Source organism: Salisediminibacterium halotolerans (genome assembly GCF_003814815.1).
GTDB classification, from domain to species: domain Bacteria; phylum Bacillota; class Bacilli; order Bacillales; family Salisediminibacteriaceae; genus Salisediminibacterium; species Salisediminibacterium halotolerans.
This window is the reverse complement of sequence record NZ_RKQQ01000006.1, coordinates 115,343-173,013: the sequence shown is the minus strand read 5'-3', so window position 1 is coordinate 173,013 and position 57,671 is coordinate 115,343. Positions and strand designations below refer to the sequence as shown.

The window sequence follows — 57,671 nt, the reverse complement described above, 5'->3', positions numbered from 1 at the left end:
GGTGTCTCCGCCAGTTCCAGCGCAAGCGAGTATCCGCCCATATCAATCGCCAAAAGCATGCCGAAAAAAACAGCCGGATCTGCTCCAATGAATTGAAAAAGCGGCACAACAGCCGGCTGGATCCAATCGGCAAGAACCGGCGCGGCAGAAATCATTCCGATCATGACTAAACCGAGCGGGCCCATTGCACGGAACCCTTCTTCAAACGCTTCGCCGTAACCGAAACGGTTGCCGGTTATTTTGTCTGCAATGCCTATCAGCATAAAAAGTATTAACAGCCAGACAACGGCCATGTAAATGTCCACGAATATACCGCTCCAGTCCGATCACACACGGATCACGATCATCTTTCTACCTCAAAAACTAACGACGCTGAGATCCATTCTTCGGCCAGCTCCCCGTTTTCACTGTTGACAGGCAAGAACTCAGCATCGACTTCCAGTTCATATTCACCGGCTGGAAAACGCTGTTCCGTTTGCAAATCTGCAAAAAACGACTCGCTTTCATCTGTCCCGTCCGCTGCTTCTGCCGCTGTATACACTTCCTCGTACCATTCATTCGCTTCTAAAACGATCGATGAAGCGCTGTCTTGAACACGCGGTGTCCAAGAGATATTTTGATCAATGTTTGACCAGCTAATTTGGAAGGGCGAGTCGTCACCACGAATTTCCTTCGATTCGTCTGAACCGGTATACATTAATTTCACACGCACCTTCACTTCATCGTCTTCTTCGTACAGAGCCTGCTCTGAGACAGCCCGTAAGAGATAATCTTCACTCTCTGTTTCTGCTACTACGCGGCGTTCTGTTTCATCCGGCTCATTGTTAACAGCCGTATTTTCGGCGCACGCTGTAAGAAATACCGCTGCCAAGATCACGAAATAGCGGATATGAACCTCCCCCTTACTGTTACTTTTTTAAGCATAATATTCCAATTCGCCCCCGTCAATGTCAGGAATTCGAAATTGCACGTTCGTGATCAGGCCGCTATAATAGACTTTGAAAGCACGTGACACTGGAGGGGATCGGATGGCCGCACAAAATATTGAAAATAACGCTCCGAAAGAGACGAAACGCGAATATATCCTGATATTCAGTTTACTTGCCATTGCCGTGATCGTCGGCATCTTTGTCGGATTAAATGAGGAATGGGTTACACAGCGCAACTTCAGCGCCGGTTATATGGCCGGGTCGCTTTTAACTGCGTTGTTATTGTTCGCAGTTTATCGTTCTGCTGCGTTTATCGTGACGAAGCTAAAAAAAGCGAAACATTAAACAAACGGAGCACCCTTGACGGGCGCTCCGTTTAAACTGCAGACAACCTGATATTAAGATGTGAGCCGGATTGCCGCTCCGCTCGCGCCTCCGGGAAAGCAAGCGGGGTTTCAGCCATTAAGCTTTACGGCAAGAAGCCGATTTTATTCATCGGCCACACGGTAATATCCGCCTCGCCGATGACTAAATCCTTATTTATAAAACCGATATGCCGGCTGTCGACACTATTTTGCCGATTATCGCCTAAAACAAACAGTTCTCCTTCAGGCACCTCTTCTTCCCCCGTCAAATCGCTTAACGTAAAATCTTCCGTAAACGACTCTTCAAGTGACAATTGTTTCAAGTCTTCAAGATGAGGTTCATCGATCAGTTCCCCGTTTACGTACAATTCGTCATTTTCAAATTTTATTTCATCTCCCGGCAAACCGACGACACGCTTAATATAGTCGGTCTCATGATCAACCGGAAAAATAATCATATCAAAGCGCTCCGGATCTTCCCATTCATAGCTGATTTTATTCACAATCACCCGATCACCGTCGTTCACGGTCGGCATCATCGATCGTCCATCAACTACATAATCGGCAAATAAGTATTCGCGCACCCCAATGAAAATAATCAAGGTAATCACTGCGATTTTCGTCAATTTCCAAGCATTCTTCAGCCATATTTTGTCCGACCGGGATCGGCGAAAAATATCCTGTTTCATTGTTTGTCCTCCATGATCTTTTTATCAATATTCACTCTTAATAACCGGATTATACAGGATTCAAACCGATTTTTTTAGCGCTTTTTTGGAATTCATCCTCGCGTCACAGCTGAAATCACACGTTGATCTTCCTTTTGCTGTTAAAAAGGCGTAAAATGTAGTCAAAAGGACAGGGGAGGAGCCCTGAAGATGAGAGCTATAGTCGGCACGGTTGCAGTTGTTATTTTCATCAGCATATTTGGACTTCTCTTTATCGAATTCACGAAAGAAGCCGCCAATACCCGCTCGATCCATACCGTACTGGACGAATCGATCGACGCCAATGATATTCATTTATCTACGAACAGTTACATCAGCGATAAAAACGGCAGCGTCGTCTATGAGGTTTACGGTGCTGAAAACCGAATCGAGCTCAATTACGATGATATTCCTTCGTATGTGAAAGACGCTTTCTTAGCAACGGAGGACCGGTTATTTTTCGATCACCCGGGCTTTGATATAACCGGCATTTCCCGAGCCTTTCTAGTCAATATGCAAAGTGACGGCGTCGAACAAGGAGGAAGCACGATTACGCAGCAGCTGGCGCGCAATGCTTTTTTAACCCACAGCCAGTCTTACGAACGAAAAATTTCTGAATTGCTCCACGCCTATCAGCTCGAGCGCACGCTGACAAAAGAAGATATTTTGGCAAAGTATATCAACACGATTTACTTTGCCAACGGGGTTTACGGGATAGAAGCTGCGGCTGAGTATTACTTCGGCAAATCGAGCAGTGAACTGACTTACGCAGAGACGGCATTTCTCGCTTCGATCCCGAACAATCCGAGCCATTACAATCCGCTTGAACATCAAGAGCGCACCGACGAACGTAAAAAATGGGTGCTTTCGCGCATGCTTGAAGAAGACGTGATCGATGAGGACGATTATCAAGCCTCGCTTGAAGAAACGATTGAACTGACCGATACGTCTCGGCGTGAGGAATATCCTGACTACGTCGCTTATGTTTATCATGAATTAAAAGAATTGATTGCAGAAGAAGAAAGGTATTCCGATCCGGAACAAACCGGAGCGGAAAATGAAGGCAACGGCGAAGAAGATCCGCTGCAGGCGCGGACGAATGAAGTGCTTGCCGAAGGGGTCACGATCGAAACCGGTCTGGACCCGGCATTGCAAGATCATGCGCAAAGACAGCTGAATCAAGAGCTGTCCGGAAGCGACATTCAAGGCGCGGTGTCGATCATCGATCACCGCAATCATTCGATTGCTGCCATCACAGGCGGCACCGATTATCAGCTGTTTGATTACCATCGCGGCTATCAATCGTTTCGGCAGCCGGGCTCAGCGATTAAACCGCTGCTCGTGTTTGCGCCTTATTTGAATGAAACAAACCAAACGCCGGAATCGTTGATCAATGCCGGTCCGTTTGAACGTAACGGCTATGAACCTGAAAATTTCGGCGGCAACGAGTACGGCAAAGTCACGATGACAGAAGCCTTCACACAATCTTACAACACCGCTGCTGTCAGAATGATGGATCAAACCGGGGTTGAAGAATCCTTTGCTTATATCGAACCGTTTCAGTTCAAACAGCTCAATGACAGTGACTACCGGCTTCCTGCTGCACTCGGCGGGTTCACACACGGCGTCTCGGTCAATGAATTAACGGCGGCGTATACAGTCTTTGCTGCCGACGGAATGTATCAGGAACCTCGAGCCATCCAACGAGTAAAAGATCATAACGGCGATGTTCTCTATGAATGGAACGAATCCGCTGAAGACATTTTTGAAAAACAAACAGCCGAACAGATTCGTACGATGTTAAGCGGCGTCATATCCGAGGGCACCGGCCGCGAAGCCGGATTTGATACTTCCGGGTTTTTAGGCGGAAAGACCGGCACAACCAATGAGTTTTACGATTTATGGTTTGTCGGATCAGACGATGACTACACTGCCGGGCTGTGGGTCGGCAAGGACTCCCCTGAATCTCTGATGGACGAAAGCAGCAGCCACCTGCACACAAGGTTATGGCGGCAAATCATGAACCGGTAAAATAAATGACACGCGCAGCGGAGGCTGCGCGTGTCTTCCTTTCGCCTTACGATTAAATCGGCAAGCTGGCGATCACACTGTTATAAAGAATCAGCATCGCGTATGACACGGCAAGCAAGAACGTCGCCCAAAACAAAATGTGAAAAAAGATCAGTCCCATTAACGCACCAGCGGATAATGATTCGCTTACTTTGTAAATGAAATAGAAGAAATAAATGACACACCCTGCTAAAAAAACAGCCACCAGTAAAAACCCGTTAACAACCGCAATTACTGAGATGATCGAAAAAATCAAGAAAACCCACGATCCGCGCCGAACCTTTTGCAGCTCTTTGCCTTCTTCATCTTTTGAGAAAAAAAGAAGCGACAACTCGTTCACCGTATCAGCGATTAATTTCATTGCTGCAAAAACCATAAAATAGAAAAACCATAAAACAAACAAAAGCGTCAGCTGAATGCCCCGTTCAGAAAAAAATTCGATCATTCCGCTATAGAGGCCGAGTTCTTGTAAGTAATCAATCACCATCGTTCCGGAATAAATCGAAAACGACATGCTGAACAATATGATCGCTATAAGCGGAAAATGGCTTGTTAAATAAGCATTTTTCATCACGAGTGTCTCCTAACTGTATGTATACCGTAATATTCTAAATTTTACCTGTTTCTTTGGCAGACAGCAAGCTGATTCATCCCGCGACAAGCAGTCGCAGGATGGCAGATCCCTTCCAAACAGATCCCAGAGCTTTATTTTACATTTTTATGGAATGAAATACTTACTCACAGTGCCAAAAACAGCTCGAGTGCAAGAAAACCCCGTCAAAATTTGAATAATTTGTAAAATTTGCGAGCGTCTTTTGCGATCCGATCGTTTACGGATTCCGTCATCCCCTTCAAACTGCAAAACCCGCGGGAATAAGCCGGAATGCTGGGTCATCCTCCTTCTTTGAATCGAGTGTTTTCATAATAAAGGAAGCCGCACAGCCACTTCCTCCAACGCCTCCGGGAAATCAAGAGACGAAGATCCGGATTCGGCGGTCTGAGACCGCCGAATACTAGCTGAGTCCTTGCCCGGGGCAAGCGGAGGGTAGCGGCTGCGTGGCTGACGTCAAAATAATAATTTGTCTAAAAATCTGAACCCGCGGCACCGCCGCGGGTTCAACCGATTATTCTAAATGATGGACAGCTTCGTATTCAAAGATCGTATTTCCTTGTGTCGGGCTTTCATCCAAGTTTTCCCGGCGTTTTTTATGCGCATCCTTAAATGACTGGCTGTTAATCCAGTTGTGATAATCTTCTTTTGATGACCATTTTGTCAATACGACTTGATCATGTTCGCCATTCGCCGGATGCAAAAACATAAAATCGAGACACCCGGGGACTTCTTTCATCTTTTCGGCGCTTTTGCTGAATCGTTCAGCAACATTTTCCCTGCCCTCCGGAGGAACATGCAGTTCATTCATCACAACGTACATTGGCAACACCCTAACATTTGATATTTTAACCATTATATAATAGTGTTTACCGTGTTAAAAGAAATGAGCATTCGCTTTCTCGGTTTTCATTCCGTTTGAAACATGGTATATTAAAATTAGAACTTGCTAAAGGAGGCGCAGGCATGGATCTTATCCTAATCCTCGGAGTCTGTATTGTATTTCTAATCTCCATATTCACGGCCGGCTACGAAACAAAACCGCACAAAAATTAATGCAAAATAAAACCCGTTGACGTGATCAGTCAACGGGTTTTTTCGGATGAACAGGCATAAATGCTTGTTGACGCAATGCTTCATAGACGACAATCGCTGCCGTGTTCGACAAATTCAGCGAACGGATATGTTCCGTTTGCGGAAGTTTAATGCACCGCCCCTCGTTTCCATCCGTCAATTCCCTCGGCAAACCGCTCGTTTCCTTGCCGAAAACAAAAAAGTAATCTTTATCCGGATCGGTGTAACTGTACTCATACAAATGGTTTCCGCCGATCGTTTCAATAAAATAAAACTCTGCGTCCGGATAAGCGCGGCGCAGTTCGTCAAACGAGTCGTAATGATGCACATCGACGTTCGGCCAATAATCACACCCGGCTCGTTTTAACATCCGGTCATCGGTTGAAAAACCGAGCGGATGAATTAAATGCAGCCCTGTATTTGTTCCCGCACATGTTCTGGCAATATTCCCTGTATTCGCCGGGATTTCCGGCTCATGCAATACCACATGGATTCCCACACTTGTCACCTCGTCCAATTTCTTCTCTTCAGCGCACAAAAAGTCCGTTCGTCAACACAAACGAACAGACAAGCACCCTGCTTCCTATGAGTTTAACACATCCAAATCCTCAACAAAATCAATCATCTCATGGACAGACACATCGCGTCCGGCCACTTGATAAAACGGGATATCATCCGTTTGCGATTGATACACATCTTCTTTTTGCACAAAGGTCATCTGCACATCGTTGTCGTCTCGAGTTTCGAACGTCACTTCGCCTACATACCGAGACGTTTCAATCATTTGCCGCTCTGCTTCATCCTGCAAAATCGTCTGATCTTCAGCGATTAAGAAGTCGCGGACCATTTCGATCTTCAACCCTTGGATCGTTGGGTCTTGAATCAACTCTATTTGACGGCTGTCATCCTCTTCATGCCGAAACGTCGTAATGACAAGCGCATCTTCTACATGCGTTTCCCCCATTTGCCACTCCTCAGCCAGCGGGTCAGGCCCGATCACCGGAAAAGGCATTTCTTCTTTGGCCTCTTTAAGCGTCGCTTCCGCATGGTTGCAAGCATTTAAAGCTGTAAGCAGAGCGACAATTAACAGGCCTCCCTTTAAAAAAGAACCAATTCTCATATTAAACACCTAATCTTTCAGGCAAGATTATGAAAAAATATGTTAAATTCTCAAATTTAACCTTATCATATCACACCCCATGATTGTATCCATGTGTCAAAAGTTGGGGATGATAAAAAAAGATCCGGCAGACTCCCGCCGGATCTTGACTTAATACGTCGGTTCCAATGCGCCTTCATGTTTTAACAGCGTTTCTTTAATATCAATCCCCGACCCGTAACCGACCATCGCTCCATTTGAACCAATGACACGGTGGCACGGAACAATGATCGGAACAGGATTTTGATTGTTGGCTCCCCCGATCGCTCTGACTGCTTTCGGAGCTCCGATCGCTTTGGCGATGTTTTTATACGTTTCTGTTTGGCCGTAAGGAATCTTCATCAGTTCTTGCCATACCATTTTTTGAAAGGATGTGCCCATTAAATCGAGTTTCAACTCAAATTCTTGACGCGTTCCTTGAAAATATTCCGTTAATTGTTTTACTTCTTCGTCAAAAACCTCGTCTTTTTGCGTCAATTCACTGCAAGACTGTAATTTTTTCAGTCTCGCTTTCATTTGATAGCAACTGTTTTTGATCGAACCATACTGTATAAAACAAATCCCTTTTTCGGTCTTCGCGATCGTCAACGGACCGACGATGCTTTCTGTCTCTGTGTAATAAATCCAAGGTCGACTGCTCATGCAATCCCTCCCGCTATACTGCTCATTTTAAGCTTTGCTTTCGGCTGATTTACGTTTTTCGCCCGTTTCATGTTTCAGACGATTCAGCACATTTGTCATTTCTGTTATCGCGGTTTCATCCTCTTCCTGCTCAAGCGCCGTTTGAATCCGCTCCGCTGTCAGTTTTTCCGAGGAAATTTCCGCTGCCGCCCACGCTGCAGTGGCACGAATAACCGGGCGCGGATCGTTTTCAAGCCGGTCGAACACAGCGTCAAGCGCCGTTTCATCTTTAAAATTCCCCAAGGCGATGAGCGCATTGCGCTGAATCGGCTTTTTCCCGCGCCAAGCTCCGGATATCGCGCCGAACTTTTGTTTAAATTCCCGGTTGCTCATCGTTAATAGCGGGACTAACAACGGCTTCACCACTTCCGGGTCCGGTTCCATTTCCGGGTGATGGTGGACATCGACCCCTTTATTTTCCGGACAGACGACTTGGCAAGTATCACAGCCGTATAGCCGATTACCGATTTTTTTTCGGTATTGCTCCGGTAAAACATCTTTTGTTTGTGTTAAATAAGCGATACATTTGCCGGAATCGAGCTGTCCGCCTTGAATGAGCGCCCCGGTCGGACAAGCATCGACACATTTATTGCACGTACCGCACTGATCAAACAGCGGCGTATCAGCCGCAAAATCAACCGTCGTAATCAATTCACCCAAGTACACGTACGAACCAAATCCCGGCGTAATAATGGCACAGTTCTTTCCGCTCCAGCCGATGCCGGCCCGCTCTGCGACAGCACGGTCCGGCAGTTCGCCCGTATCAACCATATACGTCGATGATTCGTCAGGGAAACGCTCCGCGATAAACGTCTGCAATTGCTCAAGCTTGCGGCGTAAAATATGATGATAATCTTCGCCCCACGAAGCGCGGCAAAAAATCCCCCGGCGCTCTCCTTTTTTAGAACGCGGCGGCGACGTCATTTTCGATGGATACGCGAGCGCAATCGAAATGATCGATTTCGCTTCCGGAAGAAGCCGTTCAGGCTCTGTCCGTTCTTCAATCGTCCCCTTTTCAAACCCCGACTGATAATCGTTCGCCTGCTGATCAGCTAAACGCGCTTTCATCGTGACAAACGGATCAGCTGACGCAAATCCGATTTTATCAATACCGATCGATTCACTGAAGTCGATAATTTCTTGCTTGATATCGGCATTTTTCATCCAGCTAACCATCCTGTTCGTTGTATTTAGATACGAAAAAGCAGCGTCCTCGTAAGAAGATCACTACTTCTTTTGTTAAAGCTTATCAGCTCTCAGATTGCGAAACAATATGAAAAAGTCCCGTTTACTAGTCAAAAGTGTACTAGCTGATTTCAGGGAAGTCAAACGAAGCCAAACCCCGATTATTTGTCAAAACCGTCAGAGACTGTTATCTTTAAAGGAGAAACGCAATCATACCCGAGGAGGAATAACGATGACATTCGATTACACAATCAGCAGTGATAAAAACCTCGATGAATTAATTCAATCGCTGGAAACCTCGCTTCAAAACGAAGGTTTCGCCGTCCTTTGGCATTTTGATGTGAAAGCAACCCTGCACAAAAAAGGTTTCGATTATGATGATGAATACCGGATTTTAGAAGTGTGCAACCCGGGCGTGGCAAAAGAAATGCTCGACGAAACAAAGATGGCCGGATATTTCCTCCCGTGTAAAGTCACTGTTTTTGAAAGCGGCGGAAAAACGTATGTCGGCATGCCGAAACCGACGACATTATTCAACTTGACTGATAACGAAACGGCCCGTCACCATGCAGCCGACGTTGAACAGCAAATGATCAAATGCTTTGAAAAAGCCGTGTAATCTTTATCGATCTCTGCACCTGATAACTGAGTTTAGCGAAAGCGTCATCTTCGGATGACGCTTTTATTAATTATTTGCACCATTTTCGTTATAACGAATACTTTTTTCGAAAAAGGGTATATGATAACAAACTGTCGTATCGTTTACCTTTTCATTCTCTTTGTCTTTATCTTCGGAATAAAAATTTCATAAAGGCGGTGTATACGATGAAAGATGTTCTTGTCTTAGGTGCATCAGGCGGGATCGGCTCAGCACTTGTCCAAGAACTGGTTGGACGCGGGATTCACGTGCGTGCGTTTGCACGCGACGAAGCGAAGATGAAAGACATTCATGCAGAACGAGACGGAAAGGTCCGCTATATTCCGGGAAATGCCCTTGTTTTAAACGATATTCTCCATGCAGCCCACAGCGCAGACACGATTTTTCATGCGATCAGCTTTCCTTATGAAGATTGGCAAGAAAACCACATGCTTTGTTTAAAAAACGTCCTCGAAGCAGCCAGCACCAATCAAGCGAATCTTGTCTTTGCTGACAACATTTATGCTTACGGACCAAGTCCCGGATATAAATTAAAGGAATCAAATTCGAAAAACCCGCAGACGAACAAAGGAAAGCTCCGTTTGGCAATGGAACAAGAGATCGAAAAAAGTCCGGTCCCGTCAATTATTGCCCACTTGCCGGATGTCTTTGGTCCGCGCGCAGAAAATACAATCTTGAATATCACTTTTGAAGATGTCGCCAACAATAAATCAGCCCGATTTATCGGGCCGCTCGATCAGCCGCGCGAATTTCTCTACACAAAAGACGCCGCCAAAGCGCTTGCAGAACTCGCGCTTCATGACCATGCTTATAATCAGTATTGGAATATTCCTCCGCTCAAACCGGTCACCGGGAATCAATTAATTCACATCATAAAATCCGTCACCGATTATCAAAAATCGGCCCGGACGATGTCGAAATCGATGCTGAATATGATCGGCCTTTTCCAGCCGACTGTTCGGGAAATGAAAGAAATGTTCTATTTGACAGATCAGCCGGTTTTTATTGACGGGAAAAAGTACGAAGATCACATCGGTCCGCTGCCGCACACACCGCTCGAAACCTCTTTAAAAGAAACACTCGACTGGTACAAAACAAACCAGATAAAAAATAAGTCGATTTCTTAATGAATGAAGGATAGAGGCGGATATCATTTGCTTAACCGCTTCTTTTTAGTTAAAGTGCTTTCGGATTCCCGCAAGCATAAAAAATCTGACGAACATTGTTTTTTTCGAATTGCTCACAAAACTGCATCCCGATCTTCGCGGCGACTTTTTGCGACGGGATGTTTTTTTCTTGCATATAAGAATAGACACTTGAAAGGCGCAAAACCGTGAACGCATATTCTAAACAAGCTTGTGCCGCTTCAGATGCATAACCATTATTCCAATAGTCTTTGATGATGTGATATCCTATTTCCGGCAATACTTTGCCGTCGATCTCTTGAAGCGTGATTCCGCAGTCACCGATCAACCGGCCGTTTTCTTTTAATATCACCGCCCACAACCCGTGGTTATTCATTTCATAGGATCGAATATTTTGTTGAATCCACCGCTCGACTTTTTCGTAACTGAAAGGTTCGGGATAATACTTCATTGACTCCGGATCCGACAACACTTGAGCTAAAGAATCAGCGACCGCTGTAATAAATTCACGTAAATACAGCCTGTCTGTCTCAATCACTTTTTTCGCATGCTGCATATAGAATCCCTCCTCCGGCAAAGATGCCATTTCATCAGTAACTTTCGTTTATCGTCGGACAATCAATAATTTTCTGAAAGCTATTTTACAAATCATACTGATTATCCCTTTTTTATGTTGTAAAATAGAAGAAACGAGTACACTTATTGCACGTAAAGGTGGGAGATAACATGACAACAATCCGAACAAACGAATTAAAAAAGGCGTTGAAAGATCTTGACCGCAAAGAGCTGATTGGTTTAATCGAGGAAATGCACGACCTTAACGATGATACAAGACAGTTTCTAGCGAATAAATTTATCGGCGAAGATGCGATTGAAGCCGCTTATTTGAAAGCAAAAAAACAAATTAACGATGAATTCTTTCCGGAAGAAGGGATCACACGCCTTCGCCTGAACGTCGCCAAAAAAGCGATCACAGACTTCAAAAAAGTCTCCGGCGATGATTGCCGGATGGTTGAGCTGATGCTTTTTTACGTTGAAACCGGGACAGAATTCTCCCGCCGTCACGGCGATATGAATGATAATTTCTATGCGAGTATGATTTCAATGTACGAGCGTGCGCTGAAAATTTACCAAAATAACACGGACATTTGCGACGACTTTAAAGACCGGTTTTACAATGTCGTCGTTAAATCAAAAGGCACGATTTGGGGCTATTATGAAGCCTTGGCAGAGATGTATCAATCTGCTTTTGAGAAAAAGCGCAAAAAGTAACCGGCATGTTTTACTGACGGCACGATGAATAAGAACGGCAATGACTGCGAACGCTTTTGCATTCTAACGAGTCATTGCCGTTCTTTTTTCTGTGATCGATTTATTTCGCAGCAACGAGCTTATTCGCCCGTTTTTTAAGGCGGTTTTTAATACGTCTTACGAACGTTCGCGGCTTCGGCTTTGCCGTTCCCGGGTCGGCTGCTGCCGGCGTGCTCTTTTCCAGCTTCGTTTTCATAATATACTCGTAATGCTGCGCTTTCGCCTCTCCGATCTCCGATTCATAAAATTTCGGCCCCGGCGACGTGTTGACTTCGAAAAACCACGGTTTCCCTGTTTCATCCAATCCGATATCAATCCCCAGCGCATCAATTTCAAACGAAAAGTGCTTTTGCAGCTTATCGGGGAAGGTCGTCGAGATTTCGACTAACTTCTCTTTCACACGCTCCGCCTCGTTGCCGAAGACGTTCGCTAAAAACGGATCAATTTGCGAAATCCCGCCACCTTGGTTAACATTCGAGGTAATCGCATTGCTCATCCCGATCCGCGGAAGCAGGTTAATCACCTGCCATTCACCGTCCTTTCCGCGCCGCACATGCATACGGATATCATATGGATGACCTTCGCGCGTTTTTGAACGTATCAACGGCTGGATCAAATATTTTCGTTCTCTTAACGTCTCCTTCACCATCTTTTTCATATCCGTCTCCGCTAGAAGCTCGCTCGTTTTATCCGTCTGTAATTTATATTTCCCTTCCTCACAAGACACTTGATAAATCCGGTTGCCTTGACTCCCCTTCGCCGGTTTTAAAATCGCTTCACCGTAATGATCAATAAACTCATCGAGGTCGCTGAGCGACTGCACATGCCGGTACGGAATCAACAGCTCATCAAAACCGCCGTCCGTTTCCATAAGCTGATACAGTTCATCCTTGCTCCCGAGCCTGTGTGTCGTCAAATAACAATACTTTTCTAATTCCTGATGAACCTCTTTCGTCTCTGCAGTCGGCAGCGAATTATCAACGACATCCGGATAAGGTGTCTCTCGTTTTACCCAGCCGTTTTTAACCGGAAAAAGCCCGACAATGATTTTTTTAGTAACATCCACATCTTTCGGCCGGAAGTAAAAAAACTCCACATCATATAATTGGCAGGCTAAAGCTGAAGCCCGAGCGATTTTCGTAGGCTCATTTCTTCTTCGCAGCATCCCGACGCGCATGGCGATCTTCCTCTCTCAAGTGAATTAGTTTCTCATGCCTATACCCTTAATTTCCCTGCCAAACATCAATAATCGATCATTTTTTAAAAATAAGAAAAAACTAGCACATACTGCGACCTATAATCAAGCAACGACTTCCCTGCCTTTATCCTTCTTGTTTGATTGACACTCTCGTTTCATTTAACATATAGTGAAGATGTGAGAATGATTATCATTATTAAAACGAGGTGGCCATAGATGAAAAATGTATTAGTCGTTTATGCGACAATGTCAGGCAATACCGAGGAGATTGCCGAACTGATTGAGAAAGGTCTCGTCTCCGAAGGATGCACCGTTGAAAAAGTCGAAGCTGATGATACAACCGCTGAAATGATCAGTAATTACGACGCCTTTTTGTTAGGATCGTTCACATGGGGCGACGGAGATTTGCCGGAAGAGAGCATGGACCTTTATGACGAATTGGAAGCCGCCGATCTGACCGGCAAATCGTTTGCTGTCTTCGGCTCAGGCGATACGTCGTATGAAATTTTTTGCGGCGCTGTCGACGAATTGGAAACAATCGTGAAGGAACAAGGCGGCGAACTCGTGTTAGATGGGTTGAAAATTGAAGATTTCCCCGAAGGCGAAGAAGTGAACGAGACGATCGAATACGGCGCAAAGTTCGCGCGGATTGTTAAAGAAAAATCATCATAAACCAACATGTCAAAAGACTGCCGCAAACTCGCTTGCCGCGGGCAACGCCTCAGCCTCCTCAGAAGCGAAACCGCTTCTTGCGGGGTCTTTGGCAGTTGCTTTTCCCGCAGGCGTCGGAGGAGTGGATGCATGGCTTCTTTTTTATGAATACACTCGGTTCAAAGAAGGAGGACAATCCGTCGTCATCCCGTTCTCTTTAATATAACCTCCATCAATGTTATGACTTTGTCTGCACCCTGTAAGCTCCCGTCTGCCAGCGGGAGCTTATTTATTTAGTGTCAGCCGTTTTTGCAACTGAGTCAAAATCACCTGTTTAACAGAACGTATGTTCGTGTATAATAAGAAGAGAAGAAAGGACGTGACAGCATGAAACCGAACAAATTAACCCCGAACACGAATTTGCGTTGGGAAAGCAGCCGGATGATTTTGCCGGAATGGCGGCAAAAATGGCTTGAACGCCAAGCCGAGCATGTGAAAGAGGCCCCGCCGATGCTTGATGAACAATTGTTTGCCGAATACGGCGAACATTTGCAGCAAAGCCTTGCCACCGGCAATCCTGTCGAGATCACCTATTGGGACAGCGGCCATTTTTACACGTTTTCCGGAGCCGTCACCGCGATCACCAAGCAACAAAAAACGATCCGCCTCGCGTCGGCAAACGACCGCTTAGACATTCCGCTCGAACATATCAAAGCCGTCACGCGGCCGGGATCTTCGGAGGTGTAACAGTCATGAAGCGCACCGTCTTTTTGATCGATATGCAAAGTTTTTACGCAGCCGTTGAAAAAGTGTATGACGCGCGCCTCACTGACTTGCCCGTCGTCGTTGCCGGCGATCCGGAGCGCCGTAGCGGCGTGATTTTAGCCGCTTGTCCGATCGCGAAAACGTACGGCGTTCAAACCGCTGAAGCGCTTTGGGAAGCAGAAGGAAAATGTCCGCCATTGCAAATCGTCCGTCCGAGGATGCAGCTTTACGTCGATATCTCCACACAGATTAATGAACTGTTTTTAACCTACACCGACCAAGTTGAGCCGTTTTCCGTCGACGAATCGTTCATCGAACTGACCGGCACGCCGCACGAAACAGATCCGGAAGAGACCGCAAAGAAACTTCAAGAAGAAATTTACCGCCAGTTCGGGATCGTTGCCCGGATCGGGATCGGCGAAACGAAAATTTTAGCCAAAAGCGCTTGCGATTTGCTCGCGAAAAAACGGCCGGGCGGGATCTTCACCTTGCATAAAGATCGTCTCGAACACGATTTCTGGCCGTTTCCGATTAAAAAGCTGTTCGGGATCGGCCGAAAGATGGAAAAGCACATGCACAGCGCCGGGATCCGCACGATCGGAGGCCTTGCCAATACTCCGCTGAAACGGCTGCAAAAGCGCTGGGGCATTAACGGCGAACTTCTTTGGCAATACGCCAACGGCATCGATCCGTCTCCGGTGACGCCGAATACGCACCAGGAAAAGAAAAGCGTCGGCCACGGCATGACGCTTCCGAAAGATTACACTAAACAGGCAGATATCCTCGTCGTCGTGCGCGAACTCGCAGAAGAAGTCGCGCGCCGAACGCGGTCCGAACGGCTGCTCGGCCGGCAGATTTCGCTCGGCGTGCGCGGCACATACGACACGCCGGACGGTTTTTCCCGGCAAATCGCGCTGCATATGCCGACCAATGACGGCCGCGTCATTTACCGCGCCGCGCGGACTCTGTTTGAGCGGCATTGGAACGGCACGCCCGTCCGCAGTCTCAGCCTCGCGCTCGATAAAGTCGAGCCCGATGCATTCCGGCAGTTAAATCTGTTTGATGAATTGGAAGACCAGCCGGCGTTAAACCGTACACTCGACACGCTGAAAGAACGCTACGGCGCGGATGCGATTATGTACGCCTCTTCGTTAACCGACGCCGGTCAAGCGCTCGAACGGGCGAAAAAAATCGGCGGGCATTACAAGTGACCGGAGCAGACAAATCCCCCTCCGCCAATGAAGGCGAAGGGGGACAGCGTCAATATCTCAGCCCGGCTGAGTTATAACCTGATCAGCACCGTTTACCGTCCGTTTTGTATCCGGTCGGACTGACTGTTTTCAAGCGCAGGGCCCGGCAGATCCGGCAAGTCCGGCCGGCCTGGATGGTTCGGCAAGTCTTCCGGAGGACCCGGCTGATCCGGACGTCCAGGCGGTCCAGGCGTTTCTTCATCCCCGCCCTCTCTTACAACAACGGCTGTTAACGGATCGAGCGTAATACTATCTTCTGACAGCTCAAATCCTTGCGGATTGCTGACTTCAGTTGTACCCGCTTCGTTGCCGTCGACAATCACTGTCTCTTCAGTTAAATCGTTGTCGAGTGTCATCGTACGTTCTTGATTGTCGGCATTGACAAATACATAGTATTCGCCCGTATCATCGGTCGATACAGCATGATAACCGATGAGAAGGTCCGTCTCGTCTACTTCCGGCGCATCGATAAACGATACGTTCTCATCAATCTCGTCCATCGTTCCTGACCGGAATGCATCTGTCGATCGGCGCAGTTCAACCATGCCTTTCGTATAGTCGCGCGTTTCGACGTTGAGCGGATATTCTTCTTCATTCGTTGCTTTCTCCCAGTCAAACAGGTTAACAGCGTCAGAAGAATCATACGAATCGTGAATGAAGTACGGATAATCAAACGGATCACCGTCTTCGTCTGTCATAAAGGTCGACTTATACGGAACTTCATTATCCGCAACCGGCTCACGATAATCTTCGTGCTTAAACTGCTTCGTACGTCCGAATTCTTGTCCGCCGTGCAGAAAAGCCGTTCCTTGTGCGGTCAAAACCATTAAGTTCCCTAAACGGATCCGGTCATGAATTTCTTCTTGATGATCTTTCGGATCTTTTTCGATCGATTGAGCAATCACATCATGCAACGTCAAGTTATCGTGCGCTGCGACATACGGCACGACATCTCCCGGGTTTGTCGCCGTGAAGTTATGCGGGTTCGCCGTCAAATTATCGAAAATTTGCTGAATGTCTCGTTCGCCGTCTGTGATAAACCGCGGTTCCCCTTCACTGCCAAAACCTGATTTCAGTTCGTTGCGGAAGTCATCGGAGAACGAACCGACACTTTCTGTATCCTGCATCCAGTCTTGATCGGCAGGCTGAACATCCGGGTACATTTCATCCCCGACAAACGTCCGCCACCCTTCGCCGATCATCACGATGTCAGGGTTCACTTCTTTCGCTTTATCGTACGCGATTTGAATGCTTTCTGCGTCGTGATCACCCATCATATCAAAACGGAAACCATCTACTTTATACTCTTCGACCCAATGCATGATCGAGTCGACAAGGATGCGTCTCGACATTTCATGAGTCGTGCCGAGCCGTCCGCCGCCGAAGCTGACACGCGGTGTGCCATCAGCATCCATGAAGTGGTAATAATTCGGTTCAAGATCTTCAAAGATACGGTTTCGCGCCGTGTGATTATACACGACATCGAGAATAACACCCATATCGCGGCTGTGAATTTCATCAATCAGCATCTTGAACTCTTCAATCCGTTTCGAAGCGTCTTCCGGGTCTTGCGAGTACATCCCTGTCAGCGAGAAATAACTGTGCGGGTCATACCCCCAATTATAATTCGTTTGCGTCGAAGCATAATCAAGCATGCGCTCATCCGCTTCGAATTCATTGGCAAAGAAATAACTCATTACCGGCAGCAGCTGAACATGCGTCACACCCATATCCTCCAAGTAGTCGAGCCGCTCGGCAAATGCGTCAAATGTTCCAAATTGATTGTCTAATTCATCTTCAATCGATGGATCAGAGGTGAAATCACGGACGTGCAGTTCATAAATGATCGCATCCTCACGTTTTTCAAATCCATCAATATCGGCAAAGTCCAGGTCGGGTCCGACAGAGGAGACATCGACAATCGCTGCTTTGCCGATATAATTATCATCATCCGATGAATCCCAGGCAGCCATCGACGCTGCATAAGGATCGAGAGCTAAGACCGTTTCACCGTCGCGCTCGATTTCATAATGATAGTAATACCCGTCAAGATCGCCAACACCTGTGTTCGCATCGTCTAACATCACCGACCAGACACCGCTGTCCCCACGTTCCATTGCGATATCATCAGTGACAACTTCATCTTGATCGTCACGGTCGTATAAGATGATATTAACGTTGTCCGCACTTGGCGACCATAATTTCAATTCGGCAGAACCGTCGTCGCGGAGTTCAGCACCGAGATCACCGTCGTAAGCATACAGCTCATCTTTTAGCCGCCAGCCGATCATTGCCGAGACTGTCCGCTCGTTAAAGGTCACTTCAAAAGGGGCAGCCTCAAGATCAAACGATCCGTGAACATTAACCGTAACCCCGTCATCTTCGATCGTTACCGAATCAAACTCTTTACTCTCACCGTCATAACCCGAGATCGAGAGACCTTCAGCAAGCGCTTCCTCATCGAATCCATCCGTCGCGGAGAACGTTAATTCAATCTGCTCTTCAGAAAGGACTTCAGCTGTCCGCAGTCCATCCTGGCTCACATGGTAAGGATTATTGTAAGCTGAATCATCACCTTCTGTGACGAAAATTTGCTTGTGCTCTTGCAGTTCCTCAAATTCAATATCGTCTGTTTGCTCGTCCTCATTAGCTTTATTCAAAAGCAGAAAACCGATTTCTTCGGCATCTTCCTCCAAGTCGATATCGACATAAGCGCCGTAGCGGCCTTCTGCTTCGAAGTCGACAGCATCAGCAGGCCAATCTTCCGGAGGATTCAACCCTTGCTCCCAAAACCAAACGCCCCAATCGCCGTAGTCCCCGTCTTCACGTTCATAATGAATCCGGACTTGATCTTCCAGATCGGCCGGTTCATACGTTTGGTAACTGCCGTCTTCATAAAGCCAAATCTCATTCATTTCCGAAGAAAGCAGATCCACTGCAACGTCTCCGGTCAAGTTGTCGCCTTCGACATTGTTGACAAGCATATCGAGACGCTCGGCGCCTTCTTCAAGCTCTATGTCAATATACGGACCGAAATCCGTCATATTGTCTTCAGAGAAGTACTCATCGCCGGGCCAATCAGACGATTCTTCAGACGGCTCGGCTGCACCGTCCCAATACCAGACACCTAAGTTGGATGGCGATACATCGCCGTTGTCATAATGAACACGCAAGTGGTTATCAGGAATCTCCTCTGATTCACCTGATTCATCCGACTCGTCATCCGGATCGGTCGCATCTTCATCAGCTTCAAGGATTGCGCCATTTTCAACCGTCAACAGTGCCGTTCCGCCGTCCGCCATCGCAGGAAGACTGACGTCAACAGTGCCATCTGCCGCCGCATAAGTTTCGTCGGTATATTGATCCGTTACCACCGCGTCATCCGAATCAACGTCGAGAGTGATCTCGCGCGTCTCTTCTTCAACGTTTAAAGCAGCGTAAACAGCTTCTTCACCGTACGACCGGCTGAATAACGCATAATCTTCTTCCGTTGAACCGGCGACGTGATTAAATTCACCCCGGCTCAAAACTTCACTGTAGTCCCCGCGCAAATTGAATACATTCTGATAGTGATCGAGAATGTCATTGCCTTCGATCATGTCCCAGCCCATATCATACCGGTTGTCATAATACGGCCAATTGTCATCGCCCGACTGACCGAGTTCTTCGCCGTAATAAATCACCGGCTGACCTTTTGCGAAGGCTTGCAGCGAAGCCGCGACTTTCAGCTTGCCTTCATCGCCGTCTTGCGCATACAAGAACCCTTCTTCATCGTGGCTCCCGAGGAAATTACCAACTGTCGCTTTATTATCAAGCGTATGCTGCATGCCGTCCAAATAATCAACCGCCGCATCGATATCGCCGTTCACAAGATTTCCGGCTGCATCTTTGAATTGAAAGTCAAGCAGCGAGTCCATCTGGCCGGAGTTTAAATAGCGGTGATCGCCGTCAATATTGTCTTCCCACGCTTCACCGATCATCTTAAATCCTTCGTCGGCACGTGTGAGTTCATTTTTAAACAGCTGCCACGTCGGCTCATCGACATGCTTCACGGTATCAACGCGAAACGAGGAAATCGCATTGCCCGCATCGGTTGTCGATTTCTCAATCCAGCCGGCTTGCCAGTCAACAATTTCTTCTCTCACTTCCGGCACTTCCGTTTTAAAGTCCGGAAGGTCAGCAAGTTCCATTGTTTCATCTGTTGAGCCGGATTCTTCCCGAATCATCCCCTCAAAACGTTCACGGTCCTCGTCGGTCGGATAGCCGGCCGGCGGGTCTTCAATCTCGCCATCTTCCGGTTTCAAGCCGTAACCCGGATGATTTAACACCACATCGACCATCAGTTCCATGTCACGCTCGGCTGCCGCATCGATTAAGTCATGAAATTCCTCCAGCGTACCTAAGTGCGGATTCAGCGCTTCAAAATCATTCGCCCAGTAGCCGTGATACCCGAAATAGGAACCATCGTCGCTGTCAAAACTCACATCATGAGCGACATTTTCCACAATCGGCGTAATCCAGATCGTATTGACGCCGAGGTCGTCCAAGTAATCAAGGTTTTCTTTCACGCCGACGAAATCGCCGCCTTGAGGCGTACCGCGGTCGTTGTCAAAGCTTGAATAATCGAGCTCGTACGGATCGTTATTCGCCGGTTCGCCGTCATAGAAACGGTCCGTCAGCATAAAGTAAATAACCGATTCGTCCCAATTGAAATCGCCGTCTTCTTTTGTGTGCTCGGTCACTTCCGCTTCGGCCGCGCCCTCATAAACGCCGCCTTCTTCGTCAATCAGCTCGAGCGGGATCTCGTATGTACCCGGCTCAACGCTGTAGTGAGCAGATAGTGTTACACCCATCACTTCCGGTGAAATCGAGAGCTCTTCAGGTCCGCCAAGTTCCGTCACATCAGCTGAGATACTGTCTACATCGACATCTTCATCAGGGTAGGTGACATCCACATCAAGCACCGCGTGGTTCTCAGCATCAAGCGTCCCTGTTATGCTGCCGCCGATCTCAAAGTCATATTCTCCTTCGCCAAGCTCCGGCTCACCATCTTCTTCCTCCTCTTTCACATAATAAGGATTCGTGTAGACATCCTCTTCATCTAAGTGAAGAAAGACTTGTTGATGCTGATCGAAATCCCCGAAACTGAAATCATCGGTTTGTTCATCGCCGTCTTCACGATTGACGAGCAAAAAGCCGATTGACGAAGCATCCTCGGTCAAATCGAGATCGAGGTACGCTCCGTAAGGACCGGTCTGCTCATCGCTGAACGGGAGGGCATCTGTCGGCCACTCGTCCGGTTCATCGGCGACATCCCCCCATGTCCAGAGTCCCCAAGGCTCATAAACATCTTCATCGTTTTCAAAATGAACTCTTAAGGTATCCTCGGGCAGATCAACCGGTTCATAATAATAAAGCTCTTCCTCTTGTGTCAGCCACACTTCATCCATTTCTTCTGCTAAAATATCGACTTCTGCATCATCGTCTGTGATATTTTCACCGTCACGGTTGTTGATGAGAAAGCCGAATTCTTCAGCGCCGTCTTCAAGCTCAACATCGACATAACCGCCGAAATCGGTCGTCCCGTAATCGTCAAACCATTTCCCGTTCGGCCACTCCTCCGGTTCGTTCACGACATCTCCCCAGAACCAAACACCCAACTCTTCCAAGTCCATGTCGCCTTCGTCATAATGCACACGCAAATGCCCTTCAGGCACTTCGGCCATGTCATCCGCTGCATCAGCTGTCTCGTCGTCCTCCTCCGATACCTCAGCGGTGACTGCAGGTGTAAACGATGAAAACACACTTAACGCCATCACACCCGTCATAAACATTGCTGAACGTTTTTTCTGTTTACGCTTATACACATTTTTCTCCTCCCTCTTCCATATAGTATCCGACAGATGTACAAAGCTCCCCCCTATTCCGGTCGCCAGACCTGCAACGCGTTTTTGCGAAAACGTTTGCACAAACAGGTAAAAAATCAAGCTTCCACAAAATGAATCCATTTGTGAAAACGCTTTCTGTCACTGAATTTACATGAAAATACAAAGAGAATCAATATCGCTGCTAAAAATCCGTATAATTTTCACGGATGTTTTTTGCGGTCTAAAGGACTATCGTTGTGCAAAAGTTGTGCATGACAATCAGCTTCATTCTGTAAACAGGAACCTTGATCACCAAAAAAAATTCAGAAAAACAATTGACACATGTAAGCGGATTCAATTAAGATGGCATTAAGTTAATAGAAACGTTTCACTGAACAGAAACGGTGATTTCCCTATATATTTTTTCTATTTTGTTGAAACGTTTCACTAAAATATAAGTTCATTCTCAAGGAGGGTCATCATGCGTAGTCGAAAGTTAATGTTCATTGCTGGTGCTTCAATGTTAACTGTTGTTGCTGGATGTGGCGGAAATAACGGAACAGAAGGAAACGACAATGCGAACGAGGGAAATGACAATGCAAATGTAAATGCCAACGCAAACGAGGAAAACAATGCTGAGGAAGCTGCTGAAATCAGCGTCTGGGCGATGGGAGAAGAAGGAAATGCGCTTGGAGAGTTCGTCGAAGGTTTTGAAGAAGAACACTCGAATATTGAAGTCAATGTCGAAGCAATCCCTTGGGATAATGCGCACGACAGCCTGCTGACAGCCGTTGCTTCCGGTGAAGGTCCGGACGTTCTCCAGCTCGGAACGACTTGGGTCGCAGAGTTTGCCGGCGCCGGCGCCTTTCTCGATTTATCCGAATATGAAGATGAGCATGATTTTATCAATCATGACGACTTCTTTGAAGGGGCCTTGGATACAACCGAATACGACGGCGCTACGTATGGTGTTCCTTGGTACGTCGATACACGGGTGCTGTTTTACCGCACGGACCTTTTAGAAGAGCATGGATACAGCGAGGCGCCGCAAAACTGGGAGGAAATGCTCGATGCCTCAAGAGAACTCGCTGACCGCGGCGATGGCATGTACGGATATGATATCGATCAAGAAGACCAGCTCGTCCCTCCTATCTTTGCTTGGCAAAACGGCTGGGAGTTCAGCGAAGAAGACGGGGCCGAAAATTTTGCCGCTTCGGAATTCAGAGAAGCAATGGAATATTACCATACTTTCTTTGATGAAGAATTAGCTCAAGAGACCGAAGGCGTACCGATCGAACAAGGCTTTGAAGAAGGCGAGAAACCTATGTTCTCCAGCGGACCTTGGATGGTGAATATTTTGCGCGACGAGGCTCCGGACATTGAAGGCGACTGGGACGTTGCGATGATGCCTGGGAGCGAAAAGAATGCTTCTGCGATCGGCGGTTCACATTTGAGCGTCTTCTCTGAATCGGAAAACGTTGACGAATCGCTAGAGTTCATCTCCTATATGTCAGAACCTGACACGCAAATCGACTGGTTTAATGACACGAACACGCTTCCTGCCCGCCAGTCTGCATGGGATGATGAAGAATTGCAAGAAGACGAGAAGCTCGCTGTTTTCGGTGATCAGCTCGAAGAAGCGGTTGCTCCTCCTGTCCTCGCTGAGTGGGAAAATATCGCCCAAGATCTTCTTTCTTCGCTTGAACGGATCAACCGCGAAGGTGCCGATCTTGATGAAGAACTGGACAGCTTTCAAGAAGAAGCAGAAAACCGCCTCGATTAAAATTCAGCCGTTACCCTTCTGACTTATGAGCTGTCCCGTTTTCCAACTTTCCGGGGCAGCTCTAATATATCCGGCAATACTTTCAAAGGAGGAATAGGATGTGAATCATAAAAGCCCCATGACACCTTGGCTCTTTATCGGGCCGGCGGTTTTGCTTCTGATTATGTTTTCCCTGCTGCCGATTCTTGTCAGTTTAACGATCAGCTTCACAGACATTGACCTGATCGGACTCGGCAATTGGGACACGATCGAATTCGTTGGTCTGGAAAATTTCATCAATCTGATACAAGATCCATTGTTTCACCGATCGATTTTCAACACACTGATTTATGTCTCGATCGGCGTCCCTCTAGTCATTATTTGCTCATTGAGCGTCGCACTCATGCTAAATTATATCTCCAGTAAGCTGTTCACATTTTTTCGGGTGCTTTTCTACGTTCCATCGATTACGAACATTGTCGCAATCGCTGTTGTCTGGGCATTTCTTTACAACATGGACGTCGGACTGTTTAATTTTGTTCTAAACTCTCTCGGTTTTCAGGATGTCCCTTGGCTGGAGCATCCGTTCGTCGCAAAAATATCACTGATTATCTTAGCGGTCTGGAAAGGTATTGGGATTAACATGCTGATTTATTTGGCCGCACTCCAATCCATTCCGCGTTCATTTTATGAAGCAGCCGATATTGACGGGGCGAATAAATTTCAGAAGCTGCGCTTTATTACGATTCCATCCTTAAGTTATGCCACGTTCTTTGTCACGGTAACAACACTGATCGGTTGGCTGCAGTTTTTCGAAGAACCGTTTGTTATGACAGGCGGCGGTCCGCTCGACGGCACAATGTCGATGGCACTGTTTATTTACGAACGAGGGTTTCAGTACAACGAATTCGGTTATGCCGCTGCTGCTTCCCTTATCCTCTTTGTCTTTATCATTGTTGCCACATTGATTCAGTTTACCTTTAATAAATCGAAAGAGAATTGAGGTGACTTCCTTGAAGACTAAATTCGAAAAACTGCTTGTGACTTCGGTGTTGGCCATCGGCGGTTTTATTGTATCGATCCCGTTCATCTGGATGGTGCTGAGCTCTTTTAAGTCCGAACGGGAAGCACGGACGATGCCGCCGACATTCTGGCCGGAAGAGTTCACTTTTGAACATTACATCAACCTGTTCGCCAACCTGAATTTCGGAACGTATTTTATTAACACGCTGATCATCGTCGCATTTGCGCTGCTCGGCCTGTTGTTTAACACGATGGCCGGTTACGGATTTGCCAAATTTCAATTCAAAGGCAGGGAAGTCGTCTTCCTCGCTGTTTTGGCAACGATGATGATTCCGGCGCAAGTTGCGATGATCCCTGTTTATCTCATCTTAAACCAAATGGGACTGACAAATACGATGGCCGGGATTATTTTGCCCGGGCTGATCGCCGCGTTCAACATCTTTCTCATCCGGCAGTTTATGACGACGATTCCGAATGATCTCATCGAATCTGCCCGGATTGACGGGGCCCGGGAATTCCGGATCTTTTTTCAAATTATCATTCCGTTGTCTAAACCGGTCCTGGCCGTGCAAGCTATTCTTACATTCGTCGGCGCTTGGAACAGCTTTTTATGGCCGCTCATCGTCGCAAACGAACAGTCGCTGTATACGCTGTCTGTCGGACTTGCATTATTGCGGGGACAGCACGCGAGCAGCTTTGCCTTGCAAATGGCCGGGGCTACCGTGATGGTCATTCCGGTACTGATTCTCTTTGTCTTTGTTCAGCGCTATATCGTTGAAGGATTCAATACGACCGGCATTAAATAATACGTCAAGTTACTGGAGGACAGCAGAATGAAGGACACACAATTACACGAACTGCTTCAGCAAATGACAACCAACGAAAAAGCTGAACAAATGTCGCAGGTTGTTTCAATGCTCGTTCAGTCTCACAGCGAAACAGGAAAAATAACCGGCCCTATCGCCGCCATGGACGTAGCGAAAGAGGACATGAGCAAAAGCGGATCAATCCTTGGAGCTTCCGGTGCAAAAACGCTCAAACAAATTCAAAAAAACTATATGGAACGGCACCGGCTCAACATCCCGCTTTTGTTTATGGCGGATGTTATCCACGGATATAAAACCGTCTTCCCCGTCCCGCTTGCGTTAGGCTGTTCATGGGATCTTTCAGCTGTTGAAAAAAGCGCCGAGATCGCCGCGAAAGAAGCCTCTGCGGCCGGACTGCACGTTACATTCTCGCCGATGGCAGACCTTGTTCGCGATCCGCGCTGGGGACGTGTGATGGAAAGCACCGGCGAAGATCCGTACCTGAACAGTGAATTCGCCCGGGCTTTTGTTCGCGGGTATCAAGGGGAAGACCTTGAACAAGATACCGACCGGATCGCCGCTTGTGTAAAACACTTCGCCGCCTACGGCGCATCCGAAGGCGGCAGAGATTACAACACGGTTGATATGTCTGAGCGCCAGCTGCGCGAGTATTACATGCCGGCCTACGAGGCCGCCCTTGAAGAAGGTGCGGAAATGGTGATGACCGCCTTTAATACCGTTGACGGCATACCCGCCACCAGCAACCGGCACTTAATGCGAACTGTGCTTCGAAACGAACTGAAGTTTAACGGCGTCCTGATCTCTGATTGGGGTGCTGTCCAAGAGACGGTCCCGCACGGCGTCGCAGCGAACAACCGTGAAGCAGCGCTTAAGTCCGCTCTTGCAGGCGTCGATATTGATATGATGACGCCGTGTTATAAACAACATTTAACAAGTCTTGTCGACAGCGGTGAACTCTCGGAAGCTGTGCTCGATGAAGCTGTTCTGCGCATTTTACAACTGAAGCAAAAGCTCGGACTGTTTGATCATCCTTACCGCGGAGCGGATGAAAAACGGGAAGAGCAATTGATTTTGTCCGATGAACATCGGACAAAAGCCCGCGAGCTCGCAGCCAAATCGTCTGTCCTGCTGAAAAATGACGGTGTTCTTCCGCTGAACACAACTCAGCGCGTCGCCCTAATCGGCCCGTTTACTGACAGCACCGACCTGCTCGGACGCTGGGCAATCTTCGGCGAACCGGCCGATGTCGTAACGTTGAAAACCGGACTGACAAAACAACTGACCGCCGTTGAAACCGCCGCCGGCTGTGACATCGAATCGATTACCGACGCACAAATATCCGAAGCACGCAAGACCGCGGACAATGCAGACGTGATTATTTTGGCGCTCGGAGAACCTTCAGAACTGAGCGGCGAAGCCGGCAGCAAAACAGACATCCGCCTGTCAGAAGCGCAAATGCACCTGGTCCGAAGTATGCGGGAACTGAATAAACCGATCATCACCATCTTGTTTAACGGACGTCCGCTCGACCTCCGCGGCATCCTCGATGAATCCGATGCGATCATCGAAGCCTGGTTCCCGGGAACAGAAGGCGGGCATGCCGTCGCTGATCTGTTGACGGGCGCAGCGAATCCGTCGGGAAAACTCACAATGTCTTTTCCGTATACAGTCGGGCAGATCCCGGTCTACTACAACGCATTTAAAACCGGCCGGCCGAAAGAAGATCTTGATCCTAATGACCGTTACGCCTCCAAGTACATGGACGCTCCTAACGAACCGTTATTTCCGTTCGGGTTCGGCCTGAGCTACAGTGAGTTCACCTACGGCGACGCCCGCTTATCGAGTAACGATTTGCAGCCGGGCGGAAGCCTCGAGCTCAGTGTCGATGTGAAAAATACGAGCGGAATCACCGGTGAAGAAACGGTGCAGATGTACATCCGGGATCTCGTCGGTGAGGTCGTCCGTCCGGTTCTAGAGTTAAAAGGATTCGAAAAAATCCGCCTGGAACCAGGCGAAGCAAAAATTGTCACGTTTTCGATTCACGAAGACTTGCTGAAGTACCATCATCACGACCTCGCCTATAAAGCAGACAGCGGCGACTTCATTGCCAGTGTCGGAACGGACAGCCAAACGCTGCAGCACCTGAGATTTTCGTATAAAACACATTCATCAGTAACGGAAACCGTATTGGAGGAGAGATATACGTGAAAAAAGAATCGACCCCGCTTCACACGCATACGATAACTGCCGGAGATTTAACATACACATTCCTTAAAACCGGCGATCTGTTTTCGATCAACTCGACTAAGATCATGATCAACCAGTGGCAGGCAAACGTGATCGACGGCTCACTCAATAATATTTACTTGCGCATTCACAGTGAAAAAGGAATCCAATCGTGTCCGCTGCTGGGGTGTGATTCGCCGGGAAAAGTACAATTTTCAGCGGACAGCATCCAATGGCGCGGGACGTTTTACGGCGTCAGCTATGAAGTGCATTTTCTGCCGGATGAAAACAACGTCTGGTTTTGGAATGTGCATCTGAGCGGAAATGGCGAGACTGCCGACATCGTCTGCGGACAGGATCTCGGTCTTGGCGAACCCGGGATGGTAAGAAACAACGAAGCTTACGCTTCCCAATATATTGACCATACGCCTTTTCATACGGAAGAAATCGGGTACACGATCGGAAGCCGGCAAAATCAGCCGCAAGCTGGCGGCAATCCTTACCTCCAACAAGGGAGCTTCCAGCAAACCGACGGGTACACTACCGACGGGTTTCAGTTTTTCGGTCTTTCCTATAAAGACACAAACGAGCCGGAGCTTTTGAACAAAGCCGGGTTTCCAAACGTCAATTACCAATACGAATTCGCCTATGTGGCTCTGAAAACTTCTGCTTTCACACTGGATACAGATCAAGACGTCACATTTTACGCTCTTTTTAATGGCGACCACCCCGATCCGGTCACAGCGCCGGAGAGTATCTCGGCTGTGCAAGAAGCATGGACACGGGTCCGTGACAAACGCGACCTAAGCGCAGCTGCTTCCGGAACGGGTCCGTTTTTAAGCACAACCGGCGGGCAGCTGCAGACGTTGCCGTTTTCCGCGGATGAACTCGCCAATCTCTTCCCAGAACGAAAGTTCGAAGAATTAGCCGGCGATACCCTGCTCTCGTTTTTTACACCGGCACACGAACACGTCGTTTTGCCTGCAAAAGAGCTGCAGGTCGAACGTCCGCACGGGCACATCCTTATGACCGGAAACAATGAATCGATCAAAAAAGAGGTCATCACCACCACCTCGTATTTGGCTGGAATCTTCAACTCGCAAGTGGCGATTGGCAACACGTCTTTTCATAAACTCATGACGAATACGAGAAACGCGCTGAATATCCCGAAAACATCCGGACAGCGTCTTTACGTCGAGATAGACGGAGCTTATCAGCTTCTTGCCATGCCTTCGCTCTTCGAAATGGGCTTTAATTATGCCCGTTGGTACTATAAAACAGATCGTGATGTGATTGTCATCAGCAACTACACGACCACTGAAGAACCGTCGCTGCACTTGGAAGTCGAATCAACTTCCGGGACAGCCTACCGTTTTCTCTTGTCGAACCAAATTTCGATGGCGAATCACGAATACGACGTTGCGTTTCACGTATCAGAAAAAAACGGCGCCTTCTACTTTCAAGCCGATGCAGCCGCAGAAAGCAGCCGCGTCTATCCGGACTTGACGTATAAGATGAGTTTTAATCAGCCGGCTGTGTTAAAAGAGGAAAACATGCTGCGAAAGGGCATTGACAGTGAGACGGCTTCTCTCGTTCTTTTTGAATTCGCGGCAGCAAGTTCGTTAAAGGTTAAAACCGCCGGCAGTTTAGACGGCACGTTTTCCGAACACGGTGACGCATCGTTTCATTCCGAAAAAGAACAGTACCGCTCTTTTTTACAGTCGCTTATGAACGGATTTCACATGGAGATGACAGGAAGCGCCCATCGAGACGTTGCCAAATTGAATACACTCGCCTGGTGGTACACACACAACATGCTCGTTCACTACTCTGTCCCGCACGGGCTGGAACAGCACGGAGCCGCCGCTTGGGGGACGCGCGATGTGTGCCAAGGCCCGGCCGAATACTTTCTTGCGATGCAGAAATACCCGCAAGTTAAAAAGATTTTGCAAATCGTCTACAGTCATCAATACGAAGACACCGGCAACTGGCCGCAATGGTTTATGTTCGATCATTACCAGCACATTCAGCAGGAAGAAAGCCACGGCGACATCATCGTCTGGCCGCTGAAGCTGCTTGCCGATTATTTAGAATCCTCCGGGGATGAAGCGATTCTCTATGAACAGCTGCCTTACACGGACCGGACCAGTAAACAATTTACTGCTCACACCCCGCAGCTGCTCGATCATGTGAACAAACAGCTCGATTATATCAAGGCGCATTTTTTACATGACACCTTTCTCTCGTCCTACGGGGACGGTGACTGGGATGATACGCTCCAGCCGGCGAATCAGGAACTGAAGCAATACATGGTCAGCAGTTGGACGGTCGCTCTCACATACCAAACACTGACGAAGCTGACCACCCGTCTTCCGGAAGAGATCGCGCAAGACGTCCAACACCTCGCGGACGGCATTCGCCGCGATTATGAAACGTATCTGCGCGATCATGCTGTCATTCCTGGTTTTCTTTATTTACAAGATCAGCATCAGCCGAAAAAAATGGTCCATCCGAACGATACAAACACCGGCATCCATTACCGGCTCTTACCGATGATCCGCAGCATGATCAGCGAGCTGTTCGACCCTAACGAAGCCGCTGATCATTACAGTCTGATTCAACAGCACCTGCTTTTTCCGGACGGAGCGCGGCTGATGAACAAGCCGGCGCAATACAGCGGCGGCGTCAGCAAACACTTTAAGCGCGCGGAACAATCCGCCAACTTCGGCAGAGAAATCGGCCTTCAGTATGTGCACGCGCACATCCGTTTTATCGAAGCAATGGCGAAAACCGGCCGGGCTCAAGAAGCATGGCACGGCCTCACCGTCATAAACCCGGTGTGTATCCGCGAAGCCGTGCCGAATGCGATGCTAAGACAAAGCAACACGTATTTCAGCAGCTCTGACGGTAATTTTTATGACCGTTATCAGGCAGCGGAGCAATTTGACGAGCTAAAAGACGGCAATGTTAAGGTCAAAGGCGGATGGCGCATTTACTCAAGCGGTCCCGGGATTTACATGAACCAGCTGATTTCCAATGTCCTCGGGATTCAAAAAGCGGGCGCTGACGTCATTCTTGATCCGGTCTTAAGCGATGAATTAAACGGTTTGAAAGTAACGTTTGCGATCGAGGACTGCCCGGTGACGATCCGCTACCATATCGGTGAACGCGAAGCCCGTCGTGTCGATCTCAACGGCGAGACCGTGGCAACAAAGCAGCGGGCAAACCGATACCGCAGCGCCGGTTTTCATTTTGAGCAAAAGCTGCTCGCAGAAGAGGAAATGAATGAAATAGACATCTATCTGTAGTACATTGGGGGTAGCGCTTTTTCAGGAACGTACCGGCAATAAAGGGAGGTGAGTCCGCTGGCAACGATTAAAGATGTAGCTAAAAAAGCAGGTGTGGCACTTTCAACTGCTTCCTACGCTTTAAATGGAAGCACGAAAATATCAGCATCGACAAGAGAAAAGGTGCTCTCTGCCGCTAAGGAACTAAATTACCTGAAAAGCGGCCCTGCTTCAGACTTGAAGAAAAACCGGACAAAAACAATTGCTCTTTTGCTCAGTGACTTAAGCGGTCCCTTTTACTCAGAACTGATCCGCGGTGTGCAAGAAATTGTTTTAGAAAACGGCTATGATTTAATTGCCGTGAGTTCTTACGCTGATGAGAGCTCGACGGCAGCGAGATTTCTGCGCGAAGCACGAACGGACGGCGTCATACTTCTCGCGCACAATATCAATACCGATTTTGTATTGAATTCCGCCCGCGAAGGGTTTCCGATCATCGCTCTCGACCGCGAAGTGATCGGAAATCCCAACATTATCAGTATCAGCGTCAATAACTCGCGCGGCGCGTACGAAGCGACGGAACACCTGATTAACAGCGGATGCCGTTCCGTCGCTCATATCAGCGGTCCCGCGAATTCGAAAGACAGTCAGGAACGGCTCGCCGGATACAAACAAGCATTGGCGGATTTTAACACCCCTTCATTGTATAAGTGGATTTTAAATGGGAAGTTCACTCAAGAAGGCGGCTATGAAGCAACGAAAATGCTGATTCATCAAGGCGATCTCCCTGAAGGGATATTTTACGGAAACGACGAAATGGCGATCGGCGGACTCAATGCTCTGAAAGAATATGAGATTCGCGTGCCGGAAGACATTTCGATTATCGGCTTTGACGACATTCAGCTCGCTCCGTATTTGCGTCCCCCGCTGACGACAATGCGCCAGCCTAAATATGAAATCGGCAAACTTGCATCACACGTGCTGTTTCAGCTGTTAGCCGGCGAGAGCGTCAGCAGTCACTACACGTTTGATGCCGAATTGATCAGCCGGGAATCCGTCCGTCTCTTTTAATAAAAAAAGATCCCCCGGATAGCAGAAAAGCTGCCGCACCGGGGGATCTTTTTTTTGCTCTATTCACCTGTTTCAGCCATGTCCAGTGCAGAGAACGCTCTCCAAGTCAACCCCTGAAAAGCAAATAACAGCTGGACCGGGCTGCAACCTTTCGCTTAGTTGTTCTTCGTTAAGCTTCGTTGCGTAAATTGTCTTCGTCTAAGAGCATCGCAATACTGATAGCGCCTTTCCCTGCATTGCCGCCAATCACCGGCGAAACGCTCGTCGTATAGAGCGGCTCCGTGCCGGTGATCTTTTTGATTTCCTCTTCGCAGCGTTCGGCCCCTTCTGGGTTGCCCGCGTGTAAAACGACATAATCGCGCACCCCGTGCTTCTCATGGATCGCTTTTACTTGTTTAAACATTTTCCATTGGCTCGAATTGGAGAAAAACGTTTTTCCGTAAAGTAAAGAGTTGCCATCTGCATCGATCGAAACGATCGGTTTCATGTTGAGCCAGCGGGCTACTTTCCCTTGCAAAGGGCTGACTCTGCCGCCGCGAATCATATGTTTGAGTGTCGGCACACTGACAAGAATCTCAGATTTAGGTGTAAAGTTATCAACCGTTTGTTTCACTTCCGCAAGTGAACTGCCTTGATCGATCGCCTTGGCTGCTTCATAAGCAATCAGCCCGAAAGCGCCTGAGAGCGTGCGGGTATTGATCACGTGGATTCTCTCTGGATCAACAGCTTGGCTCGCTTTATAACAAACATCGAACGTACCGCTCAATTTTTGTGAAACGTGCAGAGAAAGCACCGAATCATATTGTTGCAGGAGCTGCTGATAGAGCGACTCAACACTCATTAACGATGGCTGCGAGCTTTTCGGCTGATCGCTGCTCGCATCTAATTTATCGTAAAACGTATCGGATTGCAGAGTGACTTTATCTAGATACGTCGACTGATCAACTTCTAAATTCAATGGAAGCATGAAAATCTGGTACGTATCCAGCCACTCTTGCGGAATGTCACAGGCAGAATCGACAACTAAAGCAATCGACGCCTTGCGCTGATAAATGCTCTCGTATTGCCGCTGCATATCTTCAACTTTTTGGTAAACAATATTGCCCTTATCGACGAGCATTTCCGCGATACTTGCCGGATCATTGGTATGAAGGTGAACCTTGCCGAGTCCGCTGTCGCCGACGGTAACGATCGAGTCGCCGTATTCAGCCATGTACGGCTTTAACGTTTGGATATTTTCGTTGCCGTTCAATTCAACTAGAAACTCCGAGCAGTAACGAAACGGAATCTCATCCGATTCATTCATGACGTGCGGCACGTCTTCAAGGAGCGTATCTGTTTCGCTCTCGGCTTGCGCTGACACCGCTTGAGGTTTAGCGTCGATCAACCCGTGCAGAAAATGCAAAAACCCTTTGGCTCCTGCGTCAACAACATTATGAATTCGAAAAACTTCCATTTGCGTTTTCGTTTTTTCCAAGGCTGCGCTGGCATTCGGGTACGATTGTTTTAAGATGGATTGAATGCTTTGCGTTTTCGCACTTTCTTCTTGGACACTTTCTGCCCATGATTTCATCACCGTCAGGACGGTCCCCTCTTTAGGCACAGACACAGCATTGACCGCACTGTCGACGGACTCGCGGCACATATCGATAAACTTATCGACGTTCACTTCCGGATGCTGAATTAAAAAATTGCACATCGAAATGATAAACTGCGAGAAGATCATCCCCGAATTTCCACGGGATCCGCGCATACAAGCCAATTTAATATTTTCTAATGTTTCTTCCGTCGAAGCGTCGCTCCACTTGCTCTCACGCTTAATCATGTTCATTAAATGAGCGAGGTTATTTCCGGTATCGCCGTCTGCGACTGGAAAAACATTGATATCGTTTAATTCTTTTTGATTATTGATAATTTCATCTGCCCCAGACAGGAGCATATCGTAAAACTGGCGGTGATTGAGAACTTCCATGCTGTTTCCTCCCCTTAACAGGAATAAAAATTCATTGAAAGTATACCATCAAAATGAAGGAGAGTTAAATAATTCGCTTGCACAGCTCACGAAAGTGTCAATTAGTTGACTTTCTTTGATTGGAACGTACATAATTTGGTTATGAAGTCATAATCATAGAAAAAGATAATAAGGAGGGACCAGTAGAAATGTTGGACTTATACTTAGTTAGCGGGATCGCTATTTTCATCTTTATGTTTACAGTCTTTGTCATTGCCCAGGTCATTAAAGACAACTCGATTGTCGACATTGCCTGGGGATTTGGCTTTGTGATCATCGCGTTAGTGAGCTTATTTTACACGCAAGAATTTTCTATCCGGCAAATGGTCGTCGTCGGATTAGTCACATTATGGGGATTAAGGCTGACGATATTTTTATGGTACCGCTCGATTGGCCGCGGCGAAGACTTCCGCTATGCCAACTTCCGGAAAAATTGGGGGAAAAATGCGGTCATTATGGCGTTTACCCGAGTCTTTATGATGCAAGGCGCTTTTATGCTGATCATCGCCTACCCGATCTTGAGAGTTCACGTTTCAGACGGGCCCGGTGTCGACGTCTTTATGATTTTAGGGGCGGCGCTCTGGATCATCGGTTTCTTCTTCCAAGTTACCGGCGACGCACAGCTGCAGCGTTTTAAGAAAAGAAAAACGCACAAAGATCAAATTTTAACGACGGGGGTATGGCGCTATACGAGACATCCGAACTACTTTGGCGAAGCAGCGATGTGGTGGGGGATATTCATCATCGTCCTCCCGGTCGAACTCGGTTGGACAGCGATATTCGCTCCAATCTTTATCAATTTTTTACTGATCAATGTATCCGGCGTACCGTTTCTCGACGAACGGTTCAAAGACAATCCGCAATATCAGCAATATAAAAAAGAGACAAACAAATTCATCCCATGGTTTCCTAAAAAAGCGAATAATTAACGCGGCGTTTGCTGACGAAAAAGCGAGAGGATCCTCCGATCCTCTCGCTTTTTTTAGAGAATGTATTCCTGATTGAGCTTCATCGTGTTTCGCCGTTCAAACACCGAGAAAAGATTTTAAGAAGTGATACAAGCCGTTTTCATCACTTGTATAATCGGTAACGGCCGTCACTTCCCGCTTTGCTTCTTCGCTGCCGTTTTTCATCACGGCGGATATTCCGGCGAGCTTTAGCATCGGCAAATCATTGTTCGCATCGCCGACGGCGAGAAGGTGCTCCTTTTCAAGGGCATAGTAGTCGAGCAGTTCCTGAATGCCGGTCGCTTTATTGACCCCTTCGCCCATCACCTCGGTATTATGCTGCGAGGAAGACGAGGTTGAAAATGGCTGCTCCGCTTGCAGCTGTTTAAGTTTCTCTTGCCAATCACTGATCTTCTCTTGGTCCATGCTGAAAAAATACACTTTCTGCACGCTTTTTCCCGGATCCGCCTCAACCCAATGTATTTCTTTCTCAACCGCTTCTTTTCGTGCTTTTGCTTCGTGGTCTTCCACCGTCGTATCAGCGGGAAAAACGACTTCCGCTTCGATCATCGGCTGATCTTGCTGATAAGAAAAGCGCGCTCCTTCGTTCGGGTGAATTTCATAATACAGCCCCCATTCGCGAGCAAGCTCGACGACCCGGTGAATCAGCTGTTCATCAATCGAATGCTCGGCAATCCGCTTACGGTTCGCATTGACCGCCGGGGTTTCCGCAATCGCTTCGACGACCATGCCGTTGCCGGCGACAACTCCGTCCAGCTTTAAGTCACCCGGCAAAACATCGGTCACTTCTTTAATCGTTCGGCCGGTCGCCAAAAACACGTAGCCGCCTTGGGCGCGAAAATCATTCAATAGCTCGATTAACTCCCCGCTTGTACGATGGTGCGAATCGAGCAGCGTTCCGTCCATGTCCAGTGCCAGCGATTTGATCATATACGTCCCCTCCGTCTTCACTGTTCTTTTATTATTCTTCGTGCAAAAATAGTTTTAAAAAGTGATACAAGCCGTTTTCATCGCTCGTATATTCCGTTACCGTTCCTATTTTCTGTTTAACCGCTTCACTGCCGTTTTTCATCACAGCCGATTTGTCCGCCATCTCAAGCATCGGCACATCGTTATACGAATCGCCGACCGCGAGAAGCTTTTCATTTTCCAGACCGAAATAATCGAGCAGTTTACGCAGTCCAACCGCCTTATTCACCCCGGGTGCGATGATCTCGACATTATGTTCCGAAGAACTCGACGTCGAAAAGGAAAAATCAGCTTGCAAAGCTTTAAGCTCCCTTTTCCAGTCATTGATTTTCGTCTGATCTTTGCTGAAAAAGTAGACGACCATCACAGCCGTTTGCGGATACGAATCAATCCAACGCATTTCTGATTCGACCGCTTGCTTTTTTAATTTCGCTTCATGTGCTTCGACAGTCGTGTCAGCAGGAAATCGGGTTTCCGCTTCAATCATCGGCTTATCTTTGCGGTAAGCAAAGCGGGATCCTTCGGTCGGGTGGATCTCATAGTAAAGCCCCCAAGACCGGGACATCTCAATCGCGCGATGAACAAGTTCGTCATCGACAGTATATTCGGCAATCAGCTCGCCGCGAGCCGCTGACGCTTCCGGAAACGCTTTGACGATCATTCCGTTGCCGCCGACAATCCCGTCAAATTTAAGTTCAGGCGGCAACACTTCGTTTATCTCCGCGATCGTTCGGCCGGTCGCTAAAAAAATATGTCCCCCTTTGTCATGAAACGCATTTAACAGCCGAATTAACCCTCCGTCTACCTGATGCTTTGAATCCAAGAGTGTCCCGTCCATATCCAGTGCAAGTGCTTTAACCATACGATTTCCCTCCGTGCCGTTATTATGCAGCTCTCATGATTAAGGATACCGCAAGACATATCAGAAGCCAAGATAAAACATCGGCAGCCGAATCCGGCTGCCGATGCATCCAGCTTAACCGCCGAACAGGTTGGCGAAGAAGCTGACGAGTATTCCGACAACCCCGAAGTCGGAATCACCGAACGTCGTATTTTGGAACCCGAGGTCACCGAGAACCGGCAAGAGAAACGCCGGGATGAAACTGATCAAGATTCCGTTGACGAATCCGCCGGCTGCAGCACCGACCCGTCCGCCTGTCGCGTTTCCGAATACCCCGGCACCGGCACCTGTGAAAAAGTGCGGGACAAGGCCAGGAATGATCAACGCGAGCGAGAAGATGCCGAGCATAAACATTCCGATTAAACCGCCGATAAAGCTGCTGATAAAGCCGATAATAACCGCTGTCGGTGCGTAAGGGAAGACAATCGGCACGTCAAGCGCCGGCTTCGCGCCCGGAACGAGTTTCTCCGCAATCCCTTTAAAGGCCGGAACAATTTCAGTCAAGATCATGCGTACACCGGCCATGATGATGCTGAATCCGGCCGCAAACGTGATCCCCTGCATTAAACCGAACATGATATAGTTTTGATCACCGGCGTATTCGCCGACAACATCAGGTCCGGCAACCAACACAAGGATCAAGAACATGACAATCATTGTGAGCGCTGTCGAGACGAGGGAGTCTCGCAAGAAAGACCATTTTTCCGGAATTTCCATTTCTTCAGTCGATTTTTCTTTGTTGCCGATCGCCTTGCCGACTAAGCCGGCCGAGACGTACCCAAGTGTGCCGAAGTGGCCGATCGCCACATCATTCCCGCCGGTTACTTGACGCATAAACGGCTGTGCCATCGCCGGAACAAGGACCATCAATGCCCCGAGAATAATCGTTCCGGTAATGACCAAAGGCGCTCCGGACATACCGGAAGCTGCAAGTGTCGCTGATAAAAGCGCAGCCATAAAAAACGTGTGGTGACCGGTTAAGAAGATATACTTAAAGGGCGTAAATTTGGCAAACAAAATATTCGCGATAAAACCAAAACCCATAATAAGTGCCGTTTCCGCCCCGAGCGTCTGCTGCGCGACGCCGACGATCGCTTCGTTGTTCGGGATAACCCCTTGAATATTAAAGCGGTCTTGAATAATCCCGCCCAAGGAATCGAGCGATTCGACGATGACCGCGGCACCTGCACCTAAAATGAGGAAACCGATAATACTTTTAACCGTGCCGGTAAAAATTCGCGCGATTTCAGCCCGCTGCAAAATTAACCCGATCATAACGATCAGTCCGACAAGCACTTCCGGCAAACTGAGGATCTCATTCATTAAAAATTCAAAAACTGCCATTGTTTCTCACCTCTTTAGCTTTTATTGAGATTCTAGAAAATCGTTGATTGCTTTTTCGACTTCCTCTTCGCTGGCAACGTTAACAACGGCGCGGACTTCAGACTTACCGCCTTTCAGCTGTGAAGCAAATTCGTTGTTCGTTAAGATAAGATCAACCGGCGTGCTTCCTGCTGTACCGATATCGGTTGCTTCGACCGTAGCTTTCAACCCTTTCTTTTTAATCACTTTGTCTGCTGTCATTTTCAGCATTAAACTTGAACCAAAACCCATTCCGCATACACATAAAATTTTCATCACATTTCGCCTCCGTTTTTTTCTCGCTCCGTAACAGAGCGGATGATTCAGCCTTAACTGTACTGATTAATCAAATCTTTCACTTCATCTTTTGAGGACGCTTCCAAAAGCCGGTTGAGCAGTTCGCTGTTGTCAATCCACTGCGAAATCCCCTGCAGCAAGCTGAGGTGCGAGTCGGAATCGACCGCTGCTAAACAAATAAATATTCGCGCCGTTTGCGTCTTGTTGTCATGCCCGGCTGGAAAAGCGACATCTTCGTTAAACACTGTCAACGCGATCCCCGCCTCGCTCACACCCATTTCCGGACGCGCGTGGGGCAAGGCGACATTCGGCGCGATCAAAATATACGGCCCGAGCGTGCGAATGTTTTCCACCATTGCATCAATATAGCTTTCAGCAATGTTCCCTTGCTGTAAAAGCGGTGCGGCGCTTACTCGGATCGCCTCTTCCCAATCGGCTGCACCGTCCTTCCACTGAATCAAATCGCTGGTTAATTGAACCTCACTCATCTTCTTCACCTCTTTTGCTTAACTTAGACCAATGCAGCATTTCCGCTACACGGTCCTCATTCATTAATAGCTGATACAAATACTGCAGCTGCGGGACATGAGAATGTTTATCCGGAGTCGCCATAAACAGCACCGCTTGCGAATGAAGCTTATCCTCCCGGACAAACGGGTTTTTTAACTGGACGAGACTGAAACCGGGCTTGAGAACGTTTTCAGAATCGGTATGAATAAACAAAAGCCCCGGAATAATTTCGTACAAATAACTCTTCTCAAACACCGTGCGATGAATATCATCAAGAAACCTCTCAGTCACTAACTGATCATCACGCAATAACCCAACACCTGCATCGATGATCGCCTCCAATTGATCCGAGCCTGCGTTTTCGATCACAGCCAACCGCTCACGCGGGATTAACGCCTCGATCGATCGGTCGCTCTCACTCGATAAACTGGAGACATTTTTTCGGACCGAATTGTTGATGAAATTATCGACTTTCATTAAATCGTCTTTCGTCATGACCGGCTTGACGGTCACATGGGCATACGGGCTGTCGTGCAAGGATACCGATGAAACAACAAAATCGGGCTGTTCCCACTCATTGGCGCGGCGCAATTCCGCGATCGCGAGCGTTTTTTTCACTTCAATTTGCGGAAAGTGTTTCATCAGCGTCACGGTCAACAGTCTGCTTGCGGCGATTCCGCCCGGACAGACGACCCAGACTTGATAGCGTTCGTTTTCAAACGATGACTTCTCATAAATCGCCGCCATACAAATCGCCAAGGGCGTCATGCTGTCGCGCCGGACCGGTTCCGCTGAATTGATTTCTTCCGCGAGCGTCTCTTGGATATGAAAAATGATGAACGGGTATTGTTCTTCAATTTTTTTCTGTAAAGGATGAATATAAATGATATCGTGAGCTTTCGCGGTTAGAAACGACACCCATTCTTCATAAATATCCATAAGCTGCTCGTCGGTAAAGCCGGCCAGTCCCATGCGCGAACTCATTTTCTCGACAAACGATTGAAACAATTGATCGTCTTGGAACGATTGAACTTCGGTATTATAAATACCGCCAGTCGCCCGCAAGTAAAGATACGCAAACACCATCTCATCTTCCGACTGTTCGAGACGGAACTCTTCAGTCATCTCCTGCCATAACTCCGTAAACCACGAATCAACCGTCATACCGGAAGCCGTTTCTCCCTGGAGCCAATCACCAGAACGGGTCCGCTGCATATGCAGCGCCCATACGCGGAAAAACGAGGTCACATTCGCCCGCTGCTCCAAGCGGTCTTCCAGCAACGTGAACGTCTTCTCCAGATCCTTTAATGACAGCTCCGACCAATTTAAGTTTGGAATCGGATTGACCGTGTCCCACGCTTCCTCGAGTTTTTCCATCACACTCAGCAGTGCCAAACGCTTATGCCGCTCCGTCCCTTGAAGCCGAAATCCTTTGCGGCTTCGTTCCAACACAAGCTGAAATTCATTTGTCCACGTCTCGACTTGCTCCATTTGCTGCAGTACCGTCGCTTTACTGACATCGAGTTCTTCGGCAATTTGTCTGAGAAACAGCCAATCATCTTGAATAATCAGTTCATGAACAATCAGTAAAAACCGTTCTTCAACAGACATTGACCGGCCGTAAAAATTCAGTGCTTCAAAAATGTCTTTCACATCATCCGCATTAGGGTTTGACGTCAATTTCCACATGCCTTGGCCGGAAACGTGCTCTAACGTATGACCAAATTGCTTCAGCCAACCGGCAATTTCTTCGACATCGTACCGCAGCGTCCGTTCGCTCACTCCAAACATATTCTCAACATCTTTCAATTTAAATTGCGCGTTGCCGTTGAGAATCATTTGGATGAGCTGCCGCTTCCTCGCGTTCAATCGCTCACCTCCTTTAACGTCATTATATAGACCCCCCGTGAATTTTTGAATGCGCTTACATATCGTATTTATTCAAACTATTTTGAAACATAATAAACACAACACCCTAAGTGTTGTGTTGGCGGCAATTATAGCGATTGTAAGATCGTCTGAAGTAGATGCAATGCTTCGATGTAAGCTGCATTCGGCTGAGAAATATGCATCAAGGGGTACCATAATTATACACCGGAATCTGACAATTTTCCACTATTTTCAACAGTAAGAATTCTGATGTGACGCTTCTGAAGCGTGATTTTCCGTTGCTCATTTATGTAAAATTATGTATCTGATATGCATTTTCTATTCGCGCAGGCGGGTGAAATCATCAATGCCCCGGCAGCCGCTGACGGACCGCCGAGGTATCGTGATACGAAACACCTTCTTTGAAATACTTCAGTATTCTTAAATTAAAAAAGCCTTCCGGTTAACGGAGGCTTGAAGAAGCCGCATTTCTGTCAGGCAAAAAATTCGTCATCGCTGTAAGCATAAGACCAATGGTTCGGCTGCAATTCTCGCAAGGTTTTGAAAACGATCGGCTGTTCTTCATTGGACGTGACCGCTGCCAAAACATCTCTTCCCCAATACAGCAGCCGTTCTTGACAGATGCCGCAGGGCGTTAAAATCTTAAGTGCTCCGTTTTCTCTTACAAGACAAAGGGAATGTGTCACCGCTGTATTGTACTTATGCGCCTCTAAGATCGCGCCCGTTTCGATGCACAATTCAGTCGCAGAATTGACAACGCTGGGCGCGACACTTGTGAACACCTCGCCGCTCTCCGTATATACTGCCGCTGCCCCGCCATCGCCGTCAGAGTAGCGGTTTTCCAACGTCTTTTTCGCTGCTTCGTACAGCTTTTCACCAATATCCAATCGGTTCACTCCTTTTCAATCAACGCGCTATGTTATTTCATCCACACCAAACCGGGTTATCGCCGACGTTGTCTGTCAGCTGTTCGCTCCGCATCAGCGCTCAATCCCATAACCCGTACGTTGAGGGATCATAGGTGAACGTTCTCTGTTTGCAGATCGGACACTTAGCCGGAGTGAAATTGTCAAGATCTGCTGCGATCAGCTGATGTTTGCATACCCCGCAAGAATAGCTCGGGACAAACACTGCGCCGTCCGGATGCTTCAAAGCAAAACGAAACCGTGTCGTCATTCGGCAACAATGCTCGCATGTGTAAACCGCTTCCTCATAACCAGACTCGAGCTCATAACCCTCACTGACGAGCTTCTTCACTTTCTCGCGCAAGGACTTGGACCGGATGATGTCCTTCATCATCCCGCCTTCTCGATCATTGAGCACGTTCTCAGGATAATACATCATCCCGACACCGACATAGACAGTATCCTCAAACGCGCACTCGCTGCAACGAAACAACAGCATCTCGCCCATCGTTCATCCCCTCCAAAAATCATTCATCTTCCGACAATGCCGCTGCTGCCTTTTGCTTTTCTTGCGACCTTACATATTCATCAAGGCGCTTTCGAAACGGTTGTCTAGCATTCAGGATCTTACCCGTGAAACATATACGAAGGCGCACCTTCTACACCCGGTTTCACGCAAAAAATCCCGCCCGCATAAGGCTGTTCTTTGAGCGCTTCCTCAGATAAACCTGTTCGCGCAGTCGTGATGTACAATTCATCAAGCCTGCTCCCGCCAAACGCGCACGACGTCACTTGACTCGCCGGCACGGCGATTTCCGCAAGCCGCTCGCCCGTCGCCGGATTCACTCGGATCACGCGCCAACCGCGAAACAACGCAATCCACAGCATCCCTTCCTGATCGATCGTCATCCCGTCCGGACTGCCGGCCCTGTCAACAATCGTCACCGCCGTCCGCGGATTGGCAATCGCCCCGGACGCTTCCTCATAGTCATACGCCTGCACCTTTTTCGTCTTCGTATCAATGTAATACATCACCGCACGCTCTCTGTCCCACGCGAGCCCGTTCGACGTCGTCACCCCGGAAAGGACGTGTTCGATGCTGTGATCCCGATTGAGCCGATACAAATTCGCGTTCCCCGGCTCTTTATCCAGCGCCATCGTCCCCGCCCAGAAGCGCCCGGCCGGATCGCACTTCCCGTCATTGAAGCGGTTCGTCGCAATCCCCGCTTCCGGATCGCCGAGCGGTGTCAAGTCATTCGTGTTAAGATCGTAGAAGTAAAAACCGCGCTCAAGCGCGAGCAGAAGGCCGCCATTTTCCCGTTGGACGGCCGCTCCGACCCGCTGGCCGATATGACGGGGCTTGTTTTCGCCCGTCGCCGGATCGAACAAATTGACCGTCTCGCCGTCAATGTCGACCCATAAGAGTCGGTTGGACTCGTCCAGCCAACAAGGCCCTTCGCCTAAGGTCGCTTTCGCATCGAGTACTAACTCCGGCTGAAGCATCGTTATCCCTCATTTCCATAAACGTAAGATAGACTTTTTGATACAGCTCATCAGCAGAATGATACCTCAATCATCGCTGATAAAATCAAAATTGACAATAGAAACAATAAATGTAATTATCCTCACCGTTTCAAATTGTTCTGTACAGTAAGAAAGCCACGCAGCCACTAACCTCCGCTTGCACTTACGAAGCATCAGTGCGACATCAGCTCGAAACAACCTCGCTGTGTCTTACTGTCCGTAGGCAAGGCTTCAGCTAATTAAAGACCGGTATTTTACCGGTATTTTACCGGTCTTTAATGGATCTTCGTCTCTTGCTTTCGAGGCTGCTGAAAAAGTGCTGGATAAACAAAGTCGGCGTTTATTTATGAGCCGCATAGGATACAGAATATTATGAGCCCTCCGCAAACTCGCTTGCCGCGGGCAACGCCTCAGCCTCCTCAGAAGCGTAACCGCTTCTTGTGGGGTCTTCGGCAGTTGCTTTTCCCGCAGGCGTCGAGTTTGCTCCGGTCTCATAATACATCCCAATTTATAAAAAAGAATAATTATGCAGACGTCCAATTGATCATTTACTTTTTCAGCAGCCTCCTTGCTTTCCTACAGGCGTCGGAGGAAGTGGCTGCGTAGCTTTTATCAACATAATCGTTTTTCTACAGTCAAAGGCGAGAGCTGAGTAATGCTCTCGCCTTTTTCGCTACTTCACCTTTCATCTTCGAAATGTGCAAAGCCTATTTCAATTAGTCAAAATCCCCTGCGTAATCTTCGTACTCGCTGCCTTCCAGTTCATCAGCAGGGATAAATTCCATCGCGGCGGAATTCATGCAGTATCTGAGGCCGGTCGGTTCCGGGCCGTCTTGAAAAACGTGGCCTAAATGGGAATCGGCGTGTTTGCTGCGAACTTCCACGCGGGTGCCGAGAAGGCCGCTGTCTTCAGCGTACGTAATATTCACACGCTCCAACGGCTTCGTGAAACTCGGCCAACCGGTGCCGGAATCGTACTGATCTTCAGTGCTGAATAACGGTTCGCCCGAGACAATGTCGACGTAAATTCCGTCTTCGCGGTTGTTGTGATAGGCGTTTTCGTACGCCGGTTCGGTTCCGTCTTCTTGCGTCACTTCGTATTGGATCTCTGTCAAGTCAGCCACAGCGGCGTCTTTATCCTCGACGGCAAACGGCGAATCAGACGACACTTCATAGTCGCGCTCGTCGCCCCAGACGTCGTCTAAATAGTCATCGCGCCCGGAACTGCCGCGGTAAAACTGGTAGCGGATCGGATTTTCCTTCGCGTAATTTTGATGGTTGTCTTCTGCCATATAAAAGGTATCGTACGCTTCAATCGATGTGACGATCTCGCCGTCAAACCGGCCCGATTCATCCATTTCCGCGAGCGACGATTCGGCCGCTTGTTTTTGCGCTTCGTTATGATAAAAAATCGCCGATAAATACGGTTCGCCGCGATCGACAAACTGCCCGCCGTCATCGGTCGGATCGATTTGCCGCCAGTAAATTTGCAACAAGTCCTCATAACTGATCTCGTCGGGATCGTAAGTGATCTGCACCGCTTCCTGGTGCCCGGTCTCCTTTCCGGCTACTTCTTCATAGGTCGGGTCTTCTTCTTCGCCGCCCGTGTAACCAGAAACGACATCGACGACGCCGACTTCGCCGTCAAACGGCGGTTCCATACACCAAAAACAGCCGCCGGCAAAGGTTGCATACGCGAGCTCGTCGGCATCCGCTTCTGCTTCCGCACGCTCGGTTGCGACGACGTCGTCATAGTCTGACCCCATCATCGATTGATACAAAAACCAGCCGCCTGCCAACACCACGAGCGCCATTACACTATAGAGCCATCGCTTTGTATTCATATCGATTCCCCTTTACGTCTCTTTTCTCCCATTATAAAGAAAAGACGCTTGTTTCACATGATCGGGGATTTTTAAAACCTGAGCTTAGTGTCAAACCAAAGTTCAGCCCCGCTTACTCCGAACCGAGATCAAGATCGCGCTCCATATAGTCCCGTCTGATCGCACTCAAACTTTTCCCGCTCGCTTGGTGAATCGCAAAAACGTACGTTTGAATGCTCGACCAGCCGTACAGGTTTTTTAACCACACTTGCAATGACATTTCTTCGCCGCCGGCTTCAACATTGCCGTTTTCTAACAGCACCGCTTTATCCGGCTTATCTTTCGCTTCAATAACATCGCCGGCTTTGACAGCGCCCCAAGCGAGGAGCTTGTCGATTTTCGGGAGCGACCGGCGTTTGAGCGCCGGTTTATCACGCGCTGTGCGCGGTGCCGTCCCCGCCGGACGGTCTAAATTTATGTAATAGTCATCGTATTCAATTGAAGGAATCAATTTATCGACGTGCATGTAAGCTTCTTCGCCGATCAGATACGGCGTTAATGTATAGCAGCTGAGATCAACGCCGTTTTGACTGAGCCAAGCGACGGAAGAAAGCGTAAGATCATCGTAATCGGACGCTGCTAAAATGATGCGCTGTTTTTCGTTGAAACGAACGCCCGCTTCGTTTTTCGCAAGAAAATCATCAAGAATCCGATGCCCCCATTCGGCATACGTCAGCTCGCCTTTTTGCGCGTGATCGCCGTATTTTTCTAAGTACGGCGCATAGACCGTCTGCACGAGTTCATCCTTCGTCTTAATCGTCGCGTAACTCGCCGCATAGCGGATCGCCTGAAACTCAAACGGTTCATTGCGCTGTTCGATATCTTGACGGTCGCGTTTAATTTCAATTAAAACGATGTTGCCGTTCGCGTCAATCGCGGTTAAATCGCTGCGCCCCTTCCGCTCATTGCGCACTTGCTTGCCGATCACAAGGAGCGAGACTTCCTCGCCTTCAAGCATTTGAATATCAGAGCGGATCATCTCCTCTAAATCATTTTCCTTCATCCCAATCGCGGCAAAGGTCGTTTCTTCGATTTTGTCGACGCTCTTTTCGGTCTGATTGATTCGATGCATTCAAGCCACACTCCTCTCACTAACGTTCACAGCTTCTCGACAGGCTGCTATCTAAAAAAACAGAAAGCAGACGCACTTCGTCCGGCTTTCTGTTTATCCCTCATAGATCCGCAACCATTTTCCCGAGTGCTTTCAATTCCTCTTCCGACAAGGTAATCCCCTTGCCCATCTTCTCGTGATCCGGCGCCCAGTCGCGTATGTCATACTTCGGTTCGCGCTTGTTCCAGCTGACGAGATTAAGTTCTTTCTTCCAACCTTTCGGCGATTCGGATAACACGCCGATGTGCTTTACAATTTCGTAGTCAATGTTGGCCATTTCAAGACCTCCAGTCCCTTATTTGTTTTAAAATTAATTTCTTATGCTTCTAGATGAAATGACTTAGGTTAATACAAGAACTCAAATAGAACAGTTTCTCGATAATTATAAAATATTTCACTCCATTATCTATTACTATAGTTCAACTACTTATAACTTTATGAAACTAACATCGTTCTTTAGCAGACATTTGAAACTATTATTTTTTTCAACTTTTGACTTTAGTTCATTATAATATGGCCATTCACTTTTTACCCACTGATAAATTAAAATCCATTTAGGTCCATATATACTTTCGTGTATTAATGTCTCTTTCAGTTTATTTAATTTCTCAATAATTCTTTTTTGTCTTATCTTCCCTATATGTTCGACATAACTTAAAAAAAACGTTAGAAAAATTTCATTATCAGCTTCATCTAAAATACTCAATATTTGTTTAGACTTTAATTTTATATTTAAATTAAAAATCATCCAAAGCAACCAATTTGCTTCATTATCTAATTTAAACTTTAATGCAGTGTCTAAATTTTTTTCAAGTTCTCCACAAAATTTTCTACTAACTTTGTTTAAATGTTCCTCTTCAAATATAATTTCTGATATATATTTGGTAAGGTCGGGTTTGATTAAAATATGTCCTAAAAAGAACGGTTCAACAGCTCCCCATACAACGCTTAAATCATAGCCTTTAATAACCTTATATAAATACTTATAGGCACCTTTATATCCCTGTTTGTAAAATTCATCAGCCTTAAAAAACAGCCGAACAATAATATCTGTCTTCTGATAATTATCATTTGAATCTTTATATTTTTTTAAATAAAATTCATATTCTTCTTTCATATCTATATTGTTGTGATAGGGATATTCAAGAAATTCACATTTCGATTCATTAATTTTCAATCTATATTTAGTGAAAACGGATTTAATTAAACTTATAATTTTCAAGTAATCTAATTCCGTTTTAAAATAAAATTCATAATCATCATTATAGTGAAGAAATTCAAAATCTATTCCACTTTCAGTTTTTAGCTGAAGCAACTCTTCATCAATTGAAATTAATATTAATTCTGAGAGGATACGTGAACTAAAAGGTCCAGTAGGGATACCAGATGTTTCTCTAGAGTTTGTATTTCTAACACCTTTATCTAATTGTTCACCTAATTTATTAGCTTTATTGCCATCCTTATTTTTTGCAACTTCTTTCCCTACAATTGCCCACTCGATAGCGTGAGTGTAAATTGAGTCATAGAAATTTGCTAAATCTAATTTGTAAATATAGCGATATCCCATTGAACTATTCATTTTTTTGTATAAGTTAAATCTAAATGTGCTTCTTCGATTTTTGAAAGGTATATCTAACATTATTTCTTCATAAAAATCTTTTTCAATAAAAGGGTTAGATAAAGTCCGGTTACCTAAATCAATTTTCTCTTTAATATCAACAATATTATCGATCAAGATGTTGAATAATTTGGTTTGATGTATTGGGTTCGGAACTTTTATTTCTCTTCTAGCATTCTCATTCTTAGCAACAGTTAAGGTGGCTGGTTCAGAAGGATTCTTCTTATCATTAAAGCTTTTAATTTTTTCGAAATTAATATATAAATCATTACTATCAAAGCATTGAGGAAGTTGCTCATTAAAATAACCAAATTTGAAAAAATGCTCAATTATTTTATTATTATCTTCTGACCCCAAATTATTTACAGTAATAAATTTCACCTTCATTCCAAAATTAAATTTTCCACTTGCTAAAGAATTAACAATTATCATTAAGACAACAGAAATCTGTGCTACTTGAAATCAGAAAACCACTTATAAATTTGACTCGTCTAATATACTTTTTTCACTAATTAATAAGTTCAAATCGGAATTAATTTTTGAGAATCTATAGTTATAAAAGTTCTATAAAGTCTTGTTCTGGCATAATCTCTAAATTTTGACCTTGTGCAATATTGCTTTCTGCTTTTAATAATTTGCTGCTTTTTTTGCCATTGGCAAACCTATTAAAATCTTGATCACCTAAAATCAAAAAGTTGGTATTCTTGGTCACACCCTTCTCAAAATGACCGCCTAGATTAACAATATTTTGGGCTGCTTCTTTTCTTGTCATCGACTCTAACGTACCTGTAAATGTCACGTGCGAATTATAAAAAGGATGACTGCTGTCAAACTCATTATTTTCAGCTTGAAGGAGTGAATAATCTTCTGAAAAAGAATTACGGTATCTTTTATTTATTCTTGCTGGTTCATAACCATCTTTATAAAGTGAACCCTGTACCATATTTAGCTTCTCAGATAATTCTTCAGGACTGTGAACACCAAGATCATTAACTACTTTCTCAAAAATGTAAACCGAAGCTCTTGCATCTTCAAGAGCATGATGGTGTTCGAACTGAAAATCAAGATAATCAGCTACAACAGAAAGTTTATACGAACTCAAGCCCGGCCAATGCTTTTTAGCAATATTCCGTGTGCAGTTATATTGCAAGCTAGGATATGTAAGGTTGTACAAATCCAAGGTTTTTCTCAAACAGCTAATATCAAAGCTTGCATTATGAGCAATAATCAAATGATCTGAAATTTCCGGAAGGATATCTAGCCATACTTCATCAAAAGACGGAGCATTTTCAACATCATTTTCAGTGATCCCGTGAATCATAGAATTATAATTGGCAAAATAATTACCTTTTGGTTTAATTAAAGAATAATAATCTTTTTTCTCACCTGTAAACAAATTTACAGCTGCTATCCCAACAGCACAGATACTATTTCTGTTCTCGTTTGCGGTCTCAAAATCAATAGCAGCAACTTTCATAAAAGTCCCCCTTAAAATCCTCTTCAAAAAATCCTTCAATACCTTTGCTTTTTTTCCGCCACTTCCATCATTGGCTTAAAAAACTCATTTTCTTCATAATCCTGTGATACTTTTTCCAGTCGCTCCCGGAAGTAGTTCTCAAGGTCTTTATCTGTACAGTAAATAAAGCATCCTTTTTGTCCTCTCGTGAGGAGCGTTCGATACGTGTTTCGGATAATTTCATCCGCAAGTTGGGCAGCCTTTTCCGGATCTTCTTTTTGCATTTTTTTGATTCCGCGCAAGGAGTTATCTGTTTTCGCGCGTTTAGTCGAATCTGTGATCACTTCACCGTAGCGGTAAATAAGGTCGTCGCCGATAATCACCCCGACATAATCAAACTCAAGTCCTTGAGCTGTATGGATACAGCCGATTTCATTGACTGAGTCTTGATCGATGGCCCAAGTATCTGTATTCCCGAGGTTCCAGCTCATCGCAAAACCGAAATCTTCAAGCACTACATCGTGGTAATCCGAATCGGCTTTTCCTTCTTTATCCCAGTTCCAGCAGTAGCCCGCAAGCATGCGCGCTTTATTGTTATTTTCGTTCAGTTTCATAATATCGTTTTTCAATTCATTTGGATCGCCGTACACTCTAAAATCGTAAGAAGCACCCATATCATGCGTGTTCGCGGTTTCTCTAATCTGCAAAACGTCATCTACCCATGCCAAGAATCCATCCGAACCGTTGCAACGAAACTGGGATTCGAGTTTCATCGTTGTTAGATTAGCGCCTTCTGCTTCTGCAAAACGCTGAATTTCATTCATGCTTCCCGCGTCTTTCAACGTAACGCGCTGACGCTCATCGATAAAGTAAATCGCGAGTTTGGACGAGGCCATAATTTCCTTTGTTTGGTTTTCGCCTAAGTGCGAAAACAGCCCGGACTTCTCATTTAAACGGTGCGCCTCATCAACAATTAAGCAATCGAATTCGTCTCTCGGTGCATCAACGTAAGAACCAGATCCTTTAAATAAGTTATCGATATGCCCTTTTCGAAAATCCTGTTTCAGTTTTGTTGAATATATATTTCTCGGGGCTGCGTTTTTTGTGACATATTGACTGACGAGACCGCGGTTCGTCATTTCTACGAGAAGGTTGATCGCCAAGACCGATTTGCCTGTCCCTGGCCCGCCTTCAATCACCAACACTTCTTTCGTTTTTGTCCGTAAAGCCTGATTCGCGAGCTGAAGAGCACTCTCAAAAACAACTTTCTGTTCATCGATCATGACAAACTCCCGGTTGCCCTTCAGCATATTGTTCAAGGAATCTTGCAACGATTTGGACGGACGGATTTTGCCTTTTTCAATTTGATAGAGATTTTTCTTTTGATCCCCTGTTTGGATATGGCGCTTGATAAAATCGCGCAGGTTCGGTGCATCTCCTTTTAAAAACACTGGGGCTTGCTCAATATAAAACTCATAAATCGGATCTGTTAAAGGGTCTGCTTCTTTTTGATGCAGATAGTTATGTAAATAAGCGCAAGGATACAGCTGCAAGTTCTCTTTCTGCGCATTTTCATTGTAATCTTCAATCAGCGCCGCATAAGACCATGCTTGATAGGACGGATGCGTTGTTTCTGTTAATCCGTTTTTGAAGGCCGTCTTGACAATCGCTTCTTTATTATCAATTTTCTCTACCTTATCCCACTGCTTAAGTTCAACAACGACTACCGCACCGCTTTCTTCTTCATAACCGGAGATAAGCAGATCAACACGCTTGGACGTATACGGGATTTTAAACTCGATCGCGACACCGGCATCACTCGGAATGTCATTATCGGACAACACCCGGTACATATACTGCATCGAGTTATCCCATGAGCGAACTTCACTTTGGTTAATTCTGCCCACTTTCGACTCATAATTATCACAGATGTTTTGCACAAGTTCATCTTTAAATACATCTTCTAAAAAGTCTGATTTTGTCGCTTCATACACAATCATTGCCACACCACATTTCGTCATAAATCAGTTAAATAAACCCGTCCAATTAACATTTTCTTGTAATGATTGTAGCATAAATTCTCTTTTTTATGAGTTTTGATGTAAATTATTCAAGCTGAATTAGAATACTTAAGGATGCATCTGCTAAAATGATTGCCATTTACATTAAAAAAGTCCGTATAGGCACGGACACCTACACGGACGCTATTTTCATTATTTTCATCAGGAACCACCCGGCATGCCGTGAACGGATTTGATTTCGAGGTATTCTTCGATCCCGTAATCGCCCCATTCCCGGCCGACGCCAGATTGTTTGTACCCTCCGAACGGGCCGTTGAAATCTGTTTTCGTGTCATTGATTTTAATGCGGCCGGAGCGGATATTCGCAGCTGCGTACCGGAGTTTTTCCGGATCGTTTCCGACGATGTATCCGGCGAGGCCGTAAATCGTATCGTTTGCGAGTTCAAGCGCGTGATCCAAGTCTTCGTAAGTCAATATCGTTGTCACCGGGCCGAAGATTTCTTCCTGGGCGATGACGGTGTCGTTGGAGACATCAGTGAATACCGTCGGCTTTGCATAATAACCGGTTTCCAGTCCTTCCGGCTTGCCGGTGCCGCCTGTGAGGAGCGTCGCTTCTTCTTTGCCTTTTTCGATATAGGACTGCACCGTATCCCATTGATCTTTCGAGACGAGCGGTCCGGTCGCAATCCCGTCCTTTTGCGGATCGCCGACCGGAAATTCCTTTAAGGCGTCAACGATCGCTTCTTCAAACGACGCTTTCATCGCTTGCGGAATGAGAACCCGCGTGGCGGCTGAGCATACCTGTCCGGAATTATTCATGATGTGGGATGCGGCCGTTTTTGCCGCTTTGTTTACATCAGCATCGTCAAGCACAAGAAGCGGGGACTTGCCGCCGAGTTCCAACGCGACGCGCTTAATCGTTTCAGCGCCGTTTTGCATAATTTTCTTGCCTGTTTCGCCCGAGCCTGTGAAGGAGACGAAATCAATATCCGGGTGCTTGCTCAAGCGGTCGCCGACAACGGACCCGGAGCCGGTCACGAGGTTAAAGGCGCCGTCCGGCAAGCCGGATTCATCAATAATTTCTGCCAAGATCATCGCGGCAAATGGAGTCATCGACGCCGGGTTTAAAATCACCGGGCTTCCTGCTGCGATCGCGCTGGCAATTTTCGTCGACGTCTGGTTTGTCGGGAAGTTCCACGGCGTAATCAATGCGCTTACCCCGACCGATTCTTTTAAGACCGTGTGACCGCCGCGGTCTTCTTGAAACGAAAAATGTTCCAGCGACTCAGCGGCCTGCTTGAAATGGCCGAGCCCCATCTGATAATGCACCTGTTCCGAAATCGAGAGCGGTGAACCTAATTCCTCGGTCATGACTTGAATCAGTTCATCTTTTCGCGCTTCATAACCAGCGACGATTTGTTTCAGCCATTGGATCCGCTCGGCTTTCGTCGAATTCGCCAACGCCGGAAACGCCGCCTTCGCCGCAGCGACCGCCTTGTCCGTATCAGCGACGGTGCCCGCGCTGATTTTGCCCATCACTTCTTCCGTTGCCGGGTTAATCACATCGAGCGTTGCCGAATCCGTCGACTCGACCCACTCGCCGTTAATATACTGCTTCACTTGCTGACGCATGAAAATCGCTCCTTTTTATCATGATCTATATGCTGATCTCGATTTGTAACAATGATCGGATAACCTACGCGTTCCCTGCCTGCTTCTTTCTAAAACTGTACGTAAAAAACACCCCGCTGCGGAGGTGTTTGAAATGTTCTATTTGCGGCCGGATTTCGGATCGGCAATCGGCAACGCTTTTAAGAACGCTTGCAGGCGTTTGGACAGCGGCTTAAACGCGGTGTACGTCACACCGCCGGAGGTGAAGGCGCCCATGACAGGGACGGCTTTACTGAGGCCTCTTGCAAAAATATGTTTCGACATTTTATAGCCGAGCGTTGTGGCCACCTTCGCAATTACCGGGTAAAGCACCGCGGTCGGCAGCTGCGGACGCTCCGCTTCACTATCTCTGTCACTGATCAGCTGGCTGACCGCTTCCTCAGCGGATTTCACACCGAACATGACTCCTAAAAACAACGTCAGCTGCTCCAGCGATTCTTCATCAAACTCGCCGTCATCAGATGCGATTTCTTCCCAGCCGTACAGGTAAATCAGTTTTTGCTGCAAACGAATCACATGGCTGAAGTACTGCACAAGGTCGGCCGGCAGGGTCCCCGCAATCGCAAAACCGCCCGGCGCCCCGGCTGCTGCGGAGATCGCAGTCACCCTTCTCGTTTCCGTTCGGATCGCCGCTTTCGCGATCTTATTAATCGTCTTTAGCGGTATCCCCGCGTCCGCAGGCGTCGACGCGACAGCTGTCTCCACTTGCTGCGGCTTCACGTGACGCTTAAGCGCCTCGCGCAAAAAAGCCTCCCGCTTCAACCGCACTCCCGGTAACTTCATCGCTGACCTCATCACCGCATAATAATAATCGTCCGGTTTAATATTCAATGGCTCTAGATCACTCCTTATATTTTTTTATTTATATCCCATTTATTTAAGTCCAAGGCGGATCATCTCTCTAACCAGTATAGCCATTAATTTCCCTTGTTAAATGTTCGATAAACTTTGCGAAATTCTGCAGGAAGTTGCAATCATAAAATTACCAATATCCTCGCTGCGATCAAAATGTTATTCATCTCTAGTTAGAGCATATTCAATTTTTCACTACAAGCTATAGTATGCCTCTCATCTCTGATACAATTAAATTATTTAACTTGTAAATATTCACACTGATTTTAGTCACAAAGACAACAGAAGCTAAGTATCCTTGGATTGAATAATAACGAGGATCACCCAAGAATTTTTCACTGACTAATCAAACTCATACGATGCAATTGAGTATTTGTTCGGAAATGTCGTTGCAACCTCTCGAACGTTCAAGTGGAGGAACTTAACCTTTCCGAACGGGATAAAGAGTGATTTTTTAGCATTAAAAGAATTCGTAAATGTGTACTTTTATGAACGTTTTTTATATCTATTTGGTTAATTTTATGTTACAAATTAATGGAATATTATTCAAATAATTATAAAGATAACAATGAGGAGTTGAAGAAGAATAGGATCTACAATCGATATATGATGATTTCGACAAAAAGATTCTTTTTTATTAAAAGGAATTGTTGATAATCAAGAGTATATTAATGATATACAAAATGATAGTAATCTATTTTTCAATAATGCTGAGTATTTCAGAAAAACGGGTAGAAAAATAAGAGTGACCTATCCGGTGATGCTCTAGAAGGATATTTTATAAAAGGGCAGACGGAAAAGAATAATTTTTTAAATATAAAAAAGGACAAGTTGACGCTTATGACAAGGAATATCTAGCTAAAATATATCGAGAAATGAAACATGTTTATATCTGCAGCTTTTTTTATATTACAATCGAAGAATTCCAAGATAATAAAATTCCGAAAGAAATAATTGAAGTATTTGAAAATGAGTTTAAGGATAGAAAAATCGCTGTATTTCACGGTGTACAAGATTTATTAGATTGAGGAGAGTGAATTATGATAGAAAGAATAATTATTAAGAACTACAAGCACTTTCAATATTTAGATTTACATGTAAAAGAAGACATGAATATCTTAATCGGAGATAACGGTACTGGTAAGTCCACGATATTTGAAGCCATTCATTTAGCTTTAACAGGAGTTATTAGAAACCGTCCTGTTTATCAGGAAATCAATCCTTTTTTTTTTAATAAGTGTATAACAAATGATTTTATAGGTAATGCTCAAAAGTGTAGAGAAGATCAATTAGAGCATGTTCCGCCTTCTCCACCTAGTATACATATTGAGTTATATTTAACTAATACTACCGATCAAGATTTAAATAAATTTAGAGGCTCTGAAAACATGGAAAGTAAAGATTGTATAGGTCTTAGTTTTAATATAGAGTTCGACAAAAAATATGAAGACGAATATGAAGAATATATTCAAAATGAAGAAATTTCTCTAATTCCTACTGAATTTTATATGATGGAATGGAAAACGTTTGGTGGTCATATTATTACACCTAGAGCTATACCTTTTAAATCGTATTTAATTGATTCCAATGGAAGTGCTTTTAGTAATCTTCCGCAAAAGCATTTTATGGGAATTATTGATAATACTTTAGATAAAAAACAACGAGCTAATCTGGCAGTTTTGTACCGAGAGTATAAAGAGCAATTTTCTAGACATGAAGAAGTAATAAAGTTAAATGACAGCCTAAATGAAAAAAAACAAGGTTCATTCAGTCAAGATGATCCCAAAAAGTTGGCTCTCTCTTTAGATGTTAGCCGAAACACTAGTTGGGAAACAGCTGTAAATGCTTACATCGATAATATTCCTTTTGAAAATATCGGAACTGGTGCTCAAAATATGCTTAAAACTATTTATGCTGTTCAAAATCGAAAAGAAAAGCAAACAATACTATTGATGGAAGAACCGGAAAATCATTTGTCTTTCACAAACATGCGTCAATTAGTAACCCGTTTATCTGAGTTGTCAGAAGGTCAACAAGTTTTTGTATCTACTCACGATTCTTATATATTAAATAAATTACATTTAGATAATCTCATACTTCTTAGCTCAACAGAGAATAGCGCAATGGATCAATTATCTGAAGATACAGTTAGTTATTTTCAAAAATTACCTAATTATAATACTTTAAGGTTCATCTTATCTAAAAAAGTTATATTAGTAGAAGGTCCAGCAGATGAGCTCATTGTTACGAAATGCTATATGGACAACAACGGAGGTAAAGTTCCACTAGATGATGGGATAGATATTTTTAGTGTAAATGGTCTTTCTTTTAAACGTTTTTTAGATATTGCAATACTTTTAGAAATAAAAACATTTGTAGTCACTGACAATGATGGAAATTACGAAGATAATATTGAGCAGAAGTACAAAGGTTACAAAGATCATTCCTTTATCCATATTTGTTCTGATAGTAATTATAGATTAAAGACCTTAGAACCTCAGTTTTTATATAAGGGCTCTAACTTTGAAAAGTTGAAAAATATATTAAATAGAAGTGAAAGTTCTATAGAGGAGTTGGAAAAATATATGGAGACAAATAAGACTGATTGGGCATTAAGTGTTTTTCTAGACACCACAGAAAAATTTGAATATCCAGAGTATATTATTGATGCAATACGTTAAAAGAATTATTCAGGCTGGAGCTGGTACAGGAAAAACTTCTTTATTAATAAAGGAAGCTTTAAATTTGAAATCTGAAGGGAAGGTTCTTTACTTAACTTACACGAGAAACAATTTAAAATCTATGAAGAACGATATAGCTAGTAAACCCGGAGGGCTTTCTGAAAGTATAGAGTGTAGAACATGGATAGAATTTCTTTTTAATGAGATGGCCAAGCCTTATAGAAAAATGGTTAAAATGCCGCTCATAGAAGGATTAGACGATACTCTTGAAAGTAAAATACCCAAAAGGAAGGGACTTACTTCTAACAGTAAAGGATATTATATAAATAGAAATAATCATTTGTATTCCGAAAGATTAGCTCAATTCGTAGATGTGATCAATAAGATAATTAACGGACGTATCTATAATAGAATTGAGAAAATTTATAGTACTGTATTGATCGATGAAGTGCAAGATTTAAATGGATATGATTTAGAAATAATCAGAAATATTTACAATTTATCTTGTAATGTAATTATTGTGGGAGATCATAGACAATCGACATATTCAACAAATACAAGTAGAAAGCATTCTATTTATAAAAATGATAAAATATTTAACTTTTTTATCAAAGAAATGGGAATAGAACATTTAGAGCAACTTGAGGTTTGCTATAGGTGTAACCAAGAAATCTGTGACTTTGTAAATGCATTATATGATGATTTAAAATTAATAGAAGATCCTCATAGAGAGCGACAAGAAGATGAAGGGATCGTCAAATTGAATAACCAGCAAGAGTTACTTAACTATACAAAAAATTATAGTCCAACAATTTTATATTATAATGTTAAGACATTAAACAAGTTAGAAAAGCTAGGAGTACCACGTTATTTAGAACAGGTAACGTTTGGAAAAGCTAAAGGGATTACCAGGCAGCACGTCCTCATATTTCCAACTAAAGATATGAAAAACAAAATGTACGATTGGTCGGTTGATTTAAAAGGTCAAACATTGGCTAAGTTCTATGTTGCTATGACACGAGCAAGGTATTCGGTCGCGATTTATCTTGGGTAAATATACAATTTTATATTTTTTCGATGCACTGTATATAAAGGTGGCTGCAAGATAGCATTTCTAAAAAAGATGTTCGGAAGGAACACCTTAACAAAGATAACATCAATACGTTCTCTGAAGAAGGTAAAACAAGAAAATTAAAAGAATTCAAGTTGAAATAGTATAT

Annotated in this window: 47 protein-coding genes (1 of these 47 cut by a window edge); 17 read left to right on the top strand and 30 right to left on the bottom strand. The window is 46.0% G+C overall.

Translation table 11 applies throughout. The features are described from left to right. On the bottom strand, positions 1 to 305 hold the start of the coding sequence (locus tag EDD67_RS11710; RefSeq protein ID WP_121440179.1) for an ethanolamine utilization protein EutH. The gene continues 772 nt to the left of window position 1, outside the view; only the first 305 of its 1,077 coding nucleotides appear in the window; its start codon is at positions 303 to 305; its stop codon lies off the left edge, out of view. Between the two features lie 38 nt (positions 306 to 343). Beyond that, entirely contained in the window at positions 344 to 877 is a 534-nt protein-coding gene (locus tag EDD67_RS11705) for a hypothetical protein (protein WP_123875843.1), read from the bottom strand. A 151-nt stretch (positions 878 to 1,028) separates the two neighbouring features. Between EDD67_RS11705 and EDD67_RS11700 the strand changes: the two genes are divergently transcribed. Beyond that, positions 1,029 to 1,274: a hypothetical protein gene (locus EDD67_RS11700; RefSeq protein WP_093072783.1), complete on the top strand. Its 246-nt coding sequence runs from the start codon at positions 1,029 to 1,031 to the stop codon at positions 1,272 to 1,274. Positions 1,275 to 1,398: 124 nt separating this feature from the next. Here EDD67_RS11700 and lepB read toward each other — a convergent pair whose 3' ends face one another. Then, entirely contained in the window at positions 1,399 to 1,983 is a 585-nt protein-coding gene (lepB, locus tag EDD67_RS11695; protein ID WP_121440177.1) for a signal peptidase I, read from the bottom strand. Between the two features lie 189 nt (positions 1,984 to 2,172). Between lepB and EDD67_RS11690 the strand changes: the two genes are divergently transcribed. Next, complete coding sequence (locus EDD67_RS11690) at positions 2,173 to 4,032, top strand: transglycosylase domain-containing protein (protein ID WP_121440176.1); 1,860 nt, start codon at positions 2,173 to 2,175, stop codon at positions 4,030 to 4,032. 52 nt (positions 4,033 to 4,084) lie between these two features. Here EDD67_RS11690 and EDD67_RS11685 read toward each other — a convergent pair whose 3' ends face one another. From EDD67_RS11685 to queG, 6 genes are all read right to left on the bottom strand, one after another. Continuing rightward, positions 4,085 to 4,642, bottom strand: coding sequence for a YufK family protein (locus EDD67_RS11685; RefSeq protein ID WP_121440175.1), 558 nt, complete (start codon positions 4,640 to 4,642; stop codon positions 4,085 to 4,087). 553 nt (positions 4,643 to 5,195) lie between these two features. Continuing rightward, positions 5,196 to 5,504: an antibiotic biosynthesis monooxygenase family protein gene (locus EDD67_RS11680; protein ID WP_121440174.1), complete on the bottom strand. Its 309-nt coding sequence runs from the start codon at positions 5,502 to 5,504 to the stop codon at positions 5,196 to 5,198. A gap of 258 nt (positions 5,505 to 5,762) precedes the next feature. Continuing rightward, positions 5,763 to 6,254, bottom strand: coding sequence for a tRNA (cytidine(34)-2'-O)-methyltransferase (locus EDD67_RS11675; RefSeq protein ID WP_186805996.1), 492 nt, complete (start codon positions 6,252 to 6,254; stop codon positions 5,763 to 5,765). Between the two features lie 84 nt (positions 6,255 to 6,338). Then, positions 6,339 to 6,875: a hypothetical protein gene (locus EDD67_RS11670; RefSeq protein WP_121440173.1), complete on the bottom strand. Its 537-nt coding sequence runs from the start codon at positions 6,873 to 6,875 to the stop codon at positions 6,339 to 6,341. Between the two features lie 150 nt (positions 6,876 to 7,025). Then, the gene (locus EDD67_RS11665) at positions 7,026 to 7,556 is read right to left on the bottom strand and encodes a methylated-DNA--[protein]-cysteine S-methyltransferase (RefSeq protein ID WP_093072789.1); all 531 of its coding nucleotides are present in this window, start codon (positions 7,554 to 7,556) and stop codon (positions 7,026 to 7,028) included. Between the two features lie 27 nt (positions 7,557 to 7,583). Continuing rightward, on the bottom strand, positions 7,584 to 8,759 hold the full coding sequence (queG, locus tag EDD67_RS11660) for a tRNA epoxyqueuosine(34) reductase QueG (RefSeq protein WP_121440172.1): 1,176 nt from the start codon (positions 8,757 to 8,759) through the stop codon (positions 7,584 to 7,586). Between the two features lie 253 nt (positions 8,760 to 9,012). Here queG and EDD67_RS11655 point away from each other — a divergent pair, with 253 nt between their 5' ends. Together EDD67_RS11655 and EDD67_RS11650 are read left to right on the top strand one after the other, a co-directional pair. After that, positions 9,013 to 9,399 (top strand): DUF302 domain-containing protein, encoded by a 387-nt coding sequence (locus tag EDD67_RS11655; RefSeq protein WP_121440171.1) that lies wholly within the window; start codon positions 9,013 to 9,015, stop codon positions 9,397 to 9,399. Between the two features lie 206 nt (positions 9,400 to 9,605). Further along, entirely contained in the window at positions 9,606 to 10,565 is a 960-nt protein-coding gene (locus EDD67_RS11650; protein WP_121440170.1) for an NAD-dependent epimerase/dehydratase family protein, read from the top strand. 49 nt (positions 10,566 to 10,614) lie between these two features. Here EDD67_RS11650 and EDD67_RS11645 read toward each other — a convergent pair whose 3' ends face one another. After that, a complete protein-coding gene (locus EDD67_RS11645) occupies positions 10,615 to 11,139 on the bottom strand; it encodes a GNAT family N-acetyltransferase (protein WP_121440169.1) in 525 nt (174 codons plus the stop codon). A 170-nt stretch (positions 11,140 to 11,309) separates the two neighbouring features. Between EDD67_RS11645 and EDD67_RS11640 the strand changes: the two genes are divergently transcribed. Then, positions 11,310 to 11,855 (top strand): DUF6155 family protein, encoded by a 546-nt coding sequence (locus EDD67_RS11640; RefSeq protein WP_121440168.1) that lies wholly within the window; start codon positions 11,310 to 11,312, stop codon positions 11,853 to 11,855. Positions 11,856 to 11,955: 100 nt separating this feature from the next. Here EDD67_RS11640 and EDD67_RS11635 read toward each other — a convergent pair whose 3' ends face one another. Further along, entirely contained in the window at positions 11,956 to 13,071 is a 1,116-nt protein-coding gene (locus EDD67_RS11635; RefSeq protein ID WP_121440167.1) for a YheC/YheD family protein, read from the bottom strand. 237 nt (positions 13,072 to 13,308) lie between these two features. On the opposite strand from EDD67_RS11635, the gene EDD67_RS11630 reads away from it, so the two are divergent. The 3 genes from EDD67_RS11630 to EDD67_RS11620 all read left to right on the top strand — a co-directional run bounded on the left by EDD67_RS11630 (position 13,309) and on the right by EDD67_RS11620 (position 15,719). Next, a complete protein-coding gene (locus tag EDD67_RS11630; protein WP_121440166.1) occupies positions 13,309 to 13,764 on the top strand; it encodes a flavodoxin in 456 nt (151 codons plus the stop codon). A gap of 366 nt (positions 13,765 to 14,130) precedes the next feature. Then, positions 14,131 to 14,490 (top strand): YolD-like family protein, encoded by a 360-nt coding sequence (locus EDD67_RS11625; RefSeq protein ID WP_121440165.1) that lies wholly within the window; start codon positions 14,131 to 14,133, stop codon positions 14,488 to 14,490. A gap of 5 nt (positions 14,491 to 14,495) precedes the next feature. Then, positions 14,496 to 15,719 carry a DNA polymerase IV gene (locus tag EDD67_RS11620; RefSeq protein ID WP_121440164.1) on the top strand — a complete coding sequence of 408 codons (1,224 nt, stop codon included), beginning with the start codon at positions 14,496 to 14,498 and terminating at the stop codon, positions 15,717 to 15,719. Positions 15,720 to 15,811: 92 nt separating this feature from the next. Here the strand turns inward: EDD67_RS11620 and EDD67_RS11615 are convergent, their stop codons facing one another. Then, on the bottom strand, positions 15,812 to 21,625 hold the full coding sequence (locus EDD67_RS11615) for a pullulanase (protein WP_242006037.1): 5,814 nt from the start codon (positions 21,623 to 21,625) through the stop codon (positions 15,812 to 15,814). Positions 21,626 to 22,106: 481 nt separating this feature from the next. Between EDD67_RS11615 and EDD67_RS11610 the strand changes: the two genes are divergently transcribed. The 6 genes from EDD67_RS11610 (at position 22,107) to EDD67_RS11585 (ending at position 31,821) form a co-directional block, all read left to right on the top strand. Further along, on the top strand, positions 22,107 to 23,408 hold the full coding sequence (locus EDD67_RS11610; RefSeq protein ID WP_121440163.1) for a sugar ABC transporter substrate-binding protein: 1,302 nt from the start codon (positions 22,107 to 22,109) through the stop codon (positions 23,406 to 23,408). Between the two features lie 118 nt (positions 23,409 to 23,526). After that, positions 23,527 to 24,390, top strand: coding sequence for a carbohydrate ABC transporter permease (locus EDD67_RS11605; protein WP_121440237.1), 864 nt, complete (start codon positions 23,527 to 23,529; stop codon positions 24,388 to 24,390). A 10-nt stretch (positions 24,391 to 24,400) separates the two neighbouring features. Then, the gene (locus EDD67_RS11600) at positions 24,401 to 25,216 is read left to right on the top strand and encodes a carbohydrate ABC transporter permease (protein ID WP_242006036.1); all 816 of its coding nucleotides are present in this window, start codon (positions 24,401 to 24,403) and stop codon (positions 25,214 to 25,216) included. A 27-nt stretch (positions 25,217 to 25,243) separates the two neighbouring features. Beyond that, positions 25,244 to 27,445 carry a glycoside hydrolase family 3 N-terminal domain-containing protein gene (locus EDD67_RS11595; RefSeq protein WP_121440162.1) on the top strand — a complete coding sequence of 734 codons (2,202 nt, stop codon included), beginning with the start codon at positions 25,244 to 25,246 and terminating at the stop codon, positions 27,443 to 27,445. Beyond that, positions 27,442 to 30,771, top strand: coding sequence for a GH36-type glycosyl hydrolase domain-containing protein (locus EDD67_RS11590; protein WP_242006035.1), 3,330 nt, complete (start codon positions 27,442 to 27,444; stop codon positions 30,769 to 30,771). The genes EDD67_RS11595 and EDD67_RS11590 overlap by 4 nt, the downstream gene beginning before the upstream one ends. A gap of 48 nt (positions 30,772 to 30,819) precedes the next feature. After that, positions 30,820 to 31,821, top strand: coding sequence for a LacI family DNA-binding transcriptional regulator (locus EDD67_RS11585; protein ID WP_307723712.1), 1,002 nt, complete (start codon positions 30,820 to 30,822; stop codon positions 31,819 to 31,821). Positions 31,822 to 31,990: 169 nt separating this feature from the next. Here EDD67_RS11585 and EDD67_RS11580 read toward each other — a convergent pair whose 3' ends face one another. Then, entirely contained in the window at positions 31,991 to 33,793 is a 1,803-nt protein-coding gene (locus EDD67_RS11580) for a DegV family protein (protein ID WP_121440161.1), read from the bottom strand. Between the two features lie 188 nt (positions 33,794 to 33,981). Here EDD67_RS11580 and EDD67_RS11575 point away from each other — a divergent pair, with 188 nt between their 5' ends. Then, positions 33,982 to 34,761, top strand: a complete 780-nt coding sequence (locus EDD67_RS11575) for a DUF1295 domain-containing protein (RefSeq protein ID WP_093074527.1) — start codon at positions 33,982 to 33,984, stop codon at positions 34,759 to 34,761. A gap of 96 nt (positions 34,762 to 34,857) precedes the next feature. Here EDD67_RS11575 and EDD67_RS11570 read toward each other — a convergent pair whose 3' ends face one another. From EDD67_RS11570 to EDD67_RS11490, 17 genes are all read right to left on the bottom strand, one after another. Beyond that, a complete protein-coding gene (locus EDD67_RS11570; protein WP_121440160.1) occupies positions 34,858 to 35,730 on the bottom strand; it encodes a Cof-type HAD-IIB family hydrolase in 873 nt (290 codons plus the stop codon). Positions 35,731 to 35,761: 31 nt separating this feature from the next. Continuing rightward, on the bottom strand, positions 35,762 to 36,631 hold the full coding sequence (locus EDD67_RS11565) for an HAD family hydrolase (RefSeq protein ID WP_121440159.1): 870 nt from the start codon (positions 36,629 to 36,631) through the stop codon (positions 35,762 to 35,764). Between the two features lie 114 nt (positions 36,632 to 36,745). Next, positions 36,746 to 38,014 carry a PTS ascorbate transporter subunit IIC gene (locus EDD67_RS11560; protein ID WP_121440158.1) on the bottom strand — a complete coding sequence of 423 codons (1,269 nt, stop codon included), beginning with the start codon at positions 38,012 to 38,014 and terminating at the stop codon, positions 36,746 to 36,748. Positions 38,015 to 38,035: 21 nt separating this feature from the next. Then, positions 38,036 to 38,308, bottom strand: coding sequence for a PTS sugar transporter subunit IIB (locus EDD67_RS11555; RefSeq protein ID WP_093074519.1), 273 nt, complete (start codon positions 38,306 to 38,308; stop codon positions 38,036 to 38,038). Positions 38,309 to 38,361: 53 nt separating this feature from the next. After that, positions 38,362 to 38,817: a PTS sugar transporter subunit IIA gene (locus EDD67_RS11550; protein ID WP_121440157.1), complete on the bottom strand. Its 456-nt coding sequence runs from the start codon at positions 38,815 to 38,817 to the stop codon at positions 38,362 to 38,364. After that, positions 38,810 to 40,708, bottom strand: a complete 1,899-nt coding sequence (locus tag EDD67_RS11545) for a BglG family transcription antiterminator (RefSeq protein ID WP_121440156.1) — start codon at positions 40,706 to 40,708, stop codon at positions 38,810 to 38,812. The genes EDD67_RS11550 and EDD67_RS11545 overlap by 8 nt, the downstream gene beginning before the upstream one ends. 494 nt (positions 40,709 to 41,202) lie before the next feature. Further along, positions 41,203 to 41,616 carry a cytidine deaminase gene (locus EDD67_RS11540; RefSeq protein ID WP_121440155.1) on the bottom strand — a complete coding sequence of 138 codons (414 nt, stop codon included), beginning with the start codon at positions 41,614 to 41,616 and terminating at the stop codon, positions 41,203 to 41,205. Between the two features lie 100 nt (positions 41,617 to 41,716). After that, positions 41,717 to 42,142 carry a hypothetical protein gene (locus EDD67_RS11535; protein ID WP_121440154.1) on the bottom strand — a complete coding sequence of 142 codons (426 nt, stop codon included), beginning with the start codon at positions 42,140 to 42,142 and terminating at the stop codon, positions 41,717 to 41,719. A 119-nt stretch (positions 42,143 to 42,261) separates the two neighbouring features. After that, positions 42,262 to 43,137, bottom strand: a complete 876-nt coding sequence (locus EDD67_RS11530) for an SMP-30/gluconolactonase/LRE family protein (RefSeq protein WP_121440153.1) — start codon at positions 43,135 to 43,137, stop codon at positions 42,262 to 42,264. Positions 43,138 to 43,874: 737 nt separating this feature from the next. Beyond that, a complete protein-coding gene (msrA, locus tag EDD67_RS11525) occupies positions 43,875 to 45,002 on the bottom strand; it encodes a peptide-methionine (S)-S-oxide reductase MsrA (RefSeq protein ID WP_121440152.1) in 1,128 nt (375 codons plus the stop codon). Between the two features lie 112 nt (positions 45,003 to 45,114). Then, positions 45,115 to 46,113, bottom strand: coding sequence for a PDDEXK family nuclease (locus EDD67_RS11520; RefSeq protein ID WP_121440151.1), 999 nt, complete (start codon positions 46,111 to 46,113; stop codon positions 45,115 to 45,117). 100 nt (positions 46,114 to 46,213) lie between these two features. Continuing rightward, the gene (locus tag EDD67_RS11515) at positions 46,214 to 46,429 is read right to left on the bottom strand and encodes a YdbC family protein (RefSeq protein ID WP_121440150.1); all 216 of its coding nucleotides are present in this window, start codon (positions 46,427 to 46,429) and stop codon (positions 46,214 to 46,216) included. Between the two features lie 150 nt (positions 46,430 to 46,579). Beyond that, positions 46,580 to 48,202, bottom strand: a complete 1,623-nt coding sequence (locus EDD67_RS11510; protein ID WP_121440149.1) for an RNA-directed DNA polymerase — start codon at positions 48,200 to 48,202, stop codon at positions 46,580 to 46,582. 121 nt (positions 48,203 to 48,323) lie between these two features. Further along, a complete protein-coding gene (locus tag EDD67_RS11505; RefSeq protein WP_121440148.1) occupies positions 48,324 to 49,247 on the bottom strand; it encodes an exonuclease domain-containing protein in 924 nt (307 codons plus the stop codon). A gap of 35 nt (positions 49,248 to 49,282) precedes the next feature. Continuing rightward, on the bottom strand, positions 49,283 to 51,226 hold the full coding sequence (locus tag EDD67_RS11500) for a DUF2075 domain-containing protein (RefSeq protein ID WP_121440147.1): 1,944 nt from the start codon (positions 51,224 to 51,226) through the stop codon (positions 49,283 to 49,285). Positions 51,227 to 51,448: 222 nt separating this feature from the next. Beyond that, entirely contained in the window at positions 51,449 to 52,879 is a 1,431-nt protein-coding gene (locus EDD67_RS11495) for an aldehyde dehydrogenase family protein (RefSeq protein ID WP_121440146.1), read from the bottom strand. Positions 52,880 to 53,017: 138 nt separating this feature from the next. After that, positions 53,018 to 53,749: a hypothetical protein gene (locus tag EDD67_RS11490; protein ID WP_121440145.1), complete on the bottom strand. Its 732-nt coding sequence runs from the start codon at positions 53,747 to 53,749 to the stop codon at positions 53,018 to 53,020. A gap of 1,061 nt (positions 53,750 to 54,810) precedes the next feature. Here EDD67_RS11490 and EDD67_RS11485 point away from each other — a divergent pair. Together EDD67_RS11485 and EDD67_RS11480 are read left to right on the top strand one after the other, a co-directional pair. Next, positions 54,811 to 56,451 carry an ATP-dependent nuclease gene (locus EDD67_RS11485; RefSeq protein ID WP_242006034.1) on the top strand — a complete coding sequence of 547 codons (1,641 nt, stop codon included), beginning with the start codon at positions 54,811 to 54,813 and terminating at the stop codon, positions 56,449 to 56,451. After that, a complete protein-coding gene (locus EDD67_RS11480; RefSeq protein ID WP_121440143.1) occupies positions 56,438 to 57,505 on the top strand; it encodes a UvrD-helicase domain-containing protein in 1,068 nt (355 codons plus the stop codon). Before EDD67_RS11485 ends, EDD67_RS11480 begins: the two co-directional genes overlap by 14 nt. The last annotated feature ends 166 nt before the right edge of the window (positions 57,506 to 57,671 follow it).

What these genes read in the sequence shown, in the direction of transcription:
- EDD67_RS11700 (WP_093072783.1), top strand. Translation starts at nt 1,029, where the DNA reads ATGGCCGCACAAAATATTGAAAATAACGCTCCGAAAGAGACGAAACGC.
- lepB (WP_121440177.1), bottom strand. Translation starts at nt 1,983, where the DNA reads ATGAAACAGGATATTTTTCGCCGATCCCGGTCGGACAAAATATGGCTG.
- EDD67_RS11690 (WP_121440176.1), top strand. Translation starts at nt 2,173, where the DNA reads ATGAGAGCTATAGTCGGCACGGTTGCAGTTGTTATTTTCATCAGCATA.
- EDD67_RS11685 (WP_121440175.1), bottom strand. Translation starts at nt 4,642, where the DNA reads ATGAAAAATGCTTATTTAACAAGCCATTTTCCGCTTATAGCGATCATA.
- EDD67_RS11680 (WP_121440174.1), bottom strand. Translation starts at nt 5,504, where the DNA reads ATGTACGTTGTGATGAATGAACTGCATGTTCCTCCGGAGGGCAGGGAA.
- EDD67_RS11670 (WP_121440173.1), bottom strand. Translation starts at nt 6,875, where the DNA reads ATGAGAATTGGTTCTTTTTTAAAGGGAGGCCTGTTAATTGTCGCTCTG.
- EDD67_RS11665 (WP_093072789.1), bottom strand. Translation starts at nt 7,556, where the DNA reads ATGAGCAGTCGACCTTGGATTTATTACACAGAGACAGAAAGCATCGTC.
- queG (WP_121440172.1), bottom strand. Translation starts at nt 8,759, where the DNA reads ATGAAAAATGCCGATATCAAGCAAGAAATTATCGACTTCAGTGAATCG.
- EDD67_RS11655 (WP_121440171.1), top strand. Translation starts at nt 9,013, where the DNA reads ATGACATTCGATTACACAATCAGCAGTGATAAAAACCTCGATGAATTA.
- EDD67_RS11650 (WP_121440170.1), top strand. Translation starts at nt 9,606, where the DNA reads ATGAAAGATGTTCTTGTCTTAGGTGCATCAGGCGGGATCGGCTCAGCA.
- EDD67_RS11645 (WP_121440169.1), bottom strand. Translation starts at nt 11,139, where the DNA reads ATGCAGCATGCGAAAAAAGTGATTGAGACAGACAGGCTGTATTTACGT.
- EDD67_RS11640 (WP_121440168.1), top strand. Translation starts at nt 11,310, where the DNA reads ATGACAACAATCCGAACAAACGAATTAAAAAAGGCGTTGAAAGATCTT.
- EDD67_RS11635 (WP_121440167.1), bottom strand. Translation starts at nt 13,071, where the DNA reads ATGCGCGTCGGGATGCTGCGAAGAAGAAATGAGCCTACGAAAATCGCT.
- EDD67_RS11630 (WP_121440166.1), top strand. Translation starts at nt 13,309, where the DNA reads ATGAAAAATGTATTAGTCGTTTATGCGACAATGTCAGGCAATACCGAG.
- EDD67_RS11625 (WP_121440165.1), top strand. Translation starts at nt 14,131, where the DNA reads ATGAAACCGAACAAATTAACCCCGAACACGAATTTGCGTTGGGAAAGC.
- EDD67_RS11620 (WP_121440164.1), top strand. Translation starts at nt 14,496, where the DNA reads ATGAAGCGCACCGTCTTTTTGATCGATATGCAAAGTTTTTACGCAGCC.
- EDD67_RS11610 (WP_121440163.1), top strand. Translation starts at nt 22,107, where the DNA reads ATGCGTAGTCGAAAGTTAATGTTCATTGCTGGTGCTTCAATGTTAACT.
- EDD67_RS11605 (WP_121440237.1), top strand. Translation starts at nt 23,527, where the DNA reads ATGACACCTTGGCTCTTTATCGGGCCGGCGGTTTTGCTTCTGATTATG.
- EDD67_RS11595 (WP_121440162.1), top strand. Translation starts at nt 25,244, where the DNA reads ATGAAGGACACACAATTACACGAACTGCTTCAGCAAATGACAACCAAC.
- EDD67_RS11580 (WP_121440161.1), bottom strand. Translation starts at nt 33,793, where the DNA reads ATGGAAGTTCTCAATCACCGCCAGTTTTACGATATGCTCCTGTCTGGG.
- EDD67_RS11575 (WP_093074527.1), top strand. Translation starts at nt 33,982, where the DNA reads ATGTTGGACTTATACTTAGTTAGCGGGATCGCTATTTTCATCTTTATG.
- EDD67_RS11570 (WP_121440160.1), bottom strand. Translation starts at nt 35,730, where the DNA reads ATGATCAAATCGCTGGCACTGGACATGGACGGAACGCTGCTCGATTCG.
- EDD67_RS11565 (WP_121440159.1), bottom strand. Translation starts at nt 36,631, where the DNA reads ATGGTTAAAGCACTTGCACTGGATATGGACGGGACACTCTTGGATTCA.
- EDD67_RS11560 (WP_121440158.1), bottom strand. Translation starts at nt 38,014, where the DNA reads ATGGCAGTTTTTGAATTTTTAATGAATGAGATCCTCAGTTTGCCGGAA.
- EDD67_RS11555 (WP_093074519.1), bottom strand. Translation starts at nt 38,308, where the DNA reads ATGAAAATTTTATGTGTATGCGGAATGGGTTTTGGTTCAAGTTTAATG.
- EDD67_RS11550 (WP_121440157.1), bottom strand. Translation starts at nt 38,817, where the DNA reads ATGAGTGAGGTTCAATTAACCAGCGATTTGATTCAGTGGAAGGACGGT.
- EDD67_RS11535 (WP_121440154.1), bottom strand. Translation starts at nt 42,142, where the DNA reads ATGGGCGAGATGCTGTTGTTTCGTTGCAGCGAGTGCGCGTTTGAGGAT.
- EDD67_RS11530 (WP_121440153.1), bottom strand. Translation starts at nt 43,137, where the DNA reads ATGCTTCAGCCGGAGTTAGTACTCGATGCGAAAGCGACCTTAGGCGAA.
- msrA (WP_121440152.1), bottom strand. Translation starts at nt 45,002, where the DNA reads ATGAATACAAAGCGATGGCTCTATAGTGTAATGGCGCTCGTGGTGTTG.
- EDD67_RS11520 (WP_121440151.1), bottom strand. Translation starts at nt 46,113, where the DNA reads ATGCATCGAATCAATCAGACCGAAAAGAGCGTCGACAAAATCGAAGAA.
- EDD67_RS11515 (WP_121440150.1), bottom strand. Translation starts at nt 46,429, where the DNA reads ATGGCCAACATTGACTACGAAATTGTAAAGCACATCGGCGTGTTATCC.
- EDD67_RS11510 (WP_121440149.1), bottom strand. Translation starts at nt 48,202, where the DNA reads ATGATAATTGTTAATTCTTTAGCAAGTGGAAAATTTAATTTTGGAATG.
- EDD67_RS11505 (WP_121440148.1), bottom strand. Translation starts at nt 49,247, where the DNA reads ATGAAAGTTGCTGCTATTGATTTTGAGACCGCAAACGAGAACAGAAAT.
- EDD67_RS11500 (WP_121440147.1), bottom strand. Translation starts at nt 51,226, where the DNA reads ATGATTGTGTATGAAGCGACAAAATCAGACTTTTTAGAAGATGTATTT.
- EDD67_RS11495 (WP_121440146.1), bottom strand. Translation starts at nt 52,879, where the DNA reads ATGCGTCAGCAAGTGAAGCAGTATATTAACGGCGAGTGGGTCGAGTCG.
- EDD67_RS11485 (WP_242006034.1), top strand. Translation starts at nt 54,811, where the DNA reads ATGATAGAAAGAATAATTATTAAGAACTACAAGCACTTTCAATATTTA.
- EDD67_RS11480 (WP_121440143.1), top strand. Translation starts at nt 56,438, where the DNA reads ATGCAATACGTTAAAAGAATTATTCAGGCTGGAGCTGGTACAGGAAAA.